Source organism: Methylorubrum populi (genome assembly GCF_002355515.1).
In the GTDB taxonomy this organism is placed as follows: Bacteria; Pseudomonadota; Alphaproteobacteria; order Rhizobiales; family Beijerinckiaceae; genus Methylobacterium; species Methylobacterium populi_A.
The window spans coordinates 1021879-1076950 of sequence record NZ_AP014809.1 but is presented as its reverse complement, the minus strand read 5'-3'; the positions used below and the strand labels follow the sequence as shown (position 1 = coordinate 1076950).

General features: G+C 69.7%; 56 protein-coding genes (1 of these 56 cut by a window edge). 39 read left to right on the top strand and 17 right to left on the bottom strand.

From position 1 onward, the window contains the following. From moaB to MPPM_RS04970, 11 genes are all read left to right on the top strand, one after another. A protein-coding gene (gene moaB / locus MPPM_RS05020) for a molybdenum cofactor biosynthesis protein B (RefSeq protein WP_096484115.1) crosses the window boundary here: on the top strand, nt 1-339 show its 3' portion. 222 nt of this gene lie to the left of the window's left edge; 339 of the gene's 561 nt are visible here — the last part of the coding sequence; its start codon lies off the left edge, out of view; the stop codon is at nt 337-339. Between the two features lie 147 nt (nt 340-486). Next, complete coding sequence (locus MPPM_RS05015; RefSeq protein WP_096484114.1) at nt 487-699, top strand: porin family protein; 213 nt, start codon at nt 487-489, stop codon at nt 697-699. Between the two features lie 68 nt (nt 700-767). Next, a complete protein-coding gene (locus tag MPPM_RS05010) occupies nt 768-1130 on the top strand; it encodes a TonB family protein (protein ID WP_096484113.1) in 363 nt (120 codons plus the stop codon). An 84-nt stretch (nt 1131-1214) separates the two neighbouring features. Next, nucleotides 1215-3572 (top strand): Orn/Lys/Arg family decarboxylase, encoded by a 2358-nt coding sequence (locus tag MPPM_RS05005; RefSeq protein ID WP_096484112.1) that lies wholly within the window; start codon nt 1215-1217, stop codon nt 3570-3572. Continuing rightward, nucleotides 3572-4186 (top strand): GNAT family N-acetyltransferase, encoded by a 615-nt coding sequence (locus MPPM_RS05000; protein WP_096484111.1) that lies wholly within the window; start codon nt 3572-3574, stop codon nt 4184-4186. Before MPPM_RS05005 ends, MPPM_RS05000 begins: the two co-directional genes overlap by 1 nt. A 170-nt stretch (nt 4187-4356) precedes the next feature. Continuing rightward, on the top strand, nt 4357-5040 hold the full coding sequence (gene rpe, locus MPPM_RS04995) for a ribulose-phosphate 3-epimerase (RefSeq protein ID WP_096484110.1): 684 nt from the start codon (nt 4357-4359) through the stop codon (nt 5038-5040). After that, on the top strand, nt 5034-5795 hold the full coding sequence (locus MPPM_RS04990; protein WP_096484109.1) for an HAD-IA family hydrolase: 762 nt from the start codon (nt 5034-5036) through the stop codon (nt 5793-5795). Before rpe ends, MPPM_RS04990 begins: the two co-directional genes overlap by 7 nt. Nucleotides 5796-5982: 187 nt before the next feature. Further along, nucleotides 5983-7128, top strand: a complete 1146-nt coding sequence (locus MPPM_RS04985; protein ID WP_096484108.1) for an OpgC family protein — start codon at nt 5983-5985, stop codon at nt 7126-7128. Beyond that, entirely contained in the window at nt 7041-8054 is a 1014-nt protein-coding gene (locus MPPM_RS04980; protein ID WP_096484107.1) for an SGNH/GDSL hydrolase family protein, read from the top strand. Before MPPM_RS04985 ends, MPPM_RS04980 begins: the two co-directional genes overlap by 88 nt. A 116-nt stretch (nt 8055-8170) precedes the next feature. Beyond that, nucleotides 8171-9547: a lipopolysaccharide biosynthesis protein gene (locus MPPM_RS04975; RefSeq protein WP_096484106.1), complete on the top strand. Its 1377-nt coding sequence runs from the start codon at nt 8171-8173 to the stop codon at nt 9545-9547. Further along, complete coding sequence (locus tag MPPM_RS04970; protein WP_096484105.1) at nt 9547-10701, top strand: GNAT family N-acetyltransferase; 1155 nt, start codon at nt 9547-9549, stop codon at nt 10699-10701. Before MPPM_RS04975 ends, MPPM_RS04970 begins: the two co-directional genes overlap by 1 nt. Nucleotides 10702-10710: 9 nt before the next feature. Here MPPM_RS04970 and MPPM_RS04965 read toward each other — a convergent pair whose 3' ends face one another. Then, nucleotides 10711-11031: a hypothetical protein gene (locus tag MPPM_RS04965; protein ID WP_096484104.1), complete on the bottom strand. Its 321-nt coding sequence runs from the start codon at nt 11029-11031 to the stop codon at nt 10711-10713. Between the two features lie 463 nt (nt 11032-11494). Here MPPM_RS04965 and MPPM_RS04955 point away from each other — a divergent pair, with 463 nt between their 5' ends. The 3 genes from MPPM_RS04955 to MPPM_RS04945 all read left to right on the top strand — a co-directional run bounded on the left by MPPM_RS04955 (nt 11495) and on the right by MPPM_RS04945 (nt 14442). Next, nucleotides 11495-12307 (top strand): MBL fold metallo-hydrolase, encoded by an 813-nt coding sequence (locus MPPM_RS04955; RefSeq protein ID WP_096484102.1) that lies wholly within the window; start codon nt 11495-11497, stop codon nt 12305-12307. Between the two features lie 318 nt (nt 12308-12625). Next, nucleotides 12626-13372, top strand: coding sequence for a YebC/PmpR family DNA-binding transcriptional regulator (locus tag MPPM_RS04950; RefSeq protein ID WP_096484101.1), 747 nt, complete (start codon nt 12626-12628; stop codon nt 13370-13372). A gap of 173 nt (nt 13373-13545) precedes the next feature. Beyond that, on the top strand, nt 13546-14442 hold the full coding sequence (locus tag MPPM_RS04945; protein ID WP_096487727.1) for a lipase/acyltransferase domain-containing protein: 897 nt from the start codon (nt 13546-13548) through the stop codon (nt 14440-14442). A gap of 113 nt (nt 14443-14555) precedes the next feature. Here the strand turns inward: MPPM_RS04945 and MPPM_RS04940 are convergent, their stop codons facing one another. Both MPPM_RS04940 and MPPM_RS04935 read right to left on the bottom strand, forming a co-directional pair. Then, nucleotides 14556-15416 (bottom strand): phosphoribulokinase, encoded by an 861-nt coding sequence (locus MPPM_RS04940; RefSeq protein ID WP_096484100.1) that lies wholly within the window; start codon nt 15414-15416, stop codon nt 14556-14558. 146 nt (nt 15417-15562) lie between these two features. Beyond that, complete coding sequence (locus MPPM_RS04935; protein ID WP_096484099.1) at nt 15563-16609, bottom strand: class 1 fructose-bisphosphatase; 1047 nt, start codon at nt 16607-16609, stop codon at nt 15563-15565. A gap of 206 nt (nt 16610-16815) precedes the next feature. Between MPPM_RS04935 and MPPM_RS04930 the strand changes: the two genes are divergently transcribed. Then, nucleotides 16816-17799, top strand: a complete 984-nt coding sequence (locus MPPM_RS04930) for a LysR family transcriptional regulator (protein ID WP_096484098.1) — start codon at nt 16816-16818, stop codon at nt 17797-17799. Beyond that, nucleotides 17796-19037, top strand: a complete 1242-nt coding sequence (locus MPPM_RS04925) for an NAD(P)/FAD-dependent oxidoreductase (protein WP_096484097.1) — start codon at nt 17796-17798, stop codon at nt 19035-19037. The genes MPPM_RS04930 and MPPM_RS04925 overlap by 4 nt, the downstream gene beginning before the upstream one ends. A 9-nt stretch (nt 19038-19046) precedes the next feature. Here the strand turns inward: MPPM_RS04925 and MPPM_RS04920 are convergent, their stop codons facing one another. Beyond that, nucleotides 19047-19325, bottom strand: a complete 279-nt coding sequence (locus MPPM_RS04920) for a helix-turn-helix domain-containing protein (protein WP_173807979.1) — start codon at nt 19323-19325, stop codon at nt 19047-19049. 491 nt (nt 19326-19816) lie between these two features. On the opposite strand from MPPM_RS04920, the gene MPPM_RS04915 reads away from it, so the two are divergent. The 6 genes from MPPM_RS04915 to MPPM_RS28495 all read left to right on the top strand — a co-directional run bounded on the left by MPPM_RS04915 (nt 19817) and on the right by MPPM_RS28495 (nt 22995). Next, nucleotides 19817-20314 (top strand): META domain-containing protein, encoded by a 498-nt coding sequence (locus MPPM_RS04915; RefSeq protein ID WP_096484095.1) that lies wholly within the window; start codon nt 19817-19819, stop codon nt 20312-20314. Nucleotides 20315-20503: 189 nt separating this feature from the next. Next, nucleotides 20504-20677, top strand: a complete 174-nt coding sequence (locus tag MPPM_RS28500; protein ID WP_173807878.1) for a hypothetical protein — start codon at nt 20504-20506, stop codon at nt 20675-20677. Nucleotides 20678-21037: 360 nt separating this feature from the next. Then, a complete protein-coding gene (gene cysK, locus MPPM_RS04910) occupies nt 21038-22012 on the top strand; it encodes a cysteine synthase A (RefSeq protein ID WP_096484094.1) in 975 nt (324 codons plus the stop codon). Between the two features lie 90 nt (nt 22013-22102). Further along, nucleotides 22103-22486, top strand: a complete 384-nt coding sequence (locus MPPM_RS04905; RefSeq protein WP_096487726.1) for a hypothetical protein — start codon at nt 22103-22105, stop codon at nt 22484-22486. Then, nucleotides 22476-22796, top strand: a complete 321-nt coding sequence (locus MPPM_RS04900) for a hypothetical protein (protein ID WP_096484093.1) — start codon at nt 22476-22478, stop codon at nt 22794-22796. The genes MPPM_RS04905 and MPPM_RS04900 overlap by 11 nt, the downstream gene beginning before the upstream one ends. Nucleotides 22797-22836: 40 nt before the next feature. After that, the gene (locus MPPM_RS28495) at nt 22837-22995 is read left to right on the top strand and encodes a hypothetical protein (protein ID WP_173807877.1); all 159 of its coding nucleotides are present in this window, start codon (nt 22837-22839) and stop codon (nt 22993-22995) included. Between the two features lie 31 nt (nt 22996-23026). Here the strand turns inward: MPPM_RS28495 and hmpA are convergent, their stop codons facing one another. Next, nucleotides 23027-24271: an NO-inducible flavohemoprotein gene (gene hmpA / locus MPPM_RS04895; protein WP_096484092.1), complete on the bottom strand. Its 1245-nt coding sequence runs from the start codon at nt 24269-24271 to the stop codon at nt 23027-23029. Between the two features lie 94 nt (nt 24272-24365). Between hmpA and MPPM_RS04890 the strand changes: the two genes are divergently transcribed. Next, nucleotides 24366-24848 (top strand): Rrf2 family transcriptional regulator, encoded by a 483-nt coding sequence (locus MPPM_RS04890; RefSeq protein WP_096484091.1) that lies wholly within the window; start codon nt 24366-24368, stop codon nt 24846-24848. 106 nt (nt 24849-24954) lie between these two features. Here the strand turns inward: MPPM_RS04890 and MPPM_RS04885 are convergent, their stop codons facing one another. Both MPPM_RS04885 and MPPM_RS04880 read right to left on the bottom strand, forming a co-directional pair. Continuing rightward, nucleotides 24955-26328, bottom strand: a complete 1374-nt coding sequence (locus tag MPPM_RS04885) for a PleD family two-component system response regulator (protein ID WP_096484090.1) — start codon at nt 26326-26328, stop codon at nt 24955-24957. Nucleotides 26329-26383: 55 nt separating this feature from the next. After that, on the bottom strand, nt 26384-26764 hold the full coding sequence (locus MPPM_RS04880) for a response regulator (protein ID WP_096484089.1): 381 nt from the start codon (nt 26762-26764) through the stop codon (nt 26384-26386). Nucleotides 26765-26841: 77 nt separating this feature from the next. Between MPPM_RS04880 and MPPM_RS04875 the strand changes: the two genes are divergently transcribed. Further along, entirely contained in the window at nt 26842-27138 is a 297-nt protein-coding gene (locus MPPM_RS04875) for a DUF3572 domain-containing protein (protein WP_096484088.1), read from the top strand. 16 nt (nt 27139-27154) lie between these two features. Here the strand turns inward: MPPM_RS04875 and ruvA are convergent, their stop codons facing one another. After that, complete coding sequence (ruvA, locus tag MPPM_RS04870) at nt 27155-27781, bottom strand: Holliday junction branch migration protein RuvA (RefSeq protein ID WP_096484087.1); 627 nt, start codon at nt 27779-27781, stop codon at nt 27155-27157. Between the two features lie 87 nt (nt 27782-27868). Between ruvA and MPPM_RS04865 the strand changes: the two genes are divergently transcribed. The 3 genes from MPPM_RS04865 (at nt 27869) to MPPM_RS04855 (ending at nt 29470) form a co-directional block, all read left to right on the top strand. Then, nucleotides 27869-28498, top strand: coding sequence for a YceI family protein (locus tag MPPM_RS04865; RefSeq protein WP_096484086.1), 630 nt, complete (start codon nt 27869-27871; stop codon nt 28496-28498). Between the two features lie 89 nt (nt 28499-28587). After that, nucleotides 28588-29157, top strand: coding sequence for a crossover junction endodeoxyribonuclease RuvC (ruvC, locus tag MPPM_RS04860; RefSeq protein ID WP_096487725.1), 570 nt, complete (start codon nt 28588-28590; stop codon nt 29155-29157). Next, a complete protein-coding gene (locus tag MPPM_RS04855) occupies nt 29114-29470 on the top strand; it encodes a hypothetical protein (protein ID WP_096484085.1) in 357 nt (118 codons plus the stop codon). Before ruvC ends, MPPM_RS04855 begins: the two co-directional genes overlap by 44 nt. A gap of 93 nt (nt 29471-29563) precedes the next feature. Here the strand turns inward: MPPM_RS04855 and MPPM_RS04850 are convergent, their stop codons facing one another. From MPPM_RS04850 to ubiG, 3 genes are all read right to left on the bottom strand, one after another. Then, a complete protein-coding gene (locus MPPM_RS04850) occupies nt 29564-30544 on the bottom strand; it encodes an NADPH:quinone oxidoreductase family protein (RefSeq protein WP_096484084.1) in 981 nt (326 codons plus the stop codon). Between the two features lie 144 nt (nt 30545-30688). Beyond that, on the bottom strand, nt 30689-31261 hold the full coding sequence (locus MPPM_RS04845) for a YbhB/YbcL family Raf kinase inhibitor-like protein (RefSeq protein WP_096484083.1): 573 nt from the start codon (nt 31259-31261) through the stop codon (nt 30689-30691). Nucleotides 31262-31320: 59 nt separating this feature from the next. Then, nucleotides 31321-32067 (bottom strand): bifunctional 2-polyprenyl-6-hydroxyphenol methylase/3-demethylubiquinol 3-O-methyltransferase UbiG, encoded by a 747-nt coding sequence (ubiG, locus tag MPPM_RS04840; RefSeq protein WP_173807876.1) that lies wholly within the window; start codon nt 32065-32067, stop codon nt 31321-31323. Between the two features lie 167 nt (nt 32068-32234). On the opposite strand from ubiG, the gene MPPM_RS04835 reads away from it, so the two are divergent. From MPPM_RS04835 to MPPM_RS04815, 5 genes are all read left to right on the top strand, one after another. Beyond that, nucleotides 32235-33470, top strand: coding sequence for an aspartate kinase (locus MPPM_RS04835; RefSeq protein WP_096484081.1), 1236 nt, complete (start codon nt 32235-32237; stop codon nt 33468-33470). 71 nt (nt 33471-33541) lie between these two features. Further along, nucleotides 33542-35803 carry a phosphoenolpyruvate--protein phosphotransferase gene (ptsP, locus tag MPPM_RS04830; protein WP_096484080.1) on the top strand — a complete coding sequence of 754 codons (2262 nt, stop codon included), beginning with the start codon at nt 33542-33544 and terminating at the stop codon, nt 35801-35803. Nucleotides 35804-35877: 74 nt separating this feature from the next. Continuing rightward, the gene (gene prfA / locus MPPM_RS04825) at nt 35878-36963 is read left to right on the top strand and encodes a peptide chain release factor 1 (protein WP_096484079.1); all 1086 of its coding nucleotides are present in this window, start codon (nt 35878-35880) and stop codon (nt 36961-36963) included. Between the two features lie 76 nt (nt 36964-37039). Beyond that, on the top strand, nt 37040-37930 hold the full coding sequence (gene prmC, locus MPPM_RS04820; RefSeq protein ID WP_096484078.1) for a peptide chain release factor N(5)-glutamine methyltransferase: 891 nt from the start codon (nt 37040-37042) through the stop codon (nt 37928-37930). A 547-nt stretch (nt 37931-38477) separates the two neighbouring features. Further along, nucleotides 38478-39698 carry a DUF4167 domain-containing protein gene (locus tag MPPM_RS04815; RefSeq protein WP_096484077.1) on the top strand — a complete coding sequence of 407 codons (1221 nt, stop codon included), beginning with the start codon at nt 38478-38480 and terminating at the stop codon, nt 39696-39698. A gap of 169 nt (nt 39699-39867) precedes the next feature. Here MPPM_RS04815 and MPPM_RS04810 read toward each other — a convergent pair whose 3' ends face one another. From MPPM_RS04810 to MPPM_RS04800, 3 genes are read right to left on the bottom strand one after another with little or no spacing between them, the layout of a single operon-like run. Further along, a complete protein-coding gene (locus MPPM_RS04810) occupies nt 39868-41661 on the bottom strand; it encodes a flagellin family protein (RefSeq protein WP_096484076.1) in 1794 nt (597 codons plus the stop codon). Between the two features lie 14 nt (nt 41662-41675). Further along, nucleotides 41676-43568 (bottom strand): flagellar hook-associated protein FlgK, encoded by a 1893-nt coding sequence (gene flgK / locus MPPM_RS04805; RefSeq protein WP_096484075.1) that lies wholly within the window; start codon nt 43566-43568, stop codon nt 41676-41678. Nucleotides 43569-43594: 26 nt separating this feature from the next. Next, nucleotides 43595-44980: a flagellar hook protein FlgE gene (locus tag MPPM_RS04800; RefSeq protein ID WP_096484074.1), complete on the bottom strand. Its 1386-nt coding sequence runs from the start codon at nt 44978-44980 to the stop codon at nt 43595-43597. A 227-nt stretch (nt 44981-45207) separates the two neighbouring features. Between MPPM_RS04800 and MPPM_RS04795 the strand changes: the two genes are divergently transcribed. The 3 genes from MPPM_RS04795 to MPPM_RS04785 all read left to right on the top strand — a co-directional run bounded on the left by MPPM_RS04795 (nt 45208) and on the right by MPPM_RS04785 (nt 48644). Beyond that, nucleotides 45208-45675, top strand: coding sequence for a BLUF domain-containing protein (locus MPPM_RS04795; protein WP_017487136.1), 468 nt, complete (start codon nt 45208-45210; stop codon nt 45673-45675). 60 nt (nt 45676-45735) lie between these two features. Continuing rightward, nucleotides 45736-46188, top strand: coding sequence for a response regulator (locus MPPM_RS04790; protein WP_096484073.1), 453 nt, complete (start codon nt 45736-45738; stop codon nt 46186-46188). 329 nt (nt 46189-46517) lie between these two features. Next, on the top strand, nt 46518-48644 hold the full coding sequence (locus MPPM_RS04785; protein ID WP_096484072.1) for a putative bifunctional diguanylate cyclase/phosphodiesterase: 2127 nt from the start codon (nt 46518-46520) through the stop codon (nt 48642-48644). Between the two features lie 60 nt (nt 48645-48704). Here MPPM_RS04785 and dusA read toward each other — a convergent pair whose 3' ends face one another. From dusA to MPPM_RS04775, 3 genes are all read right to left on the bottom strand, one after another. Further along, on the bottom strand, nt 48705-49727 hold the full coding sequence (dusA, locus tag MPPM_RS04780) for a tRNA dihydrouridine(20/20a) synthase DusA (RefSeq protein WP_096484071.1): 1023 nt from the start codon (nt 49725-49727) through the stop codon (nt 48705-48707). Nucleotides 49728-50117: 390 nt separating this feature from the next. Then, the gene (locus MPPM_RS28490; RefSeq protein WP_173807875.1) at nt 50118-50267 is read right to left on the bottom strand and encodes a hypothetical protein; all 150 of its coding nucleotides are present in this window, start codon (nt 50265-50267) and stop codon (nt 50118-50120) included. A gap of 145 nt (nt 50268-50412) precedes the next feature. Then, the gene (locus MPPM_RS04775; protein WP_096484070.1) at nt 50413-51105 is read right to left on the bottom strand and encodes an urease accessory protein UreE; all 693 of its coding nucleotides are present in this window, start codon (nt 51103-51105) and stop codon (nt 50413-50415) included. Nucleotides 51106-51335: 230 nt separating this feature from the next. Between MPPM_RS04775 and MPPM_RS04770 the strand changes: the two genes are divergently transcribed. The 4 genes from MPPM_RS04770 to MPPM_RS04755 all read left to right on the top strand — a co-directional run bounded on the left by MPPM_RS04770 (nt 51336) and on the right by MPPM_RS04755 (nt 54978). Then, the gene (locus tag MPPM_RS04770; protein ID WP_012252649.1) at nt 51336-51605 is read left to right on the top strand and encodes a YMGG-like glycine zipper-containing protein; all 270 of its coding nucleotides are present in this window, start codon (nt 51336-51338) and stop codon (nt 51603-51605) included. A 202-nt stretch (nt 51606-51807) separates the two neighbouring features. Further along, nucleotides 51808-52533: a TerB family tellurite resistance protein gene (locus MPPM_RS04765; RefSeq protein ID WP_096484069.1), complete on the top strand. Its 726-nt coding sequence runs from the start codon at nt 51808-51810 to the stop codon at nt 52531-52533. Next, entirely contained in the window at nt 52530-53282 is a 753-nt protein-coding gene (locus tag MPPM_RS04760) for an N-acetylmuramoyl-L-alanine amidase (RefSeq protein ID WP_096484068.1), read from the top strand. The genes MPPM_RS04765 and MPPM_RS04760 overlap by 4 nt, the downstream gene beginning before the upstream one ends. Nucleotides 53283-53400: 118 nt before the next feature. After that, on the top strand, nt 53401-54978 hold the full coding sequence (locus MPPM_RS04755; protein ID WP_096487724.1) for a cation:proton antiporter: 1578 nt from the start codon (nt 53401-53403) through the stop codon (nt 54976-54978). The last annotated feature ends 94 nt before the right edge of the window (nt 54979-55072 follow it).

Genomic DNA, 55072 nt, shown 5'->3' with positions numbered 1-55072 from the left:
GTGATCATCACCACCGGCGGCACCGGCTTCACCGGGCGCGACGTGACGCCGGAGGCGATCGAGCCGCTGTTCGAGAAGCGCATGGACGGCTTCTCGGCGGTGTTCCACCGGATCTCCTACGACAAGATCGGCACCTCGACCCTGCAGTCGCGGGCGACCGCCGGGGTGGCCGGGGCGACCTACATCTTCGTGCTGCCGGGCTCCCCCGGCGCCTGCAAGGATGCCTGGGACGGCATTCTGGTCCAGCAGCTCGATTACCGTCACCGGCCCTGCAACTTCGTCGAGATCATGCCGCGCCTCGACGAGCACCTGCGCCGGGGCGCCTCGGTCGTCGTCTGACCTCCGGACTCCCATGACGGTCGCGGCGACGCATCGATGAAGGGCCGACGCGGGTGAGGAACCGCGGTCGCAGCCGTCGGTTGATGTCGCGGTCGAGTCCATCAAGGACATGACGGTCTATAAGACGATAAGATTCGGGAGACGCTCATGAAACAGGTGATCTGTCTCACGGCGGCGGCGGTTCTCGTCGGTGCCGCAACCCTGAGCACGGCGGCCGTGGCCCAGAGCGCGAACACCGCGCAGATGACCGGCTCGAACGCCACCGGCGTGAAGCCCGAGGGCAGCATGAACAAGATGTCCGGCGCCGGCGGTCAGATGAAATCCAAGAAGATGACTTCGAAGAAAAAGAACGCGATGTGATCGGTTGAACGGTCACGCGTGCCGGGGGCGCCGCAGGGCGCCCCTTTTTCGTTGCGGAGTTCCTCGTTGTGGTTGCGTCACTCCTTCGGCCGGTCCTTCTCGCGGCTCTGATGCTGGCCGCCTCGCCCGGAAGCGGCTCCGCCGCGCCGCGGGTCGATGCGCGGGCGAAGGCCTGGGTGGCCGGAATCGTCAACCGCATCGGCACGGCGGATCGGTCCCCGGCTCCGGGACGCGGCGGGCAGGTGACGATCCGGGTGCGGATCGATGCGAAGGGCGCGCTCGACGGCGTCGAGATCGAGGAGGGGCCGGCCGCGCTCGGCGAGCGCGCGATCCGCGCCGCTCAGGCGGCCGCCCCCTTCCCGCCGCCCCCTGCCGGGCTGCTGACGCTGGAGGGTTTCACGGAGTTGAGCTTCCCCCTCACGCTGCGGTGACCCAGCGCCGCGGGCGGCTGTCATCGAATCGTCGCGGATGGATCGGAAAGGCAGGCGTTCCGTTCGCGAGGAGAGCCCCGCTCCATGGACTTCCACCGCCGCTTCACCGTGCTGATGTGCACCCCCGCCTTCGATCCGGATGATCTGGAGGGCGCGCGGGTCGAGCAGATCGTCGCGGCCGTCGAGTCGCGCGGATTCGAGGTGGTGCGGGCCCGGCGCGTCGAGGACGCCTCGATCGCGGTGCAGACGGACTCGGCGGTCGGCTGTCTCGTGGTGGATTGGGGCAAGCGCGGTCTCGAGGGCAAGGCGGCGGCCCTCATCGACATGATGCGCCGGCGCGGCCTGGAGATGCCGATCGTCATCATGGTCCGCCGCAAGCGGCTGGAGGACATCCCCGTCGAGTTGCTCGACTTCATCGACGGCTACATCTTCCTGGCGGAAGAGACTCCGGAATTCATCGCCCGCAACCTCGTCTCCCGCGTGACGCAATATGCCGACACGCTGAAGACGCCGTTCTTCGGCGCGCTGGTCGATTACGCCGAGGAGGGCAACCAGCTCTGGACCTGCCCCGGCCACAACGGCGGCATCTTCTACAACCGCTCGCCGATCGGCCGCATCTTCGTCGAGCACCTGGGCGAAGCGATCTTTCGCGACGACCTCGACAATTCGGTGCTCGATCTCGGCGACCTCCTGACCCACGAGGGCCCGGCCCTGAAGGCGCAGAAGGAAGCCGCAAAGATCTTCGGGGCGGAGAAGACCTACTTCGTCCTCAACGGCACCTCGGCCTCGAACAAGGTCGTGCTGGGCTCGCTGGTGGCCGAGGACGACCTCGTCCTGTTCGACCGCAACAACCACAAGGCCGCCCATCACGGCGCGCTGCTGCTCGCCGGCGGTATCCCGATCTTCCTCGAGACCGACCGCAACGCCTACGGCCTGATCGGGCCGATCTACCACGAGGCGCTCGACGAGCAGCGCATCCGCGAGAAGATCCGCGACAACCCGCTGGTGAAGGACAAGGAGGCGTGGCGCCGGGAGCGTCCGTTCCGCTGCGCGGTGATCGAGCAATGCACCTATGACGGCACGATCTACGATGCGCAGGCCATCGTCGAGCGGATCGGCCACCTGTGCGACTACATCCTGTTCGACGAGGCCTGGGCGGGCTTCATGAAGTTCCACCCGCTCTACCAGCGCCGCTTCGCCATGGGCCTGACCGGGCTCGACGAGACCTCGCCGGGCATCATCGCCACGCAATCGACCCACAAGCAGCTCGCGAGCTTCTCCCAGGCCTCGCAGATCCATACCCGCGACGGGCATATCCGCGGCCAGACCCGGCGGGTCGAGCACAAGCGGCTGAACGAGAGCTTCCTCGTCCACGCCTCGACCTCGCCGTTCTATCCCCTGTTCGCCTCGCTCGATGTCGGCGCGCAGATGATGAAGGGCCGCTCCGGTGTCGTGCTGTGGGACGACACCATCCGGCTCGGCATCGAGTGGCGGAAGAAGGCCCGCGCCATCCGCAAGGAGTTCGAGGAGCGCGAGGCCGACCCGAAGCGGCGCTGGTTCTTCGATCCCTTCGTGCCCGACGTGGTGACCGGCCCCGACGGCGCCGAGACCCCGTGGGAGTCGATCCCGACCGACGCGCTGGCCGCCGACGCCCGCTACTGGGAGCTGACGCCGGGCGCCTCCTGGCACGGCTTCACCCATGTCGGACCCAGCTCCGCGCCGGGCTTCGCCATCACCGATCCGAACAAGCTCACCGTGCTCACCCCCGGCTTCGACCGCAAGACCGGCGCCTATACCGAGCACGGCGTGCCGGCGCCGATCGTCGCGCAGTACCTGCGCGAGAACCGGATCGTGCCGGAGAAGAACGATCTCAACTCACTGCTCTTCCTGCTGACGCCGGGCGTCGAGTCGTCGAAGGCCGGCACGCTGATCTCCGGCCTCGTCGCCTTCAAGCGGCTGCACGACGACAACGTACCGCTGGAGGAGGCGATGCCGGAATTCGTCGCCCGGCGGCCCAAGCGCTACCGCGGCGTCGGCCTGCGCGACCTCTGCGCCGACTATCACAGCTTCCACCGCGAGTCGGGCACCTCGGCGCTCCAGCGCAAGCAGTTCATGCCCGAGCACCTGCCGCAGATGGTGATGGCGCCGAAGGCCGCCGCGCAGATGCTGACCCGCAACCGGGTCGATTACGTGCCGATCGCGCAAGCCGAGGGGCGCATCGCCACGACCCTGATGCTGGTCTATCCGCCGGGCATCGGCACGGTGCTGCCCGGCGAGCGTCTGGATGAGCGGGCGAAACCCATGCTCGACTACTTCAAGATGTTCGAGGCCGCCGCCAACCTGTTCCCCGGCTTCGAGGCGGAGATCCAGGGCGTCTACCGCGAGACCGACCCGGACGGGCGCATCCGCTTCCACACCTACGTCGTGCGCGAGGGCGCCTGATGGCGGCGGGCGCGGCGGCGATCTCCTCCCACGCGGACGTGGTGATCCGCCCCTCGTCGGACGCCGACGTGGCGGCGATGATCGCGATCTACGAGCGGCACATCCGCAAGGGTGTCGGCGATACCGGCGACTTCGAGGAGGAGCGCCTGCTGCCCGACGAACTGCGGCGGCGGCGGAAAAGCATGCGCAGCAAGCGCCTGCCCCACCTCGTCGCCGAGCGGGGCGGGCAGATCGCCGGCTACGCCTACGCCGTGCCCTTCCGCAAGCGCCCGGCCTACCGCTACGCCCTCAAGCACTCGATCTACGTCCATCCCGACCACCTGCACGCGGGAATCGGGCGCCGTCTGCTGCCGGCGCTGATCGAGGCCTGCGCGGCGGGCGGCTACCGGCAGATGATCGGCTATATCGACGCGAGCAACGAGGCCTCGTTGCGCCTGCACGAGGCCTGCGGGTTCGCCCGCGTCGGCTACCTGCCGGCCATCGGCTACAAGTACGGCCGCTGGAGCGACAGCGTCATCGTGCAGTGCGCGCTGGGAACCGGCGCCGACGACCAGCCCTCCGCCTGGAACCGGCCGGAGCCGGCGAGGTCCCTCTCGCTCCCGACGACGTCCTGAGGCTCGCAATGACGGCGGAGGGGTTCCGCCCTATCCGCGCCCGCTTTTTTGCGTGAAGCCGGCGAGCAACTTGCCGGCCGATGCACTAGATCGGTTGCAGGAAGCCCCTCCCTCCCAGGGCCGCCCGCATTTTTCCGCGGGGCGGCGCATCGTTGCTCCGAGCTGTTCCCATGACCATCCTCGCACCCTCGATCCTCGCCGCCGATTTTGCCAGGCTCGGCGAGGAGACGCGGGCCATCGCGCAAGCCGGTGCCGACTGGATCCATCTCGACGTGATGGACGGACATTTCGTGCCCAACATCAGCTTCGGCCCGGCGGTGGTGAAGGCGCTGCGGCCCTGGACCGACAAATTCTTCGACGTCCACCTGATGATCGCCCCGGCCGACCCGTATCTCGCTGCCTTCGCCGAGGCCGGCGCCGACGCGATCACGGTCCATGTCGAGGCGGGCCCGCACATCCACCGCTCGCTCCAGACGATCCGGGGCCTCGGCAAGCGCGCGGGCGTGGCACTGAACCCCGGCACGCCGGCCTCGCTGATCGAGCCGGTGCTCGACATGGTCGATCTCGTGCTGGTGATGACGGTCAATCCCGGCTTCGGCGGCCAGAGCTTCATCCACTCGGCGCTGGAGACCATCGCGCGCGTGAAGGCGATGACGGCGGGCCGGTCGATCGACATTTCGGTCGATGGCGGCATCACCCCGGAAACCGCCGGCCCCGCCGCGCAGGCCGGGGCCAACATCCTCGTCGCCGGCTCGGCGGCCTTCAAGGGCGGACCGGACCACTACGCGAAGAACGTCGCGGCGATCCGCGCCGCGGCCGACGCCGCCAGCGGGCGGGACGGCGTGCGATGCTGAGGGCGCTGATCTTCGACGTCGACGGGACGCTCGCCGAGACCGAAGACCTCCACCGCCAGGGCTTCAACCGCGCTTTTCAAGCGCTCGGTCTGCCCTGGCACTGGTCGCCGGAGCTCTACGCCGAACTCCTCAAGGTGATGGGCGGGAAGGAGCGGCTCGTCCACTACATCGAGCGCTTCCATCCGGAGGAGGCCGACGCCCTGAAGCGCCGCATGCTGGCGATCCACGATCTCAAGACCCGCTTCTACGGCGAGCTGGCGCAGAGCGGCGGCCTGTCCTTGCGTCCCGGCGTGCGGCGCCTCGTCGAGCAGGCGCGGGCCGAGGGCGTGCGGCTGGCGGTGGCCACCACCACCAGCCGGCCGAACATCGACCTGCTGCTCAGGCTCAACTTCCCGGACGGTGCGCAGCCCTTCGACGTGATCGCCGCCGGCGACGAGGCGGCGCAGAAGAAGCCGGCCCCCGACATCTTCGCGCTCGCCGTCCATCGCCTCGGCATCGACCCCTCCGAGGCGATCGCCTTCGAGGACTCGGCGGCCGGCATCCGCTCGGCGCTGGCCGCTGGCCTGCCGGTGCTCGCCACCCGCAGCCGCTACACCGGGAGCCATCGGCTCGACGGTGCCTTCTCCGCCGTGTCCGACCTCGGCGAGCCCGACGCGCCGCACGAACATCTCCAGGGCCATGTCTGGCCCGACGGCGTCGTCACTCTCGAGGCGCTCCGCGACTGGCATGCGGGGCATCTGCGCGGAGCGGCGTGAAAGCCCTCATCGCGGCCTCGACACCGCAGTTCCGCTTCCCAATCCGCCCCGGCGCAGTCTATCAGGGCGGCCGTCTTCCGCTCCGGGTCGCGGGTCCCGGAACGGCGCCGCGCCGGGCGTTTCGCGCGCCGCGCGGGAGGCCGGGACCCTGCCGCATCGTCGTCACACCGCCGGACCGTGGAGCCTGATGCGCGAGCCGAACGCGATCGATTTCTGGCGCGGCTTCGCGCTGGTGACGATTTTCATCAACCACATCCCCGGCAACTTCTTCGAGCGCTACACCTTCTCGCAGTACGGCATCTCGGATGCCGCCGAGCTGTTCGTGTTCCTCGCCGGCTGGTCGATCGGGCTCGCCACCCGCGGGCGCGACGGCCTGCCGGAGCCGCGCCTCATCACCGTGCTGCGGCTCCTGTCGCGCACCATCGAGGTGTACCGCGCGCAGATCACGATCATGGCGCTGGCGCTGGCGATGATCGCCGGCTGCGCGCTCTATCTCGATAATCCGCTGATTCTCGAATGGCACAATGCCGGCGGCTTCTTCGCCGACCCGATCCAGACCATGGTCGGCGTCGTGCTGCTCACCCACCAGCTCGGCTTCTTCAACATCCTGCCGCTCTACGTGGTGCTCATCGCGATCGCGCCGGCGGTCGTGCTGATCGGTCGCGTCAGCCGGGCGCTGCTGCTGGCGCTCTCGCTCTCGCTCTACGCGGCGAGTCTCGTCTTCGAGTGGAACTTCCCCTCCTGGCCCGGCGAGGGCGACTGGTTCTTCAACCCGCTCTGCTGGCAGCTCCTGCTGGTGCTGGGGTTCCTGTCGAACGAGGCGACGCGGGAATCGGAGCGACTGCAGCGCCTGTGGCGGCGCATGATGCCGCTCGGGATCGTCATCGTCGCGGTCGGCGTCGTCCTGGCCGTGCTGGAACTGCGGCCCGATCCGATGCTGGCACCCGAGCCGCGCCTGGTCTTCACCTTCGACAAGACCTACCTCTCACCCGCCCGGCTGATCCATTTCTGCGGCATGGTGCTCGCCTTCCAGGGCGTCTTCGCCCTGATCGCCCCGCATGTCGGGCGCCTCGCCCGTTTTCTGTCGGGTTTGGGGCGCAATTCGCTCGCCGTGTTCTCGATGGGATCGCTGTTGAGCCTCGCCGGACAGTTCGTGCGCTTCCAAACCGGCGGCGGTATCTTCGTTGACATTTCGGTCGTAGGCTCCGGCCTGATCGCACTGGGTTTCACCGCATGGTTCGTCGAATGGCGTTCCCGCAGACCGCGGCCGACGCGCAAGGCACCCGACGCCGCCTCGCCCGCCGACGCGCCGTCCTCCTCTGGCTCGGCCTGAGTCTCGCCTCGCCCGCGCTCGGCGAGACATCGGGCGCTCCACCGATGCCGGCTGCCGCATCGCCTGCCCCGTCGTCTGCCTCGTCACCCGCACCGTCCTCCGTGGCGGCGGAGGCGCTCGACCAGAGCCTGTCGCCCGAATGCCGGGTGCCCGGCTCGAAGCTCTACACCCTGGCACGGCTGAAGGCGGTCAAGGCCGCGCTCAAGGAGAAGCGGCCGATCCACGTCCTCTCGATCGGCTCGTCCTCGGCGGGGCTCGGCGCTTCCGCGAGCTACCCGGTGAAGCTGGAGAACGCCCTGGAGCAGGCGCTTCCCGACGTGCAGGTCGAGGTCGAGGCCCGCGGCCTGCCCGGCGAGGTGGCGAGCGGGGCGGGTGAGCGACTCCGCTCCATGGTCGCCGAGATGGAACCGGACCTCGTGGTCTGGCAGGTCGGCACCAACGACGCCCTCGCCCGCGTCGACATCGAGGCCTTCGGCGAGGCCCTCGACGAATCCGTGCAGTGGGTGAAGTCCCACGGCATCGACATCGTGCTCATCGACCCCGTCTTCACCGAGAGCCTGGCCGACGACGCCTACTACACGCAGATGGTGCGCACCGTGCAGGAGGTGGCCCGCCGCGAGGCGGTGCCGCTGGTCCACCGCTACGCGGCGATGCGCTTCCTCTCGACCCAGCGCACCACCGAGGCGCACATGCTGGGCCGCCATTTCCGGCTCAACGATCTGGGGCTCCGCTGCATGGCCGAGCACGCCACGCGGGCGATCACCCTGTCGCTGCTCCAGCCGGAATCGGCCAAGGACGGGACCAAGGACGGAGCCAAGGATCCGGGCAAGACGGATGCGGCGAAGGCCGACCACGCCACATCCGATACCTCGAAGACCGATCCGGCCCAGACCGGAACGCCCAGCCCGGCCCCGAAGCAGCCGTGAGGCCTGTGGGGGGCATTTGTCCGGCGCTCTTAACCCGCTCGAAATCCCGCGCTTCCTAGGCTGATCCCCGAGCGTGCCGGCCGTATCCGCGCCCGGCGCCCTTTCGGATGGCGCCCATGGCAGCGGACAAGGTGATCGCGGGCGGCCTCCCGCCATCCTCGCTCGAGGCTCTCTTCGTCCGGCTTCGGGCGGTGCGCGCCACCGCGGCGGTCGCCGCTCTCGGCGTGTTCGCGGTCCGCATCGGCGCGGCCGGGTTCGCCTACGGGGCGCAGGTGCTGATGGCCCGCATGATGGGCGGCACCGAGTACGGCATCTTCGCCACCGTCTGGGTCTGGATCGCCATCCTCGGCCATACCGCCACCTTCGGTCTGTCACAGGGCGCCTGCCGCTTCCTGCCCGCCGATCAGGCCATGGACCGCCTCGACAGCGTGCGCGGCTTCCTGCTCGGCGGGGCGCTGGCGAGCCTCGGCGGCGGTCTCGCGTTATCGCTTGGCGGCTTGGCCGTCGCCCTCCTGCAGGGCGGCCTGCTCGCCGGGCCCTACGGCACGCCCATCCTCGTCGCGGCCCTCGTCGTGCCGCTCTTCGCCTTCCAGGACTATCTCGAGGGTGTGGCCCGCAGTCAGGGCTGGCCACTTCTGGCCATCGCGCCGCCCTACCTGCTGCGCCAGGCCCTGATCATGGTCGCGATGATCGGCGCCGTGCTCGCGGGCGTCCCGGCCGAGGCCTGGGTCGCCGTCGCCTGCACGCTCGCCGCGACCGGGCTCGCCGCCGCCGTCCAGGCGGGACTCCTGCTGGTGCGCCTGCGGCGGCATCTGCCGCGCGGGCCGCGCCTCTACCGCTGGCGGCTGTGGCTGGCCGCTTGCCTTCCGATCGCGGCGGGCGACCTCGCCGCGAGCGCCTTCGGCTTCGTCGATGTCGTGATCCTCGGCTTCCTCGCGCCGCCGGAGGCCGTCGGTCTCTACTTCGCCGCGACCCGCATTCAGCAATTCGTGGCCTTCGTGCATTACGCGGCTTCGGCCACGACCGCCCAGCGCCTCGCCGCTGCCCGCGCGCGCGGCGACGAGGCGGGACTCGCCGATCTCGTGCGCCTGCAGGCACGTTGGACCTTCCTGGCGACGGCCGGAATCGGACTGGCCGTCGTCGCGGTGTCGCCGCTGCTGCTCGGCCTGTTCGGCGAGGGGTTCCGCGCCAGCCTGCCGGTTCTGGCGATCCTCGTGGCCGGCAGCGTCGCGGCGAGCCTGTTCGGCCCGGCCGAGGACCTGCTGACCATGCTCGGCGGGGAGCGGCTCTGCGCCGGGATCACCCTGGCGATGCTCGTCCTTGCCGCCGGGCTCTGCCTCGCCCTTGTCCCCTGGCTCGGGGTCGCCGGAGCGGCGGTCGCGGTGGCTCTGGCCCAGACGCTGCGTGGATTCGTCCTGGCGCTCGGCGCCCGATCCCTTCACGGCCTCGCGACGCCGGTCGTCGGATTTTCCCAGCGGAGTGCCGTCCGGTGATGCGCGCCCTTTCCCCGTCCGGACCGTTTCGGGTCGCCGTCGAGCCCGTTGCCGCGCTCGCGGCGGACGCCGCGGCCTGGGACGCGCTGGCCGTCCGGGCCGTCGCGCCCCATCCGTTCTACACGCGCGCCGTCGTCGGGGCGCACCGCGATCACGGCCTGTGTCACCCCCGCCTCTCGGTCGTGACGGTCCGCGAGGACGGGCGGATCGCCGCCCTCCTGCCCTTCGCCCTGCGCCCCGACATCACCGGCCTCGGTGCGGCGATCGCCCAGCCCTTCCACTCGCCCTACGTGACGGCGACCTCGCCGCTCGTCGCCGACGGTCCCGGCCTGGAGGGGCGGCTCGACGCCCTGGTCGAGGGCCTCGCGCTCGCCTCCGGCGGACGTGCTTGGCGCTGGCCGCTCCTCGCCAGTGCGGCGCTGCCTGGAGCCGGACTTCTCGCCGCCATGGTGCGGGCCGGCTGGCAGGTCGGCACCGTCACGCAATTCGAGCGCCCGGTTCTGGACCGGCGGACCGATTATGATGCCGTCCTCGCCGGCCATCCGCACAAGAGCCGCCTCAAGGACCTGCGCCGCCGCCGCCGCCGGCTGGAGGAGGCCGGGCTGCTCACGGTCCAGAGCGCGACGGAGGGGGCGGAGCTGGAGCGGGCGCTCGAGGATTTCCTGTCTCTCGAAGCCGCCGGCTGGAAGGGCAGTTCCGGCACGGCCTTGCGGAGCCGCCCGCAGACGGAGGCGTTCGCCCGCGCCCTGTTCCGGCCGCACGGCGGCGGGGAAACCGCTCCGGTGACCGTTCGGGCCGACCTGCTGCGCCTCGATGGACACACGATCGCAGCGAGCCTCGCCCTGATCTCCGGCAAGACCGCCTATCTGCTCAAGACCGCATACGACGAGGGCCTGCGCGCCCAGGCCCCTGGCCTGGTGCTGGAGGAGGCCATCATGCGCGCACTCCACGCGGACAGCTTTGCCGGGCGGCTCGATTCGGCGACGATGCCTGGCTCGGCGCTGGAGAGCCTCTATCCCGAGCGCGAGACCATCGCCGAGATCATCGCCCTGCCGCCGGGCGCCGGACTGATTTCCCTGGAACGGCGCCTGCGGCTCGCCCGGTTCGAGCATCGCGCCCGGGCCGAGGCCAAGCGGCTGCTGCGTCGGGGCTGAGGGGTACCCTCAGCGCGCCGTGTTCTCGCCGTTGTTGCGCTGGACGCAGCGGTAGCCGGCGAAGCAGTTCGGATCGTCGAGAGTCGGCTCGAAGGCGGGCCGGGCGGTGACCTCGTTCCGGCAGTCGCCGCTGTCGAGATGCACCATCTCGTAGGCGTTCGGGCTCGTGGCGAGCACGACGCGGCGCTGCCGCGCGACGATGGCCTGCACCGCCGCGCAGGTCAGGGACGGGGTGAAGGGCCGCTCCTGTGCCGAGGCTGCGGTCGCGGCGAGGCCGAGGATTGCCGTGCCGAGACACAGAGCATGAGGGAGGAGGAGCGAGCGCTGCATCGTCGTGGGGCCTGTCCGGGTTGGGCCGATCCCGGGCCAGAGGGATGAACTGGCGCGAGATCCCGTGTTCTGCCCCTTGAACCGTGTTCGCGCTAGGTCGGTTCTCGGGTTTCCGTCGCTGATCGATCCCGCCGGCCCCGCCGCGAGGGAACCGGACCGATCGCGCGGCTCTTCATCGGGGAAGACCCCGGAGACGCCCTTTGAGCCCGACCGACGCGACCCGCCCCGACGATCCTGTCGAGACGCCGAGTGCCCGGACCTACGAGCAGCGCCCGGTCGCCTCGCCGGCTCCGGGGCACCGTTCCCCGGCCCCGACCGAGCCGGGGGAGATGGACGCCGAGCCAGATGAGGCGAGACCCTCGGGCGACAGTCCCGGATCCGCGGACAGTCAGCACCGACGCGGCCGCTGAGCCTCTCGCCGACGCAAGCCGGACCCAAGCGGAACAAGAGCGGGGATGAGCCCGTGACGATCCATATCTGCGTCACCTGCGGAACCAGCTTCCCCGAAGCGTCGGCCCCGCCCGAGTGCTGCCCGATCTGCGACGAGGAGCGGCAATACGTTCCCGCGGCCGGTCAGCGCTGGACGACGCCCGAGGCGCTCGCGGCCGCCCATACCAATGCGTGGCGGCAGGTCGAGCCCGGATTGTTCGAGATCGAGACCCAACCCCGCTTCGGCATCGGCCAGCGCGCCTTCCTGATACCGACGTCCCGGGGCAATTTTCTCTGGGACTGCGTCGCGCTCCTCGATCCGGCCACGGTTGCGCTGGTCCGGGCACTCGGCGGCCTTGCCGGCATCGCGATCTCGCATCCCCATTACTACACCACGATGCCGGATTGGGCGGCCGCCTTCGACGCGCCGGTCTACCTTCACGCCCGCGACCGCGAATGGGTGATGCGGCCCGACGACCGTGTGGTGTTCTGGGAGGAGGACGAGCAAGACCTCGCCCCCGGCCTGACCCTGATGCGTCTCGGCGGCCACTTTCCCGGCGGCACGGTGCTGCACTGGCGGGAGGGGGCCGAGGGGCGCGGTGTGCTGCTGACGGGCGACATCGTGCAGGTCGGCGCGGATCGGAAGACCGTCTCCTTCCTGTGGAGCTATCCGAACTGGCTGCCGCTCTCCGGCGGCACCGTCGCCCGCATCGCGGCGCGCCTCGAAACGAGAGCGTTCGCGCGCCTCTACGGCGCCTTCGGCCTGCATGTCGCGGAGGATGCGAGCGCCGTCGTCAGCCGCTCGGCGGCGCGCTACCGGGCGCTCTTGGCGCAGGATCAGCCCTGACGTCGTCCCTCCCGTCGCCCCTGGCGGGTCTGGGGAACAGCGTCGCTCCGGCGAGCGCGCCCAGCAGTGCGGCGAGGCCGAACCGCCAGCCGCCCCCGCTCCGGTGCCCCGCCGGCCGGTCGTCGTGCCTAGGCGGTTCCTGTCTCATCCTCACGGAACGCCGGCGGGCGGGCACGGTTCGCCGAGATATGCCCCGCGTTGCCTCGGGGGGCAGCAGCGGCCTATAAGCGGAGCCCCCGACACATCCCGCGCGACGTCGAGGATCCTTTCGCACGCAAAGGAGCTCTCCGCCCGCACGAACGAGAAGACGAACCCGCCATGGCCGGGCATTCCCAGTTCAAGAACATCATGCACCGCAAGGGCCGCGTCGATGCGGTCCGCTCGAAGGTGTTCAGCAAGCTCGCCCGCGAAATCACGGTGGCGGCCAAGCTCGGCACGCCCGACCCGTCGATGAACCCGCGCCTTCGCGCCGCCATCCTCGCCGCCCGCGCCGAGAACATGCCCAAGGACAACATCGAGCGCGCCATCAAGAAGGCCGCGGGCAACGAGGGCGAGAACTACGAGGAGATCCGCTACGAGGGTTACGGCCCCGGCGGTGCCGCGCTCATCGTCGAGGCGCAGACCGACAACCGCAACCGCACCGCCTCCGACGTGCGCTCGGCCTTCACCAAGTCCGGCGGCAGCCTCGCCGAGACCGGCGCCGTCGCCTTCATGTTCGACCGGGTCGGCGTGATCGCCTTCGCCCCCGATGTCACTGATGCCGACACCATGCTGGAGGCCGCCATCGAGGCCGGCGCCGACGATGTGCGCTCGGATGCCGACGGCCACGAGGTCATCTGCGCCCAGGACGCCTACGGCGAGGTCTCGAAGGCGCTGGAGGCCCGCTTCGGCGAGCCGCGCCGCACCGGCCTGATCTGGAAGGCGCAGAACACCATCGACGTCGATGACGAGACCGGCGAGAAGTTGATCCGCCTCGTCGAAGTGATCGAGGACCAGGACGACGTGCAGAACGTCTACGTCAATTTCGCCCTGTCCGACGCGCTGGTGGAGAAGATGGGCGCGTAGCGCCCGCACGGCTCCCGGCGGCCACTTCACTCCACTGACGGCGAGGAGATTTCCGACAGGGGAACCATGTTGCCGATTTGTCGCGCGGATCGCCGAGGTTCGCGCGCTATATGCCCGGCAATGCCGGTGCCGAGCCGGCGAACGATCAATCGCCAGGCTCCCTCTCCCGATCGATGCAGGACCGCCCGCTCATCCTCGGCATCCACGGGCTGGCTAACAAGCCGCCGCGGGAAGAGAAACAGGCCTGGTGGGTCGCCGCGATCCGCGAGGGTCTTCGGCGAAACCTCGGCGAGGATCCGGCGGATCTGCCCTTCGACTTCGTCTATTGGGCCGATCTGCGCTACGACGCACCGCTCTCCGAGGACCACAACCGGGAGCCCTACTACCCGGCGCGGGGGAGGGGGCCTTTCCCGAGCGCCGACGGCGCCTGCGCCCCAACCCTGACCGACCGGCTCTACCGCATCGTCGAATGGGCGCAGGAGAAGACCGGGCACCTCGTTCTCGACGATTTTATCATCGAGCACCGGCTCGACGACCTGTGGGGCTATTACGAGGACGGCACGTTTCGCGAGGCCGCACGCGAGCGGCTGCGGGAGGCGCTGTTGCAGCATGCCGGCCGTCCGCTGATGATCGCCGCCCATTCCATGGGCTCGCTCATCGCCTACGACGCAATGCGGCAGCTCGAGCGCGACGGGCGCTGTCCGCATATCGACCACTTCGTCACCATGGGCGCCCCGCTGGGACTCGCCGAAATCAAGCATCGGCTGGCCGAGGAGCATGGCGCCTTGCAGGTGCCGTACGCGGTCGCCCGCTGGAGCAATCTCGGCGACCGTGAGGATCTGGCGACCGTCGGCACGACCTTGGCCGAGGCCTATGTCCCGAACGCGGCGGGCGTCGGCGTCACCGATTGCCCGGTGGTCAATGCCTACCGGCGCCCGCGTGGCGGCGTGAACCCCCACAAGTCCTATGGCTACCTGCGTACGCCGGAGTTTTCGCGAGCTGTGGCGGCGTTTCTCGATGGGGAGCGGGGGGCTGCACCCGTCGAGATGTCGGGTGTCGAGGGCGCCTGAGGGGCGTAGTCCCGCCCGTCATCGCGAGCGTCGGCGAAGCGATCCAGCGGCGCGACCTCCCCGAAGAGCGCGCTCTGGATGGCTTCGGTTTCGCCCCGCGAGGACGGGAAGCTTCACGCCAGCCGCCGCCGTCGTTCCACCAACTGCATGATGATCGGTGTCAGGATGAGCTGCATCGCCAGATCGAGCTTGCCGCCGGGGATGACGATGGAGTTGGCCCGGCTCATGAAGCTGTCGTGGATCATCGAGACGAGGTAGGAAAAGTCGATCCCCTTCGGATCCTTGAAGCGGATCACCACCATCGACTCGTCCGCCGTCGGGATCCAGCGGGCGATGAACGGGTTCGAGGTGTCGACCGTCGGCACCCGCTGGAAGTTGATGTCCGTCCACGAGAATTGCGGGCAGATCGTCTGCACGTAGTCCGGCATCCGGCGCAGGATCACGTCGGTCACGGCCTCGGTCGAGTAGCCGCGGGTCGAGCGGTCCCGGTGCAGCTTCTGGATCCATTCGAGGTTGATCACCGGCACCACCCCGATCTTGAGATCGGGATAGCGGGCGAGATCGACGTTGTTGTCGACGACGCAGCCGTGCAGGCCCTCGTAGAACAGCAGGTCCGAGCCCGGCTGGAACGGCTCCCACGGCGTGAAGGCGCCGACCGGCACGCCGTAACGGGCCGCGTCCGCGTCGTCGTGGGCATAGTGCCGGGTGCGGCCGGTGCCGGACTCGCTGTAGCTGCGGAACACCTCCTCCAGCTCGGGCAGGAGGTTGGCCCGCGGCGCGAAGTGGCTCAGCGTCGGCTCGTGCGCCATCATCGCGCGCATGGTGTCGCGATCGTAGGCGTGGAAGCCGTCGCCCTCGATATAGACGGCGCTGACGTCCTCCCGGCGGAAGATCTGCTCGAAGGTGTTGCGGACGGAGGTGGTCCCGGCCCCCGAGGAGCCGGTGACCGAGATGATGGGGTGACGCGCCGACATGGCTCTTCAGATGAATCGGGCCGAGTGCTTGGTTCCAGAAGGCGATGATCCCGCGTCATCGCCTTCTGCTCGCGCGAATGCGCAGCGGCGGTCGTCCGCCGGACGCTTCGTCTCCGACCATAGGCCGGGGACTATGCACCCATTGATCAACTCCGCATCAGGCCGCGCTGGCCGAACAGCGGCGAGCGGCCGGCGCTGGGCTGGCGCCCGTCATAGTACTTGGCCACGCACTCGACCTCCTCGGTGGATCCGAACACCAGCGGCGAGCGCTCGTGGATCTTGGTGGCGACCCGCTCCAGGATGCGGTGCTGGCCGTCGGTGGCGGCGCCGCCGGCCTGCTCGATCAGGAAGGCGATCGGCGCGGTCTCGTAGAGGAGGCGCAGGCGCCCCTGCGCGTAGCCCTTCCGGTTGTCGCCCGGATACAGGAACACGCCGCCGCGGATCAGCACGCGCTGCGCGTCCGCCACCAGGGCGGCGGTCCAGCGCATGTTGAAGTCGCGGTCGCGCGGGCCTTCCGTGCCGCGCAGGCAATCCTCGATGAAGGACTTCACCGGCCCGTCCCAGTGCCGGACGTTCGAGGCGTTGATCGCGTATTCGTTGGCGGTCGGCACGATCTTCATCGCGTCGTGGGTGAGGCGGAAGACCTTCTCCGCCCGGTCGAGGGTGAAGATGCGGGTGCCGTTGCCGAGCGTGACCACGAAGGTGGTGGCCGGGCCGTAGACGACGAAGCCGGCGGCCGTCTGGGTGGTGCCGGGCGTCAGGAACGAGGCGTTCGGATCCTCGCCCCGCATCACCGGGCGGATGCCGAAGATGGTGCCGACCACCATGCCGACGGCGATGTTGGAGGAGCCGTCGAGCGGGTCGATCGCCACCGCGAGTGGCGCGTCGCGCTTCAGCTCGACCACGTCCTCGGCCTCCTCCGAGGCGACCTGCGCCACGGGGGCCTGTTCCAGCGCCTGCATGAAGCGCTTGTGGGCGATCACGTCGAGCGCCTTCTGCACGTCACCGTCGCTGTTATGCTCGCCCTGGGCGGCGAGGTCGCCGGCGAGCGATCCGCGGCCCACGGTCTCGCTCACGTCGATCGCGGCGGCGGCCAGCGCCCGGATCGTGGCGGCGGTGTCGGCCAGCGAGGCGTCGCGCGCGACCTCGGCGTCGAGATGATCGTCGAGGGATGACCCGTTGGGCTTCGTCATCGTTCTAAGGCTCGCTCCCGTCGAGGCCGCGTGACACGTCCGGTCCTGCGCAGCGTTCTTGCCGGCCATGCGCGCGCGGAGGCATGCAGGCCCGTTGAAGACTATGATACCCTGCTGCGAGCCGGCAGCGCCAGACGGCAGGGGAGTGCTGTCGAAGGTTTTCTAAAAAAACTTGTGGTGCCCCGCAAAAAAACTAAAAACGAGGCATGCGCAATCTCTCGCTCAAGCAGCTTCAGGCGGTGGCCGCGGTGGCGCGGCTCGGCACCATGACGCGGGCCGCGCAGGAGCTGAACGTCACCTCCGCCGCGCTCTACGCCCGCATCCGCCAGCTTGAGGAGGAGGCGGGCCTCCTCCTGTTCGACCGTACGCCGACCGGCCTCAAGCCGACCGATGCCGGCCGCGAGATGCTGTGGGCGATCAACAGCATCAACACCGTGCTGGAAACCTGCACCGACCGCTTGCGCACCCTGAAGGGCGGCGGCGGCGGCCGGGTCGGCCTCGGCGTCGTCTCGACGGCGAAGTACTTCGCACCGCAGGTGATCGCGGGCTTCATGGAGAGCCACCCGAAGGTCGAGATCTCGCTGACCGTCGGCAACCGGCAGGACACGATCGAGGCGCTGCGCAACTACGACATCGATTTCGCCATCATGGGCCGCCCGCCGCGGGACTTCGCCATCGAGGCGGAGATGTTCGGGCCCCATCCGCTGGTGCTGATCGCCGCTCCCGACCACCCGATGGCCGGGCGGCGCGGCCTCACCCGCGCGGATCTGGCGGAGGAATCCTTCCTCGTGCGCGAGGAAGGCTCGGGCACCCGCTCGGTGTTCGAGGAATTCATGAGCGGCGTGATGATCCGCCGGGCCAAGCTCGGGATCGACTCGGGCTCGAACGAGACGCTGAAGCAGGCGGTGATGGCAGGGCTCGGGATCGCGCTGCTGTCGGGCCACTCGGTCGCGGCGGAATTGGCGAGCGGGCGCCTCATCCTCCTCGACGTGGAGGGCCTTCCGATCCGGCGCGACTGGTATATCGTGCGCCGCGCCGACAAAGTGCTCGGCCCGGCCTCCGACGCGTTCTGGGACTATCTAGCGCAGGAGGGACGCCGCTTCCTGCCGACCATTCCTGGTGGCTTTTTCGCGGAGGGGGCGCCCCCGGCGCCCAAGGCCATCCGTAGTCCGGCCGAGGCGGGCGAATGAGCGGGCCGATCGAGACGATCGTCGTCGTCGGAGCGGGGCAGGCCGGCTTCCAGGCCGCCGCCTCGCTGCGGGAGGCGGGCTTTTCCGGACGCCTGACCCTGGTCGGCGAAGAGGCCGCGCTTCCCTACCAGCGCCCGCCACTCTCGAAGGCCTACCTCGCCGGCAAGACCGACGCCCGCGGCCTGCTGCTGCGGCAGGAGAGCTTTTTCGCCGAACACCGCATCGATCATCTTTCCGGGACGCGGGTGACGGCCATCGACCGGGCGGAGCGCGGCCTTCGTCTCTCGGATGGCGGGCGCCTCGCCTACGGCCACCTCGTCCTCGCGACGGGCACACGCAACCGGGCGCTGCCGGTGCCAGGGGCCGAGCTGACGGGCGTGCGCCAGCTCCGATCCCTCGACGACGCCGATGCCCTGCGGGCCGCGATCGCCGACATCCGCCGGATCGTCGTCGTGGGCGCCGGATTCATCGGCCTCGAATTCGCGGCCGTCTGCGCCGCCCGCGGCCTCTCCGTCACGGTGATCGAGGCGGCCGAGCGGGTGATGGCGCGGGCGGTCTCGCCGGAGACCTCGGAAGTGTTCCGTGCCTTCCATGAGGAGGCCGGCGTCACGTTCCTGTTCGGGGCGGGCGTCACCGCCATCGAGGGGGAGGGGGGACGGGTCGCCGCCGTGCGGGCAGCCGACGGGCAGAGCCTGGCCGCCGACCTCGTCGTCGTCGGCATCGGCGTGGTGCCGAACCAGGAGCTAGCGGCGGAGGCCGGGCTGACGGTGCGCGACGGCATCGAGGTCGACGCCTTCCTGGCGACCAGCGATCCGGCGATCTCCGCCATCGGTGATTGCGTCCGTTTTCCGAGCCGCTTCGCCGCGGGAATGCCCGGCGGCGACCGGGTGCGGATCGAATCGGTCCAGAACGCGGTGGATCAGGGTCGCTGCCTCGCCGCCCGGCTCACCGGACGGCCCGCCGCCTACGACGCGGTGCCGTGGTTCTGGAGCGATCAGGGGCCGCACAAGCTGCAGATCGCCGGACTCGCCGCGCCGACGGATGCCAGCGTCCTGCGCCGGGCCGGGGCCGGCGTCTCGGTGTTCCGCTTCCGCGACGGCGCGCTCAGCGCCGTCGAGTCGGTGGATCGCCCCGCCGACCACATGGCCGCCCGGCGCCTGCTGGCCGCGTCCAAGGTGCTGACGCCGGAGCAGGCCGCCGATCCGTCCTTCGACCTCAAGGCCCTGGCCACGGGGTGAGGCTGCGCTTCAGCGGTCGTTCTCGGTGGTGAGCTGATCCACCCGTGTCCCCTCGTTGCCGCCGCGCTGCTCCTCCGAGAGCCGCACGCCCGGCGTCGCACCGTTGGTGAAGACGATGCCGCCCTGCATCAGGGCGCTGCGCAGGGCCTCGACCTGGCCGGAGGCGGGATCGCCCGTGCCGGCCTCGAAACTCTTCACGAAGCCTTCGTCCAGTCCCGAGCGCCGGGCCAGTTCCGCCTCCGACCAGCCGAGCAGGCCGCGGGCACCCCGGCTCTGGGCCGCCGTCATCGTGTTGGGCGAGGCGCCGCTCGACGCTCCTTCGTCCGATCCGGTCAAACCACTCTCCTCACTCTTCGCCACGCGCGTCCTCTTCGCCACGTGCGTCCTGGGCCCTTCCGCGCCATCGGTCACGGAAACGCTCTGTCGCCCCATCAACCGTCCGGAAGGCCGGTTCGTTTCGGCAAAGCTTGTGAGAAACGGGATTTCGCCTGTCCCCGCCGACTCGCTCGCCGAAGCGTCCTGGCGCACAAGGTCTTCGGCGCCTGGATCAGGCAGGATCGCCGCCGAACCGGATCCTGAACGGGTCTTGACCATAATTGTGCTTGAATCTGTGTCGATTCCCCCTAGCGCCCAGAACCAGATGCCAGGACCGGGTGCGCGGCCCGAACGTTTCGGTGCCTGCGCGCCGTAATGGGCGAAAGAGTCGAGAGCCGTGTCCGCGCCGCGTGCGGCCAGCCGGGCTCCGGGGTGAGGCAGCCGAGCAGAAAGGGGGCTGAACGATGAACAGGATGCTGACCGCCGCGCTGGCCTGCGCGGTTGCCGCGTTCGCGGCCGCGCCGGCCACGGCGCAGATGAGCATGGGCGGCAATCCGTCCGGCTTCGGCGCCGGCAAGCAGCCGGAGAAGAAGCCGCAATACGTCCCCGGGACCAAGCCGCAGGAGAAGATCTTTCCCCTCGGCTCGATGTGGACCGCGGTCAGCATGAACGGCAAGCCGTTCACCGGTGCCGACCGTCCGAGCTTCATCATCGACACGCAGTACCGCGCGCGCGGCTACGGCGGCTGCAATACCTTCACCGCCACGGCCTTCCCGCTGCGCGAGCAGCACCTCGCCGTCGGTCCCTTGGCGCTCACCAAGAAGACCTGCGAGAAGGGGCTGGCCGCGTCCGAGCAGGCCTTCCTCATCGCCCTGCGCACGGCGGGCAAATGGGATCTCGACGGATCGCAACTCGTGATCCGCAGCCCGAACGGCGAACTGCGCTTCGATCGCGCGCTGTAGGAGCGGCGTTTCCGAAACCGTGCCGGCTTCTCGGACGAGCCGGCACGACGCCGCTCTAAGCCCCGGTTTAAGACCCCGTTGACGACGTTTCGTGGAGAGCGGTCGGGATTCATGTTCCGTCAGGCCCCCGGGCCGCTTCCTCGTGCTCCTCGGTCGCGCCTTTCGCGGCCGGCCACGCGGAGAGACGGAATGCGGATCGACCGGGTTCACCAGCGCGTCGTCCCGAAGGTGCCGTCGGCGACCGCCGCGACGCGCTACGACTTCATCCGCGCCCACCACGAGGGAGCCGCGACCCTGGCGGTTCTCGCGACTAGTTCGGGGATTGCCGTCCTGATTCTCGCGACCCGCCTGCTCGCGGCCTGACGGTGCGGCGCCGGCTCGTAACCGCGCTGTCCAGTCAGCGCTTCGAAGATGACAATACTGTCGTTTGCGCGCGGAAAAATAAAATAAAATTCTCCGAATAAGCTCAGCCGTGCGCTCCCCGTGTAAAGGCTGGTATCCGCCGAGCGGGATGCTCGACGGAGCTTGCGAAATCGGCTACGCGTCGCCGCAGCGGCCACCGCTTCGGCGGGAGCGCTAAGTTTCTGGTTTCGCATCGGCTTTGCCGAGCCCCGTGCCGGTCATCCACCTTCGGACCGATGCCGAACCTCTCGTTTTGGCGCGCGCTCCTGCGCCGGGCCGTCGACCGCGTCGGCACGGGAGCGCTCAGGGAGCGGACAGACGATGACAGACACCTCAACCCCGGTTCGGAAACCCGGACACGGCCGCGTCTACGGCTCGATCACCGAGACCATCGGCAACACGCCGCTCGTGCGCCTCAACCGGCTCACCAAGGAGCGGGGCGTTGATGCCGAGATCCTGCTCAAGCTCGAATTCTTCAATCCGATCTCGAGCGTGAAGGACCGCATCGGCGTCAACATGATCGACGCGCTCGAAGCCTCCGGCCGGCTCAAGCCCGGCGGCACGCTGGTCGAGCCGACCTCGGGCAATACCGGCATCGCGCTGGCCTTCGTGGCCGCCGCACGCGGCTACCGCCTGATCCTGGTCATGCCGGAGACGATGTCGCTGGAGCGGCGCAAGATGCTCGCCTTCCTCGGCGCGCAGCTCGAGCTGACCCCCGGGCCGCAGGGCATGAAGGGCGCCATCGCCCGCGCCGAGGAGCTGCTGCGCGAGATCGACGGCGCGGTGATGCCGCAGCAATTCTCGAACCCGGCGAATCCCGAGATCCACCGCAAGACGACCGCGGAGGAGATTTGGAACGACACGCAGGGCCAGCTCGATGCCTTCGTGGCGGGTGTCGGCACCGGCGGCACGGTGACCGGCGTCGGCGAGGTGCTCAAGCCCCGTCTGCCCGGCCTCAAGGTGTTCGCGGTGGAGCCGGTGGACAGCCCCGTGATCTCCGGCGGCCAGCCCGGCCCGCACAAGATCCAGGGCATCGGCGCCGGCTTCATTCCCGAGAACCTGCACACCGACGTCCTCGACGGCGTGCTCAAGGTCTCGAACCAGCAGGCGATCGACACGGCGCGGGATCTCGCCAAGTTCGAGGGCATTCCCGGCGGCATCTCGACCGGCGGCAACGTCGCCGCGGCGCTGGAACTGGCGGGCCGTCCCGAGTTCCAGGGCAAGCGCATCGTCACCGTCGCCTGCTCGTTCGCCGAGCGCTACATCTCCTCGGTCCTGTTCGAGGGCATCGGCTAACATGTGAGAGGCGGTGCGGAGCTTTAACGGCCCCGCACCGCAACTCCTCCAGTCCCGGATTGTTGTCCCGGTCAGTTCTGGAGGATGATGATGATGGAGACGTCTCCCAATCGGCCGTCGCTCAAGGAGTTCGACGCCGACGCGGACCGCAACGGCCAGGATTTCGGCACCGATTCCCCGCTCGACCTGGGCGTGCCGTCGCGGATCCAGGCCGACCTGAAGGGCAATCCCGACGGCACGGCCGAGACCGCGCGCATCGCCTCCGGGACGGATCGCTCCGGCGCCTCTCAGGATGCGGTAGACCAGACCGAGGCCGAAACACCCGAAGAAAATCTACGCCGGATTTCCGATCCGTCGTCCCGGACCCGGCCCGACGCCGCGGCGCAGGAGGCGATCGAGCGCGCCACCGCCGCCGTCGGCCAGGAAGAGCCGCCGCGCCACGGCGATTCCGAGGGGGGGCACGATGGGAAATGAGAACCGACCCGACGAGGACCTGAGCAATACCGGTACCCGCAAGCCCGACGAGGCCGTCGGCTCGCGCGGCCCTCATCCGGCCGGCGGCGGCCATCAGACGGCCGAGCAGGCGGCCATTACCGGCCAGGGATCCGGGGGGCGCTCGGATGGCGAGCGGCACGGCGAGTGGAGCGGTGGTGGCGAGGCGGCGGGACGCACGCCACCCGCGCTCGGCGGCTCCTCCGGCGGCCATTCCGACCGAAAGGCCTCGGCCGGTCCCCGCGAGGGGGAGCCCGTCGCGGGCGAGCCCGATCGCGCCAAGCGATCCTGACCGGCTCCGACCTAAGCCAGATTCCTGAGGGAGCGTGACGATGAACGGGCAGAACGGGGACGACCGCGAGCGGGAGCGCCGTGACGGGGAAAAGCCCGCCAACAGCGCCCCCGACGCGGTCAAGGATCCGAGCGAGAAGACCGACGGCAAGCCGGGCGTGCCGTCTCAGGGCGACGAGACCGATCCGGGCGCAGGCTGAGCCTGCCCCCGAGAGCTGCCGCATCCGCGCCTCAGGCCGCCTGCTTCGGCGCCTCGTCCAGAAGCTCGTCGGCCGGGCCGAAGAACTCGAACCGGACCCGCTCCGCCGGTACGCCGGCGCGCGTCAGCCCGCTCGACAGCGCGGCCAGGAACGGCTTGGGGCCACACAGGTAGTAAGTCGCCCGCTCCGAGGGCGTGTTCGCCATCAGCCAATCCGTCGTGATCAGCCCCGCCTCGTCGTAGTGCTCGCCGGGCCGATCCTGAGGATCCGGCTCCGCGTAGAAGGTGCGGGCCGACAGGTTCTCCCGGTTCGCGACGAGACCGCGCACATGCGCTCCCATGGCGTGGACCCGCCCGTTCAGGGCGCCGTGGACGAACCAGGCCGGACGGGCGGGCGCTTCGGCCGCGATGCTCTCCAGCATGCTGACCATCGGGGTCAGGCCGACGCCGCCGCTGACGAGGACCACCGGCTCGGCACTTCGGCGGTCAAGGAAGAAGTCGCCCGCCGGGGCGGCGACCTTCAGCACCGTCCCGGGCCGTGCCTCCGCGTGGAGCCAGTTCGAGACGAGGCCGGCCGGTCGGTCCGCGTCATCCTCCCGCTTGACGGTGATGCGGTAGGCGCGCGCGTTCGGGGCGCAGGAGATCGAGTAATTCCGCTTCAGCACGCCCCGGCCCGGGAGGTCGACGAGAAAGCCGAGATACTGTCCCGGCTCGTGTCGCAGCACTTGGCCGCCATCGGCCGGGACCAGGACGAACGAGCGGATCGTCTCGCTCTCGGATTTGACGCTCTCGACGACGAAATCGCGCCATCCGTTCCAGCCGCCGGCCTTGGCCGCCTGATCCCGGTAGATGGTTGCCTCACGGCCGATCAGCAGTTCCGCGAGGAACCAGTAGGCCTCGCCCCAGGCTGCGAGGATCTCGGGCGTTGCCGCTTCGCCCAGCACGTCAAGGATCGCCGCGAGCAGGGCGTCGGCCACGAAGGGATAGTGCTCCGGCAGGATGTTGAGCGCGACATGCTTCTGGGCGATGCGCTCGACGGCGCCCGTCAGCACGCCGAGATTGTCGATGTTGCGGGCATAGGCCAGAACAGCGAGGGCGAGCGCTTTCGGCTGCGACCCGGTCTCGCCATGATGCGACTGATTGAAGAGGTCGCGGATGTCGGCGTTCTCGAACAGGCGCTCGTACATGCGCCGCGTGATGGCGAGCCCGTGGGTCTCAAGGGCCGGGACGGTGGCTTTGACGACGGCGACGGTTTGGGGCGAGAGCGATGCGGGCATGGGCGAATCCAAAGATCCATTCGACATGAACCTTTTGCCGCACCGCGCGATAAGATGCAAACGGAATGTACCTTAAAAGCCCTTCGGATCCGTCATGCGCCTGACCCGCTACACGGACTACGCTCTGCGGACGCTGATCTATATCGGCTTGCGCGAACCGCGGCAGAGTTCGATCGCCGAGATCGCCCGGGCCTACGGGATCTCCGAGAGCCATCTCACGAAGGTGGTGCATCAGCTCGGCCGGCTCGGCTTGATTCAGACGATCCGAGGGCGGGGCGGCGGCCTGCGCCTCGCCAAGCCGCCGGCCGAGATCGTGGTCGGCGCGGTGGTTCGGGCGACCGAGGACGACCTCGCGCTGGTCGAGTGCTTCGCCGCGGGCTCCTGTGCCATCACCGCGCCCTGCCGCCTGCGGCGGGTCCTGGGTGAGGCCCTGGCGGCTTTCCTGGCGGTGCTGGACGGCTACACCCTGGCCGACCTTCTCGGCGGGGCGGAGGGCGACGAGATCGCGCGGCTCCTCGGTCTCACTCCGCCGGCTGGCGCGACCGGAATGCCGCTTCCCGCGCGCGAAGGCGCCTGAGGACCCCCGGCTTCGCCGACCCGGAAGATTCGACCGGACCGCGCTAGGGATCTGTTTTTGCACCATCTTTTTCCGAAAGCCGCACACCACCTTTCGGGATGATGCTCTAGGCCGCTGCCGCCTCGACCCGGTTCCGGCCGGAGGACTTGGCGCGGTAGAGGGCGGTGTCGGCGCGCTTGAGCAGGTCGGCCGGGCTTGAATCGGTCGGGCGCCGCACCGAGACACCGACCGAGACGGTGACCCCGATATCGCGCGTCCCGCCCTCGATGGCGAAGGGCGTGGCCTCGATCCGCTCGCGGATGCGCTCGGCGATGGCGCGGGCATCGGGCAGTTCCGCGCCCGGCACGACCATCACGATCTCCTCGCCGCCGTAGCGGGCGAGAATGTCCATCGGCCGCACGTATTGGCGGATGCGGTCGGCGAAAGCGCGCAGCACCTCGTCCCCGGCCTCGTGTCCGTAGGTGTCGTTGATGGACTTGAAGCGGTCGATGTCGAGAAGCAGGCAGGCGAGACCCTTCTGCTGCAGCGCCGCCTCGCCGAAGACCGGGCCGAGATGCCGGTCGAGGTAGCGCCGGTTGTGCAGGCCGGTCAGGTCGTCGGTGATCGCGAGTTCCATCGAGGCCTGGAGCGCCCCGCGCAGGGTCTCCGAGAAGCGCAGCCGCCGCACCTGGGTGCGCACCCGCGCGATCAGCTCGTTGCGGTCGACCGGACGCAGCAGGTAGTCGTTGACGCCGAAATCGAGGCCGCGGGTGATGCGGGCCCGCTCGTGCATCTCGCCGATCATGATCAGCGCCATGTTGCGGGTCCGCTCCAGCGAGCGGATCTGGCTGCACAGGCGCAGGCCATCAAATCCTTCGAGGTCGAGGCTCACCAGGGCGAGGTCGAACCCGCCTTCCGGCGCCTGAACCAGGGCGCGGTGGGGATCGCACTCCACGGTGACCTGATGGTGCTGGGACAGGGCCATGCCGATGCGGTCGATGGCGCTCGGACGGTCCTCCACGAGGAGGATGCGCGCGCCCTCGCCGGTATCCGCGGCGGCGAGAATCAAGGGATCGGGACCACCGATTTCGCGTGTCGCTAGGGCGCGCGAGCGCAGCTCGTCGGTCACCGCCTTCAGCCGCACGAGGCTGCGCACCCGCGTCATCAGCGCGGTGTCGTCGATCGGCTTGGTCAGGAAGTCGTCGGCCCCCGCATCCAGCCCCCGCAGACGGTCGGCGGGCTGGTCGAGGGCGGTGACGATCACCACCGGCAGGTGGGCCGTGGCGGGGTTGGACTTGAGCCGCCGGCAGACCTCGAACCCGTCCATGCCCGGCATCATCACGTCGAGCAGCACGACGTCGCAGGCGCCCTTCTCGCAGATGGCGAGCGCGTCCGGCCCGTTCATCGCCACGACCACGTCGAAATACTCGAGCGACAGTTTTGTCTCGAGCAGCCGTACGTTGGGGTAGAGATCATCCACGATCAGGACGCGAGCGGACATCGTTCCTCCGATGCGCGGCCTTCACGACCGCGACGGCATTCAGTCCGGAGAGGTCTCAGGGAGTGCCGTCATCGCCAATGTACCGGCGGACCGTTGCCAAAAACTTGGCAACCGAGATCGGCTTGGACAAATAAGCCTCGCAACCCCCTTCACGAATGCGTTCCTCGTCGCCTTTCATTGCAAAAGCGGTGATAGCGATCACAGGAATGTTACGAAGGTCGTCGTCGTCCTTGAGCCATTTTGTCACTTCCAGGCCCGAGACTTCGGGAAGCTGGATGTCCATCAGAATCAAGTCTGGGTGGTGCGCACGCGCCAGCTCAATCGCCTCGATACCGTTGGCGGTCTTGAGGGTCGCGTAGCCGTGCGCTTCCAGCAGATCGTCGAAGAGCTTCATGTTCAGCTCGTTGTCTTCAACGATGAGAACGGTTTTCTTCATGACCTGCTCCGGCGCGGTCGCGATGGCGTTCCACCCCGTGGCCCGGCCCTCGTACTCTCTTAAACTGCCACTCGTTGATGAAACGCAAACTTGATCATAGTGATGGCGCGAGCGAACGTCTCGCGATCGATGTGCTCGGATGGCTCGCCGCCGACGAGGATCGGCTCTTCCGATTCGTCGCCGCGAGCGGCCTCGAGCCCGGAACGCTGCGCGAGAGCCTGCACGATCCCGGCTTCCTCGGCGCCGTTCTCGACCATGTGATGAGCGACGAACCGTCGCTGCTCGCCTGCGCCGAGGCGCTCGGCGTGAAGCCGGAACGGATCGCCTCGGCTTGGCAGCGCCTGCAGCCGCCGCCCTTCGACGAGGGCGGCTGAGGGGTCCGGGCGCTCCCTATCGCGCGAGTTCCCGCAGCCCGAGCCGGATCAGCGTCTTGGCCTCCACGGTCTCGGCCCCGTCGCCCAGGCCCTTCAGGGCGGCGGCGATGGCGGCCGAGGCCTGCACCTGGGGATAACCGAGATTGACCAGGGCCGAGATCGCGTCTGCGACCGGCTGCGGCGCGGTTCTGTCCTCGACCGCGCCGGTCAGGGCGACGAGCGCCGGATCGACCGGAGCGAAGGCGGGCGCCTTGTCCTTCAGTTCGGCGACGAGGCGGGCGGCCAGGCGCGGGCCGACACCGGGCGCGCGGGCGATGGCGCCCTTGTCGCCTGTGGCGATGGCGGTGGCGAGGTTGGCCGGCTCCAGCACCGACAATACGCCGAGCGCCACGCGGGTGCCGACGCCCTGCACCGTCTGGAGCAAGCGGAACCACTCCCGCTCGGCGTCCGAGCGGAAGCCGTAGAGTCGAATCATGTCCTCGCGCACATGCGTCTCGATGGCGAGATCCGTCGCCTCGCCGGGCTTGGGCAGGCGCTGCAGGGTGCGGGCGGAGCAGTGGACGACGTAGCCGACGCCGTTCACGTCGAGGATCACGAAATCCTCGCCGTAGGAATCGACGATCCCCTTGAGCTTGCCGATCATTTGAAACCGTCGATCCTCGAAGGGTCCGTTGCCGCGTTCGGCCTAAGGCCATATCCGTCTTGGCGGCACAACCGACAAGGTGACCGCATGAAGCGCACGCTCGCCCTCGCCGCCCTCCTGCTGGCGGGCTTCGCCCTGGCCGCGCCCGGCGCTGCCCCGGCCCAGGAGGCCGCCTCGGCCCTGACCAAGGATCCGAAACAGGTGAAGGCCGGGCGTTATCGCCTCGATCCCGCCCACGGCAAGATCACGTGGTCGATCAGCCATCTCGGCTTCTCGACCTATTACGGTCAGTTCACCGAGGTATCGGGCGACCTCGTCCTCGATCCTGCCGCGCCGGGCAAGAGCACCCTCTCGATCAAGATCGGCACCGGCAGCGCCAATGGTCTGAACGACAAGCTCAACGCCCATCTCAAGCAGCCCGACTTTCTCGATGTGGAGAAGTTCCCCGAGGCGACCTTCGTGAGCCAATCGGTCGAGCCGACGGGCCCGACCACGGCACGGGTCAACGGCACGCTGACCCTGCGCGGCGTGTCGAAGCCGGTCTCGTTCGACGCCACCTTCAACCAAGCGGGCGTCAACCCCGTCGACAAGATCTACTCCGTGGGCTTCGATGGCTGGACGGTGATCAAGCGCTCGGAATTCGGCGTGAATGCCTTCCTGCCGCTGCTCGGCGACGAGGTGGCGCTCCGTCTGGAGGGCGAGTTCAAACTCCAATAGGCGTCGGTAAGGCGCGGCGCGTGTTTGCGGCAAGGCTTCGTTCACGGTACGTACCGTATCGGTTCGATGCTTTGAAGGAGGCCGAGGCCATGACCACGGACGTCCGCATTCTCGGCATCGATCCCGGCCTGCGCCGCACCGGCTGGGGATTGATCGCGGCACGAGGCACCAAGCTGTCCTACCTCGCCTGCGGCGTCGTCACCTCGGACGGCGACCTGCCCCTGGCGCTGCGCCTGCGCGAGCTGCACGAGGGCCTCTCCCGCATCGTCACGACCCACACGCCCGACGAGGTCTCGGTCGAGGAGACCTTCGTCAATAAGGACGCGCAGGCGACGCTCAAGCTCGGCCATGCCAGGGCCGTGGCCCTGCTGGTGCCGGCCCTCGCCGGATTGCCGGTGTCGGAATACGCGGCCAACCTCGTGAAGAAGACGGTGGCCGGAAACGGCCACGCGGAGAAGGTTCAGATCCAGGCGATGGTGAAGTTTCTGCTGCCGAAGGCGGAGTTCAAGCTCGCCGACGCCGCCGACGCGCTCGCCATCGCCATCACCCATGCGAGCCACCGCGGCGCCATCGCCCTCGACCGCCGCCATGCGGTCGCCTCCGGCGGGGGGCCGGGTGCGGCCCGCATCGCCGCGGCGCTGGCGCGGCTCGACCGCTGACATCGGCGAGGAAGCGCGCGACCTCCTGCCGCCGCTGATCGGCCTGGGCCGACATGTCGGAGGCGGCCTGCAGGACGTGGTCGGCGGCGTAGCCCGTCCGTTCGGCGGGCTTCGTAACCTCGGCAACGTGACCGGTCACGGCGCGGGGGGCCTGCGCGGTCCGGCCGACCCGATGCACGATCTCGTTCGTGGCCGCGCCCTGCTCGCCGACGGCACCGGTGACCGAGACGGACACCGTATCGAGCTCGGCGATCCGCGCCGCGATGCCGCCGATCGCCGCCACGGCTTGACCGGCCCCCGTGGATCCGGGTGATCTCGTCGGTGACCCGCGTCGTCTGGGCGGCGAGCGCCTTCACCTCCGAGGCCACCACCGCGAAGCCTCGCCCCCGTTCGGTCGAGCGCGATTCTATCCTCTGAGATCGAGCAACACCTTGCCCACCGCCTCGCGGCGGACGAGAACCCCGAGCGCCTCCGCATAGGCCGCGAGCGGATAGGTGCCGTGCACCTTCACCGTCAGCTTGCCCTCCGCCGCCCAGGCCAGCAGCTGGGCTTGGTTCGCCCTGTGCGCCTCCGGTTCGCGCTCGACGAAGGCGCCCCAATGGACGCCCTGCACATCGATGCCCTTGAGCATGATGACGTTGAGGGGGAATTTCGGGATCTCGCCCGCGGCGAAGCCGATCACGAGGAAACGACCCTTCCAGCCGAGCGCGCGCATGGCGGGCTCGGCGAGGTCTCCGCCGACCGCGTCGTAGACGACGTCGACGCCCCGTTCGCCGGTGAGGCGCCGCAGTGCCTCGCGCAGGTTGTTCGCCTTGTAGTCGACGAGGTCGTCGGCGCCGTGGGCGCGGGCGGTCTCGAGCTTTTCCGGCGAGGAGGCGCAGGCGATGACGCGCGCCCCGAGAAGCTTGCCCAACTCGACCGCCGCGAGACCGACGCCCCCAGAGGCGCCGAGCACGACGAGGGTCTCGCCCGGCCGAATGTCGGCCCGGTCCCGGAGCGCGTGGAGCGTGGTGCCGTAGGTGATCGAGAGCCCGGCGGCGACTTCGTCGGACACGGCCTCGGGCACCCGCGCGAGGCGCTTCACCGGAACCGCGATCCGCTCGCGGGCGGTGCCGTGGCTCAGATGAACCATCACGCGGTCGCCGACGGAAAAGCCGTCCGCGCCGGGCCCCAGCGCCTCGATCACGCCGCAGGCCTCGCCGCCGGGAGAGAAGGGCAGGTCCGGCTTCACCTGATAGCGGCCGGCGATGATTAGCGTGTCGAAGAAGTTCAGCGCGGCGACCCGCACCCGCACCAGCGCCTCGCCCGGGCCCGGCACCGGATCGGGCAGTTCCTGAACCGCGAGATCCTCCGGCCCGCCGAGACGGCTGCACACCAGGGCCTTCATTCCGCACTGTCTCCCTGAAACCGCGTGACCGGTGACGCATCCCCCTCTCCCCGCATGCGGGGAGAGGGAAATCAATGGCACGCGATCGCATCGATGGACATGCCCGCTCGCGCGCAGTCTGCGCAAGTCGCTCATCCCAGCCGCTCACGTCCGCTCGTAGGTCCCCGTCAGCAGGCCCCTGGCGATCACGTTGCCTTGAAGCGCCTCGAGCAGGGCGCCGCGACCCGGTGAGGCGGGCAGCTCAGCCGGGCGGGCAAGCGCGAAAACCTGGAAGAGGTAGTGGTGCGGACCGTGACCGGTCGGCGGGTCCGGCGGCAGCCACCCCTCCCTCTGGAACGAGTTGCGGCCGAGATCGTGCCGGGCGCCGTCGCCCGCCGGGCCCGCGAACGCGCCCTCGGAAAAACTCTGGTCCTCGGGCCGCAGGTTCCAGGCGATGAGGTGGACGAAGGGGTGGGGCGAGGGCGCGTCCGGATCCTCCACGAACAGGACCAGGGCGGCGGCCCCGTCCGGCACGCCGGCGATGGCGAGCGGCGGCGAGATACCGTCGCCGTCCGCGGTGTACCGGGCCGGAATCGGCGCGGTGTCGGCGAAGGCCTCGCTCGTGATGCGCAGCGTCGCGGGGGCCTCCGCCGCGACGGTGTGGAACGCGGCCTTCTCCGCGCCGGCCCTGACGCCGGACAGGGCTTTCCCGAGGGCGTGCGGCAGCTTTTCGAGCATGGGTGCCAAGGTCTCCGCTCGTTCCGGGAGATTCCTCAACGAACACCGCTCGGCTTCGTTCAGGCGGAGCGGTGGGCCGCGATCATGTAGTTCACGCCCGTGTCGCGGCTCGCCCGCCAGGAGTCGGTGAGCGGATTGTAGACCACGCCGGTGGTGTCGGTGACGGTGAGGCCGCCCGCGGCGATGTCGGCGGACAGCTCCCGCGGCGTCACGAACTTGTCCCAGTCGTGGGTGCCCCGCGGCAGCCAGCGCAGGACGTACTCGGCCCCGACGATGGCGAGGGCGAAGGAGCGCATCGTCCGGTTGATGGTGGCGGCGAACAGCAGGCCGCCGGGCTTCACGGTGGTGCAGCAGGCGCGCAGGAAACCGGCGCGGTCGGAGACGTGCTCCACCACCTCCATGGCGAGCACGATGTCGAAGCGTTCACCGCGGGCGGCCACCGCCTCGATGGTTTCGTCGCGGTAATCGATGGTCAGGCCTTCGGCTTCCGCATGGGCACGGGCGGCCGCGATGTTGCCGGTCGCCGGGTCGAGCCCGGTCACCGTCGCGCCGAGCCGGGCGAGCGGCTCCGACAGCACGCCGCCGCCGCAGCCGATGTCGATGACGCTGAGCCCTTTGAGAGGGAAGGGCGCGGCCGGATCGCGGCCGAAGATGCGGCAGGCCTCGTCGCGGATGTAGCCGACCCGGACCGGATTGAACTTGTGCAGAACCGCCATCGGCCCGCGCTCGTCCCACCAGCGCGCGGCCAGGGCGTCGAAGCGCGCCACTTCGTCCCGGTCGATCGAGGCACCCGTCATCCGGCTCACTTTCGCATCGTTTGAACCTGCGGTCCGTCCGATTGACACGGCCGGGGGGCCCTTGTACCCGCCGGGCGCATCCCCGGTACAGCCGCGCCGTGTTGTTTTCCGTGTGACGCGGCGCGCCGGCCTCGCGGCCGGCACCGTAGGGACAAGATGAGCAGACCGGACGCGACATGCCCCGTTTGGTGATGAAATTCGGCGGCACCTCCGTCGCCAACGTCGACCGCATCCGCAACGTGGCGCGCCACGTCGCCCGCGAGGTCGCGGCCGGCTACGAGGTCGCGGTCGTGGTCTCGGCGATGTCGGGCAAGACCAACGAACTCGTCGGCTGGGTCAAGGATGCCGACCCGCTCTACGGCGCGGCGGAGTACGACACCGTCGTGGCCTCGGGCGAGCAGGTCACCTCGGGGCTTCTCGCGATCGCGCTCAACAAGGACGGCATCAAGGCCCGCTCCTGGCAGGGCTGGCAGATCCCGATCCACACCTCCGAGGCGCACGGTTCGGCCCGGATCGAGGGCATCGACCCGAAGAATCTCGACGCCGGCTTCGCGCGCGGCGAGGTTGCCGTCATCGCCGGCTTCCAGGGCGTCCATGCCGAGACCGGCCGGATCGCGACGCTCGGACGCGGCGGCTCGGACACCTCGGCGGTCGCCATCGCTGCCGCCATCGGCGCGGAGCGCTGCGACATCTACACCGACGTGGACGGGGTCTACACCACCGATCCCCGCGTGGTGCCCAAGGCCAAGCGCATGGAGCGCGTGACCTTCGAGGAGATGCTGGAGATGGCCTCGCTGGGCGCCAAGGTGCTGCAGGTGCGCTCCGTCGAGCTCGCCATGGTGCACCGGGTGCCGACCACGGTGCGCTCCTCCTTCGATCCCCCCGATGCCGCGCGGCCGGGCACCCTCATCTGCGACGAGGACCAAATCGTGGAACAGCAGATCATCACCGGCATCGCCTTCTCGAAGGACGAGGCGCAGATCACCCTGCGCGCCGTGAAGGACAGCCCCGGCATCGCCGCGGCGATCTTCGGCCCGCTGGCGGACGCCAACATCAACGTCGACATGATCATCCAGACTGTCTCGGGGGATCAGTCCACCACCGACATGACCTTCACCGTGCCGGCCGCCGATTACGAGCGTTCCCGCGCCATCCTCGACGCGCAGCGCGACACGATCCAGTTCGGCCAGATCGAGGGCGCCACCGATGTCGTGAAGGTCTCGGCGATCGGCGTCGGCATGCGCTCGCATGCGGGCGTTGCAGCCAAGGCCTTCCGGGCGCTGGCGCAGAAGGGTATCAACATCCGCGCGATCACCACCTCCGAGATCAAGTTCTCGGTCCTGATCGACGCCGCCTACACGGAGCTTGCCGTTCGCACGCTCCACTCGCTATACGGCCTCGACCAGGCCTGACCGTTCCCGTCGGCGCCGGCCCATCGGCTCACAAGCCAGGGTTGCGCCGGCCGACCCGGATTGACGACACGATGCCCGCTGCGCCCGGAGGCCCGCGCCTGCTGCTGCGCCGGCTCCGCGAAGCCATGGCGGAGCCGGTCAGCCCGCAGCAGCGCCTCGACCGGATCGTCGTCCTCATCGCGGCGAACGTGATCGCCGAGGTGTGCTCGGTCTATGTGGTGCGCGATGACAACACCCTCGAACTGTTTGCAACCGAGGGTCTGAACCGCGACGCGGTCCACATCACCCGTATGCGCGCCGACGAAGGCCTCGTCGGCCTGATCGCCAAGACCGCCGAGCCGCTGGCGCTCTCCGACGCGCAGTCCCACCCCTCGTTCTCGTATCGGCCGGAGACGGGCGAGGAGATCTACCACGCCTTCCTCGGCGTGCCGCTCCTGCGCGCCGGGAACACCCTCGGCGTGCTGGTGGTCCAGAACAAGACCTACCGCGTCTATTCCGAGGAGGAGATCGAGGCGCTCCAGACCACCGCCATGGTGCTGGCGGAGCTGATCGCCTCGGGCGAGCTTCAGGCGCTGTCGCCCGGCGCCGGCACCGCGGCGCGCCGCCCGGTGAGCCAGCGCGGCGTCGCCCTCGCCGACGGAATCGGCCTCGGCCACGTCGTGCTGCACGAGCCGCGCATCGTCGTGAAGACGCTGATCGCCGAGAACGTCGAGCGCGAGATGGAGCGGCTCGAAGAGGCGATCGAGGATGTGCGCTCGGCGATCGACGAGCTGGTCGAGCGCGGCGACGGCCTCAGTTCGGGCGAGTCCCGCGAGATACTCGAGACGGTCCGCATGTTCGCCCACGACAAGGGCTGGCTCCGGCGGATGCGCGAGGCGGTCCAGTCCGGCCTCACGGCGGAAGCCGCGGTGGAGCGGGTGCAGTCGGACAACCGCGCCCGGATGCTGCGCCAGAGCGACCCCTACCTGCGCGACCGCCTGCACGATCTCGACGATCTCGCCAACCGCCTGCTGCGCCGCCTCGTCGGCCAGGAGGGACGGAGCGGCGACGGCTTGCCGGAGAACGCGATCCTGGTCGCCCGCTCCATGGGGCCGGCCGCGCTCCTCGACTACGACCGCGCCCGCCTGCGTGGCGTGGTTCTGGAGGAGGGCGGGCCGACGAGCCACATTGCCATCGTCGCCCGCGCCCTCGGCATTCCCGCGGTCGGCGAGATCGCCAACGCCACCGGCCTGTGCGATTCGGGCGACGCGATCATCGTCGACGGCCTCTCCGGCGAGGTGCAGATCCGGCCGACGCCCGAGGTCGAGGCGTCCTATGCCGAGATGGTGCGCCTGCGCGCCCGGCGGCAGGAGCAGTACCGGGCGCTGCGCGACGTGCCCGCCGTCACCCGCGACGGCGTGAAGATCGGCCTGCACCTCAATGCCGGCCTGCTGGTCGATCTCACCCATCTGCACGAGACCGGGGCGGAGGGCGTCGGCCTGTTCCGGACCGAGCTGCAGTTCATGATCGCCGAGCGGATGCCCTCGGCGGCCGAGCAGCAGACGCTCTACGAGGCGGTCTATTCGGCGACCGGCGACCTGCCGGTCACGATCCGCACCCTCGACATCGGCGGCGACAAGATCCTCCCCTACATGCCGGCGCTCGAGGAGGAGAACCCGGCTCTGGGCTGGCGGGCGATCCGCATCGGCCTCGACCGGCCGGCGCTGCTGCGGGTGCAGCTGCGGGCGCTGCTCAAGGCGGCGGCGGGCCGTCCGATCAAGATCATGTTCCCGATGGTCGCCACCGTCGAGGAATTCACCCGCGCCCGCGATATCGTCGAGCGCGAGAAGGCGCATCTGCGCCGCCACGGCTACGTCCTGCCGAGCGATTGCCGCCTCGGCGCGATGGTCGAGGTACCTTCGCTGCTGTTCCAGATCGACGAGATCGCTCGCGAGGCGGACTTCCTGTCGGTCGGCTCCAACGATCTGATGCAGTTCCTGTTCGCGGTCGATCGCGAGAACCGGCGCGTGGCCAACCGCTTCGACCCCCTGTGCGGGGCGGCGATGCGCGCCTTCCGCCTGATCGCCGAGCGCGCGACCGCGCAGGGCTGCCCAGCCACCGTCTGCGGCGAGATCGGCGGGCGCCCGCTCGAAGCGCTGGCGCTGATCGGCCTGGGTTTTCGCGAATTCTCGATGTCCCCGGCGGCGATCGGCCCGGTCAAGGCGATGGTGCTCTCCGCCCATGCCGGCGAGGTCGCGCAGCTGATCGAGTCCGAGTTGACCCGGGTGACCGACGGCGCTTCGGTCCGGCCGGCGCTCACGGCGTATGCGAAGGCCAACGGCGTGCCTATCTGACACGCTGTCCGGCCGGGCCGGATCGTCCCAACCTTCCGTCAACTGTCAGATCCGTCGCGAGTATTTTCAGGGCGATGACCCCCATTCCTTCCGATCGCCTCGACGCCATTCTGGCCCGGCACGAGTTCGTCACGGCGCAACTCGCCGACGGCTCGGCCGATGCCGAGAGCATCGTGCAGCTTTCCCGAGAGTTGTCCGAGCTCGACGGCGTCGTCGCCGCGATCCACCATTACCGGGCAGCCGAGTCCAACCTCGCCGGCATCCGGGCTTTGATCGACGAGCCCGGCGGCGATCCCGAGATGCGCGCCCTCGCCGCCGAGGAGAAGCCGGAAGCCGAGGAGGCGCTGGAGCAGGCCCACCGCGCGCTGCAGCTGATGCTGCTGCCCAAGGACGCGGCCGACGAGAAAAGCGCGATCCTCGAAATTCGCGCCGGCACCGGCGGTGACGAGGCCGCTCTGTTCGCGGGCGACCTGTTCCGCATGTACGCCAAATACGCCGAGTCGAAGGGCTGGCGCGTCGAGGTGATCTCGGAGAGCGAGGGCACCGTCGGCGGCTATCGCGAGGTGGTCGCCGAAGTGAAGGGCCGCTCCGTGTTCTCGCGGCTCAAGTTCGAGAGCGGGGCCCACCGCGTCCAGCGCGTGCCCGACACCGAGACGCAGGGGCGCATCCACACCTCTGCCGCCACGGTGGCCGTGCTCCCCGAGGCGGAGGAAGTCGACGTCGTCGTCAACGAGGCCGACCTGAAGATCGACACCATGCGGGCGCAGGGCGCGGGTGGCCAGCACGTCAACAAGACGGAATCGGCGATTCGCATCACCCATATCCCGAGCGGCGTGGTCGTGTTCGTGCAGGAGGAGCGCTCGCAGCACAAGAACCGTGCCCGGGCGATGGCGCTGCTGCGGGCCAAGCTGTTCGATGCCGAGCGGTCCGCCAAGGATTCGGCCCGGGCCGCCGACCGCAAGGCGCAGGTGGGCTCCGGCGACCGCTCCGAGCGCATCCGCACCTACAACTTCCCGCAAGGCCGCGTCACGGATCACCGCATCAACCTCACCCTCTATAAGCTCGAAGAGGTCATGGCCGGCCCGGCGCTCGACGAGGTGATCGACGCGCTGGTGACCGAGCATCAGGCCGAGTTGCTGGCGGCCGAGGGGATGGCGTGAGGACAGGGTCCGGCCTTCGCATCCGCGCAGGCCTGCGGGGGAGGAAGGGCGGTCTGCGCGTATCGCCCCGACCGGCATGATCGTCGATCTGGTCCCGACCCTTCCCCGCGAGGCTGCGCTGCGGCGCCTCGTCCGGCTCTTCGAGGCGGCCGGGCTGCCGAACGCCCGCTCGGACGCCCGCTTCCTCGTCCTGCACGCCCTCGGCCTCTCACCCCTCGATCTGACCCTGCGCGGGCGCAAGCCTCTCGGCGAGGCCGGTGTGGGGGCCCTCCAGGACGCCGCCGTGCGGCGACTCGCGGGCGAGCCGGTGGCGCGGATCATCGGCGCCTGGGAGTTCTGGGGACTGCCCTTCGCCCTCGGACCGGACACGCTGGTGCCGCGGCCCGACACCGAGAGCGTGGTGGAGGCGGCACTCCGCCTGTTTCCCGAGCGGGATCGGCCGCTGCGCCTGATCGATCTCGGCACCGGCTCGGGCTGTATCCTCGTGGCGCTGCTCCACGAGCGCGTCAAAGCCTTCGGTATCGGTCTCGACCGGTCGCAGGGCGCCCTGGCAGTTGCCTGCCGGAACGCGGAGGCGAACGGCGTCGGGGACCGCGCCGCCTTCCTGTGCGGTTCCTGGCTCGATGCGCTGACGGGGCCGTTCGACCTGATCGTCTCGAACCCGCCCTATATCGCCGCCTCCGTCATCGCGACGCTGGATCCGGAGGTGCGCCTGCACGATCCGCGCGCCGCCCTCGATGGCGGAGAGGACGGCCTCGACGCCTACCGGGCGATTCTCTCGGGGATCGCCCGCCGGCCCGGCCTGCTCTGCGCGAGCGGCGCCCTCGTGCTGGAGATCGGCTACGACCAGGCGCCTGCCTTGGTCCGCCTCGCGCGAGAGACAGGATTCGCCGATGTGAGTGTCGGCCGGGATCTCGCCGGCAACGACCGCGTCGTCACGGTTCGGCCATCCTTGGCGGGCAGGTGACGGCTCGAAGAGGTGGATTCGGAGCCGGGGCACGGCGCGAATGGCCGCCGGACTCGCAGAATTCCGGCATAAGCCGACGCTGCTTCCGAAAAAATGCTTGTTGTCGAGGGCGTCAGTCACTAGCTTAGATATGCAGACCGCCAACGGCCCGTTGAGCGTCTCTCACAAAACTCCCGCTGCGCCGTCACGGCCAAAGGGAGCTCCCGAATTCCGGGAGTTTTGTGAGGCACTCTTTAAGACGGTATCGGCAGGATCGGTTTTGACCGTGTCCTCCGGCTTCGGACGGTCTTCCCACCATCGAGCGGACGCGCTCCGGCAGTCGCGGCTAGGCTCGGTGGGATCGAACCTGACAGTCGAGGGATGTCTCGCGGCGCGCCAAACGGAGCGCAGCCACCGGACGAGCGGCAAACATCGCGGGATGTACGCGCTCGGGCGCCCTGCGCCCGGCCCGTTTCGTCCGCGAGCAAGGCTCCGGCGCTGTCAGTCACGCTGAGCGACAGGTAACGAGGGTCAATCGAGGCCGATGAGACCAAACCAGAATCGACGGATGCGGGGTCGCAATCGGCCCAAGGGTCCGAATCCGCTGACGCGTTCCTACGAGTCGAACGGTCCCGACGTCAAAATCCGCGGCACCGCCCAGCACATCGCCGACAAGTACGCGCAGCTCGCCCGCGACGCCCTGGCGAGCGGCGATCCGATCGCCGCCGAAAACTACTTCCAGCACGGCGAGCACTACTTCCGCATCATCACCGGCGCCCAGGAGCCGGGCCGTCCCCAGGCCAGCCAGGGCTATGCCCGCAACGGCTTCGACGAGGACGAGGAGGGCGACGACGAGGCCGTGCAGGGCCAGCCCGCCGAGGGCGGCCGCCCCGGCTTCGGCTACGGCAGCGACGAGTACGGCGACCCGGCCCAGCAGCCGCAGCCGTTCGAGCGCCACGACTTCGACGGCCGGAACCAGGGCCGCGACCGCAACGAGCGCAACGACCGTAATCAGCGCTTCCAGAACCGCGATCGCAACGAGCGCGGGGACCGCAACGACCGCGGCCAGCGCTTCGAGGGCAACCGGCAGGATTACAATCGCGGCGAACCGCGTCAGGATTTCCGCCAGGACCGCCAAGATCGCCAGGACCGGTCCGAGCGCCAGGATCGCCAGGATTCCCGTCAGGACGGTCACCGCCAGGAGTATCGGCAGGACCGGCGCCAGGATTACCGGCAGGATTTCGGCCAGCCGCCTCAGGAGGGCCGTGACGGCCCGCGCGAGAACCGCCGCGATGCCGCGCGTTTCGAGAACGGCCGTTCCGAACTCTCCGAGGCGCCGCGTCAGGAGTCGCGTCAAGAGCCCCGCCAGGATGCGCGCCCGGACCCGCGCCACGAGGCTCGCCAAGAGCCGCGTGCGGTCGAGCCGCGTCAGGAGCCCCGCGCCGAGGCCGCCCCGCGCTCCGAGGGCCCGGTGCGTCCCGACAGTCCGGCGCCGCGGCGCGGGCGCGGCCGTGCGAGCGAGGCCAGCCGTGCCGCGGCGGCCGAGGTCGCCGATCCGTCGGCGCTGCCCGCCTTCCTGATGACGGCAACCCGTAACCCGGCACCGCCGCCGGCCGAGGCCGCGCCGCCGCGGTCCGCGCCGGAGCCGCGCGAGGCGGCGCCCGCCGCCGAGCTGCCCTCGGAAGACGAGGCCCCCGCGCCCAAGCCCCGGCGTCGCCGGACCCGCTACAAGGGCGCCGAGGGCGAGGCCGCCCCGGAGAAGGCCGATACGCCGGACGCGGCCGAGTAAGATCGGCACGCCCGCGCGGTGTTTCAGCAAAGCCCCGATCCACCATCCCGCAGGGATCGACCGGATCGGGGATGACGAACGGCCCGAGGGAAACCTCGGGCCGTTCTTGTTTCGGGGGGCCGGGGGAGCGGCGTGCCGGAAGGCGGCAGCCGGCCGACGAGGGTCTGCTTCAGCGCAGGTAGTTCACGAGGCTCATCTCGGAGAGGATCGAAGTCACCTTGTAGCTCGCCTGCAACTGCGTCTGCAGGCTGAGGAGCTTGGCCGCGACCTCTTCCGTCGACACCGTGTCGACTCCGTCGAGGGACGCCTCCAGAGTGGCCTTGGTGGTGTTCGCCACCGATTTCGCATTGGCCATGCTGCTGGCCGCGAGGCCGAAATCAGTGCCGAGCTGCTCCAGGCTCTGCTGGCCGTCGCTCGCGGTGAGCAGGTTGGCCGCCCGGCTGGATACCGCCTCGAACCGTGCGGTGTCGACCGTGCCCGCGGCCGTGGTGAAGCCTTCGGCCGCCATCGCGGCGATGCCGGCCAGCGTCCGGCGGATCGCCTCCTCGTTGGCCTGCGCGCCGATTTCCACCGTCCGGCTGGTTCCGGCCTGCACGGTCGCCGTGGCGCGCGGGTCGGCGGCGGTGTCGCCCTTGTACCAGATCACGGTCTTGGCGCTCGCGGTCTCGGCGTAGCCGTTGCCGTCGGCCGCGACGCGTCGTGGGCTCAGGCCCGCCACGGGCGATCCCTCGAAGAAGTTGAGCGAGGCGCGAGCCGTCGAACTCGCCGAGAGTTCGGTATTGGCGGCCGCCGTCAGGGCGTTCTGCAGCGTCCGTGACAGGTTCGCGGTGGTGTCCTCCGGCGTCGCGCCGATGGCGAAGGCCGCCGCGGAAGTGGGGTCGGCGGTCGTCGCGGCCGTCAGGGTGATCGTCTTGGTCGTGCCGTCATGCAGGCCGAGCTTGAGCGTGATGGTGTCGCCGGCGGCGACGCCGTTTCCGACCGAGAAGGATGTCGAGGCAGCCTGCCCGTTGGCGAAGGCGGCCGACACCCCGGGAGGGTTCGCGCTCTGCACGCTGGCGATGTCGGCCCCGCCGAGCGCCCGCTTCAGGTTCGCGGCGGTCTCGGCCGCGGTGTTGCCGATGGAGAAGGCCCCCGCCGCGTTCCCGGCCTCGCCCGCCCGCGCCGTCAGGTCGAGGGTCTTCTGACTGCCGTCGGCGAGCTGTACGACCACCCGCACCTGCGCGCCATCGACGGGCTGCTGCGCGAAATTCAGGGAGACGTCCGGCTTCGACCCCGCGATGAAGTTCGCGCCGAGGGCCGCGCTGTTCGAACTCGACGCGGCCATGAGGTTGAAGCCGAAATTTGCCCGCGCCTCCGGGTTCGAATCCTCGAACAGGCTGACCGTCCGGGTGCCGAGTCCCTGGAGCAGGCGTCCGTTCCCCGAGGGGCCGAGATCGGCCTTCTTCTGCTCGGCGATCAGGGCCGTGAGCCCGTCCAGGCCCTCCGCCGGGATGCCGTTCATGATGGCCTGCTGAGAGACGACCGGTTGGGTGTCGGTGGCCCGTCCCGAGAAGACGTAGACCCCGCCCGCCTGCTGGTTCAAGGCATCGATGGCCGCCGCGAGGTTGTTGGTGGCGAGCTGCACGGTGGTCGCAGGCAGCGTCTGGTTGCGGGAGGCGACGTTGCCGCTGAGGTTGGATCGGGTGCTGTCGGAGAGCGACTTGAGCTGGGTCAGGCTGGCGCTCGTGAGCTTTACCCGGGTCTCGGCCGAGGTGATCGCCGCGAGATAGCCGTCCTGGGCGCTGATCGCCGCGTGGGCGCTGAGGCTGGTGGTGCGCGCCACGCCGAGGCCGCCATAGGTCTCGGCGGTGCGCCCCGTCGACAGCTGCTGGGCCAGCCCGTCGAGCTGGTTCTTCATGCCGACGAGGCTCGCCGACTGGCGGTCGAAGCGGTACGTGCCGGCGGCGAAGGCGGAAATGGTCATCGGCGGCTCCGCAGCTAGATCCTGAGCAGGGTGTCGATCATGTCGCGGGCCGCGGTGAGCACGCGGGCATTGGCGGCGTAGGCCTGCTGGAGCGCGATCAGGTTCGACATCTCCTCGTCGATGTTGACGCCGGAGGCGGAGGCGAAGCGCCCCTGCGCCGTCGAGAGGGCGATGCTCTGCCCCTCGTCGAGATCCTGCGCCGCCGCCGCCGCCGCGCCCTGCACCGAGATGACGCCCTGGACGAAGTCCGCGACGCTCGAACGGGTCGGTGCGTCGATCCCGCTGATGCCGCTCGACGAGGAGAACAGGCGCTGCGTGCCCGTCAGCGCGGTGTAGAGGGCCTGAGGCCGGGTCCCGTCCCCGGTGCTCGATCCGGCGCCCGTCCCGGTGATCCCGACGAGGCTGCCGGCGCTGCCGACCACCGCGGGGTTCACGGCGATGCGCTGCGCGAAGCCGGTGAGCTGCGAGCCGCCGTCGAAGGAGCCGGTGTACAGCGCGGCGGACGCACCGTCGACGAAGAGCGGAATCTGCGTGGAGGAACCCTTGATGTCGCTCGACGAGGTCACCTGCGTCACGCTGGCGCTCGCGGCCAACAGGGTGGCGCCGCCGGTCGAGAGGATTCGCATCGCCCCCGCTGCGCCGCCCGGTGCACTCGACACCGTGTAGCCGCCCCCCAGGGCGGCGGCGATCGCATTGCGGACCGAGGCGGGGTCGCGGCCCGCACCGGGTTGCGGGATCGTGAACGGAATCACCGTGGCGTTGGCGTCGTCGGTGTTCCCCGCGGGGATCGCGGGCGGCGGCGACTGGTAGGACGGCACCAGGATGATGTTGCGTTGCGTCCCGCTCCCGTCCTGGACCGTCAGGGTGACGGCATTGCCGGCCGAGAGGCCGGTCAGGTCGATGTCGAGGCCGCCCGTCGTGCCGTCGGTGGGCACCGTGCCGGTGGCGGGACGGTCGGACATCGCCCGCGACAGGCCCGCCGCGAGGTCGTCGAGCTGGCGCTGGGCCTGCGGCAGCACCGTGTCGCGCAGTTCGATCGCGGCGGCGATGGAACCGGAACGGATCGCCCCGGAGGCGAGCAGGTCGATCTTCCCGCCGCCGGGCGTCGTCGCGACGATGGTGCCGACTCCGCTCTGCGACGGGTCGGAATCGTAGAGCGCATTGGCCGAGAGCGTGCCGCGCCCGTCGAAGCTGAGCGAGGCGGCGTCGGAGCGGTCGAGCAGGGTGACGCCGGAGCTTGTCAGCACGCTCACGCTGCCGTCGCTCTGCGCGACGGCGTTGATGTCGATGAGGCCCGAGAGGCTGGTGAGCGCTTGGTCGCGCTGGTCCTCAAGGTCCGGACGGCTCGGGTCGCCGGCCGAGGTCGCGACGATGCGGGTGTTGAGCTTGGCCAGTTGCGCGAGCAGGCTGTTCGCCTTCTCGGTGTCGATGCCGAGTTGCGTCTCCAGCCCCGAGCGCAGAGCCTGAACGCCGTTGGCGGCGCTGCCGATGCGCGTGGCGATGTCATTGGCCGCGCTGAGCACCGTCGCCCGCGCGGCCGTCGAGGTCGGATTGGCCGCCAGCGTCTGAAGCGAGAGGGTGAAGCTGTTGAACACGCCGTCGAGCGCCGAGCTGTCGCCGGGGCGTCCGTAGAGCGTGTCGAGCTGCGAGCGCGTCTTGGACATCAGCGAGGTGTAGGACGCGCCCGACGTTTCGGAGCGGAGCTGCTTGAGCGCCGCGGCGTCGAGGGCACGCCCGATCGTGCCGGTGGCGACGCCCGCGTTGCCGGTGCCCGAACTGACGGGCGAGAGCGTGCGCCGGACGTATCCCGCCGTGCCGACATTGGCGATGTTCTGCGAGACGACCCCGATCTGGGCCTGCGTGACCCGCAGGCCGGCGGTGGCCGTGCTGAACGCGTCGAGGGCCAAGGCGTCTCTCCTCGCTCAGGGATCGGTCAGCGGATGACGTTCAGGAGGTCGGAGATCATCGTCTGCGCCGTGGACATCACCCGGGTGTTGGCAGAGTAGGCCTGTTGGGTAACGATCATCTTCGAAAATTCCGCGGCAATGTCGGTATTCGACTGCTCGACGTTGGCTCCGACCACGGACGAGTCCTTGAGCCCGATGATCGCCTCGCCCGAGGCGACGGTCTGCTGGTAGTTGCCCAGCGAATCCGGCTTCAGCCCGTCCGGGTTGACGAACTGGGCCACCTCGATCCGGGCGAGCCCGATCACCGAACCGTTCGAGTACTTGCCGCTGATGATGCCGTTCTCGCCGACCTCGACGGAGTTCAGCGAACCGGAGGCGTAGCCGTTCTGCTTGAGGTCGTTGGTCGTCACCGTACCGGAGGCGGCGGCGTACTGCGTCAGGCCGCCGCTGATATCGAGGCCGACCGAACCGACATTGACGCCGTCGACCGTGAGGTTGTTGATCGAGACCGTGTTTCCGGTCGGAGCGGTCAGCTGCCCGCTGGGGCTGAAGGTGAAGGCTTGGCCGATATTGCTCCAGCTCGTCTGGTTGCCGGAGACGCTGGTCTTGTCGGCGATGAACAGGTTCCAGGTATCGCTCGTGCCGGCCGCCGAGTCGGCGGCGGCCACCTTCGCCCACCGGCTCTGGATGCTCACGGGCGAGCCGGAGGCGGTGTAGACGGTCAGCGCCGGGCCGGCGATGCTGTTGTCGATCAGGCTCTGCGCGTTGGTCTGGGACACGGTGCCCCCGGTCGCGCCGTTGGCCGGCGTCACCCGCGCGTCGGTGCCGTCGCTGAAGGCGGAGAGCAGGCCCTTCGACGAGGCGGCCGTCGTGGTGGCGGGGGATTTCGGCAGATTGGCCGAGTAGGTGATCGTCGTCGTCGGCTTGGCCGGGATGATCGCGTTGGAGATCTTGATCGCCCCGGTCCCGTTGGTCTGGCCCGTGACGGGGTCGAGGCTCGCGCCGACGAGGTAGGAGCCTGCTCCGTTGACGAGATAGCCGTCCTTGTCCGGAGCGAAGTCGCCGCGGCGGGTGTAGAGGTTGGCCGTGGAGAAGCTCTCGCTGCCGCCCGCGTCGGTGGTCTTCTTGCGCACCACGAAGAAGCCGTTGCCGTCGAGGGCCATGTTGGTCGAGACGCCGGTCGAGACCTTGTTGCCCTGGACCGAGTTGGTGAGCTCAGAGAAGGCTCCGACCGAACCCGCGGTCTGGTTCTTGGTGCTGCTGCTGTCGACGAGCATGTCGACGAAGCCGGTATCGATGCGCTTGTAGCCGGTCGTCTGCGAGTTCGCGATGTTGCCGGAAATGTTGCTCAGCGAGAAGGATTGCGCCTTCAGGCCCGAGACCGCGGTCTGAAGCGCGGAAAAGACGTCCATGGCGTTGGCTCGCTCCACAAGGCCGCACGAGGCGGTGGACACGTGAGCGCAATCGCCATGCCAGGACTAAGTCGCTGAGATTGTTGAGGTGACTCCGCGTCGTCTCGGCAGATTTGGATCATCCGGCGCGGCCGTGCGGCAGATTCTGCCGGGCGCGGCCGTGTTTACGACCCGTTATCGCTACGGCCGCTAGGGTGGATGCCGAGCTTTCGCGTCGGACGGCATCCATGAAGAACAAGAGGACGAGCCTCGTCCACCTGATCTACTTCTCGCGCCTGACCATCTCGAACGAGCCGGCCCTGCGCGCGAAGCAGATCGGCGACATCACGCGTCAGGCTCAGAAGAAGAACGAATTCGCGGTGATCACGAGCTTCCTGATCATCGACCAGAATTTCGCGATCCAGGTCGTCGAGGGCGAGCGGCAATCGGTCAACGAAACGTTCCAGCGGATCGCCGCCGATTCGCGGCACCGCGACGTTCAGATCGTCGAGTGGCGAGAGATCGCCAAGCGCGAGTTCGTGAGTTCGTTCACCACGGTGAGCCGGACGGCCGCCAACGAGCCGCACTTCGCCAAATCCGGCCTTCTGCCGATGCTGCAGCGGGGGACGCCGAAGGGCAGCGCCATCCATGGGCTGGCCGTGACCCTCCAAGCCGAATCGATGGCCAAGCAGGGCATCGACCATCTGTTCGTTTGAGCGGGCGGGCCGTCTGAGCCCGCCCTTCAGAGTTCCTGTTGAGACACGATCTCGGACGCCATGAGCGACACGCTTCCCATCCTCATCGTCGATGACCAGCCCAAGCTGCTGCGGCTGATCATCGAGTTGATGTCCCGCCTCGGCTTCCCCGACGTCGAGGGTGTGTCCGATGGCCCCGAGGCCCTCAAGCGCATGCGGGAGCGCCGCTACGCCCTGGTGATCTCCGATCTCGCCATGGAGCCGATGGACGGGCTTCAGCTCCTGCGGGAGATCCGGGCGGACGACAACCTGATGAACACGCCCTTCATCCTCACCGAGACCTCGTTCGATTTCGAGGACATCAACCACGCTCACGTCGCGGGGGCTGATGCGTTCATCCTCAAGCCGCTCGACATCAACCTCCTGAAGACGAAGCTGAAACAGGTGCTCAACCGCAAGCCGCGCCGCCGCGAGGCGCCGCTGCCGTCCGAGTCGACGCTGAGCCAGGAATTCCCGCTGCTCGGCAAGTTCTGACCCGCAAGTTGTGATCCGCAAGTTCTGATCGGCACGATCGTCGCGGGTAAAACGCGTCCGCCACCGCGAAACGACGGTGTCGGCCCGGTGACGTCCGACCGTGTCGTCGCACATCGGCCTGTGCGCACGCGGCACTTGAGCAAAGCCCGAATCCGCCGCTCCGGCCGGATCCGGTCCGCGACGCCTCGCGCACCCGACCGAAGGACCCGGCCGATGCGTCAACTCCCCGCAGACTTGGTGAAAAACGATCTGTGATCGGTCTACCGTGAGGCCCTCTTAACCGAAGCCGGTCATTCCTGCCGGGAACGGAGAAGAAGGCCGGGTTACCGATGCAGGCGCAGGCCATACATCCAGGGATCGCTCACCGGCAGCCGGTCGTGCGAAGCGGCCGGGCGACGATCCGCGCAACGGTTCTGCGGACCGGCCTGTGGCTGGGCCTGATCGTGATCGGGTCGGTCGTCGGCACGCTCGTGGCCTCGCTCACCGCCGATCCGGCCTCGCGCGCCCTGCTCGTTGCGGGCGTCGGAGCCACGGCGCTCGCCCTCGTGCTCCTCATCGTGCTCCGGCTCTTCCGACGCCTGGCCGGGGCGATGCGCCTGGCTGAGGAAGCGCTCGGGCGCACCGCCGCGGACCCGGTGCTGCCCGCCGCGAGGACGGGCTTCGCGGAACTCGACGCCCTCCTCGCCAAGGCGGGCGCGTTGCGGGCCGACCGCGACGCTGCCGACAGAACAGAGGCGGCCAGCCGCGCCGTCTTGGAGCGCCGCGAGGAGGAGTTGAGCGATCGCATCGCCCGGCTGAACGCGGCGCTCGACACCCTGTCCCTGGGCTTCCTGCTCTACGACCGCGATCACCGCCTGCTCGTGGTCAACCGTCGCTATCACGAGATCTATCAACTGCCTCCGGGCGCGGTGACACCCGGCATGCCGGCGTCAGAGGTGTTGCGCAGGAACGTCCTCTCCGGAAACCTGTCGGATCGGAATGAGTCCGGACAGCTCGCCGAGATCGGAGCGCTGATCCGGTCCGACGCGGTGCCGGCCCAGATCCAGCATCTCGCCGACGGCCGTGTCGTCGCCGTCGAGATCCGCCCGATCGACGGGGGCGGGTTCGTGGCGATCTACGAGGAGGCGACCGAGCGCTGGAACGCCGAGGCCCGCATCGCCCACATGGCCCGGCACGATGCGGTGACCGACCTTCCCAACCGCGTCCTGCTGCGCGAGCGGATCGACGGGGCGATCATGCAGGCCCGGCGCGACACCGGCTTCGCCGTGCTCTGCCTCGACCTCGACAACTTCAAGCAGGTCAACGACACCCTCGGCCACGCGGTGGGCGACGAGTTGCTGCGGGCGGTGGCTCACCGCCTCCGGGCCTGCCTGCGCGAGGTCGATACCGTCGCCCGCCTCGGCGGCGACGAGTTCGCGATCATCCAGACCGCGGTCGGGGAGCCGGCGGATGCCGCGACCCTGGCCCAGCGCATCCTCGACGTGGTGAGCGCACCCTACGCGCTCACCCACCATTCCGTCATCGTCGGCGTCAGCATCGGCATCGCGCTCGCGCCCGGAGACGGGCTGGAGGCCGAGCGCTTGATGCAATGCGCCGATGTCGCCCTCTACCGCGCCAAGGGCGACGGGCGCGGCGTGTTCCGGTTCTTCGAGGCGGAGATGGATGTCCGGCTTCAGGCCCGGCGCTCCCTGGAACTCGACCTGCGCGCCGCCTTCGAGGCGGAGGCGTTCGACCTGCACTACCAGCCGATCTACGACCTCGCGCAGGAGCGCATCTGCGGCTTCGAGGCGCTGCTGCGCTGGACCCATCCGACCCGCGGGCGGGTCTCGCCCGCCGAGTTCGTGCCGCTCGCCGAGGAGATCGGCCTCATCGTGCCGCTGGGCGAATGGGTGCTGCGGCGCGCCTGCCGCGAGGCCGTCGGCTGGCCCGAGGGCCTCAAGGTCGCGGTGAACGTCTCGGCGGCGCAGTTCACGTCGAGCGCGCTCATCGGAACGGTGAAGGCGGCCCTGGCCGAGAGCGGCCTGCCCGCCCGCCGCCTCGAACTGGAGATCACCGAGAGCGTGCTGCTCGTCAACGGAAGCGCCACCGTGGCGATCCTGCACGGGCTGCGCAACCTCGGCACCCGCATCGCCATGGACGATTTCGGCACCGGCTATTCCAGCCTGAGCTACCTGCGCAGCTTCCCCTTCGACAAGATGAAGGTCGATCAGTCCTTCACCCGCGACCTGACGGTGGAGCAGGGCTCGGGCTTCATCGCGCGGGCGGTGGTCAGCCTCGCCTCCAGCCTCGGCATGACGACGACCGCGGAAGGCGTCGAGACGCCGGAGCAGCTCGCTTGGCTGCGCGAGGAGGGATGCGACGAGGTGCAGGGTTACCTGTTCAGCCCGCCGGTGCCGGCGAGCGCACTTCCGGCCCTGCTCGACCAGTGGAACGGGCGCGAGCGCCGCGCTGCCTGAGGCACCACCGAAGGATCGGCCGACGCTCCCCCGCGAAGACGGGCTTCGGCAAGACCGATCTCACGCCGCCACGGTGGCCGGCGGTCGCTCGCGCGATACCTTCGCCGCCGCCTCGCGCAGCGTGCCGAGACCGGCCTCCGCGGCCATGCCGGCGGTGGCCAGGTGCCGGCGGTAGGCCCGCGCTCCGGGGCGCCCGTTGAACAGGCCGAGCATGTGGCGGGTAAAGGCATGGAGCCGAAGGCCCCGTTCGAGTCCCTCGGCGATGACCGGCTCGAACGCCTCGACCGCCGCGAAGGCATCGGCGACGGGAGCCGGCTCGCCGAACAGCTCGGGATCGACATCGAGCAGCAGCGCCGGCTCGGTATAGGCAGCCCGGCCGATCATCGCCCCGTCGACCTCGGCGAGCCTGGCCTTGGCGGCGGCGATGTCGCCGATCCCGCCGTTGATCGCGATCGGCAGTTCGGGACGGGCGCGCTTCAGCCGGGCGACACGGCCGTAATCGAGGGGCGGTACGTCCCGGTTCTCGCGGGGCGAGAGACCCTTCAGCCACGCCTTGCGGGCATGCACAATGAGCCCGTCGACCCCCGCCGCGACGACGACCGCGGCCAAGGCGTCGAGCGCTTCCTCGGTGTCCTGATCATCGACGCCCAGACGACATTTCACGGTGACGGGCACGGACACCGCCGCCTTCATGGCCGCCACGCACGCGCCCACGAGATCCGGTTCGCGCATCAGGCAGGCACCGAAACGTCCCTCCTGCACCCGGTCGGAGGGGCAGCCGACATTGAGGTTGATCTCGGCGTACCCGAAATCGGCCGCGATCCGCGCCGCCGCCGCGAGGTCGTCCGGATCGGACCCTCCGAGCTGAACCGCGACCGGATGTTCGCGGGCATCGAAGCCGAGCAGCCGGTCGCGGTCGCCGTGCAGGACGGCGCCGGTCGTCACCATCTCGGTGTAGAGGCGGGTCCGGCGCGAAAGGGTGCGGTGGAACGCGCGGCACTGCCGGTCGGTCCAATCCATCATCGGTGCGACGCTCAGGCGCCACCCGCTGAGAGCGTCCAGTTCTTCGGCCGGCGTCGACACGTGTGCCCCGTTCGTTGCGATGCGGGTTCGCGCCGGACCATCCAGCAGGACCGAGGCGAGGCGGCTTGATCGGACGCACATCCCGACCCGAGACGCCGGCGACCGAATGCCAAAACGCCGACGGAGCCGGGTTCCGACGCGCTGCGAGCCGGAAGCCGTCTGTCGGGACATTGTGCGCGATGAGCGTCCCGATATCACGCCTCGCCGAGGCTCGGAAGAGGATGCGGCGAGAGCCAAGGCGCCGCGACGGTTTTGAGGGCGCGCGTCCGGTCGCTGACACGCCGATCCCCGAACACCGCAAGTTCCGTTGACCTGCGGGAAGCGGCCGGATCGGGCATGAGAGCGATCCGGCCCATCCCACTTCGAGATCGGGCGCGCAGCGGGGCGTGGCTACGCCGCCGAGGGCGGCGCCTCGTGAAGTCGAAGGTAGGCCGCCGCGAAGGCTTCCGCGCTCTCCTTGGTCAGGTCGGTGACGACGAGACCTTGCGCGGTGACGGCCCAAAGGCCGTCCTCGTTCTGGAAGACACTGATCGCCGTCACGGCTGGTCCCCCCGGATGGACTCGCCCGATCAACGATCCCGCAGCGCGGCATGTTCCACATTGGCGCGGCGCGACTCGAGCCGCGCCGCTTCCACAGCCTCACCGATCCTTGAGCTTCGCCGGTCCTCGGCGGAGCCGGGGAGGCTCAGTGCTTGTGGGCGTGCCCATGCCCATGCCCATGCCCATGCTCATGGTCGTGACCGTGGCCGTGCTCATGGTTGTGCTCATGGTTGTGCTCATGGGCATGCTTGTGGCCGTGGTCATGCTCGTGGCTATGATCGTGACCGCAGCTTCCGTGAGCGTGGTCGTGACCATGCCCATGATCATGACTGTGGACGGGCCCGTGCCCGTGATCGTGATGCGCGTGGGCTTCGTGATCGTCGTGGTGATGGTGGTCATGGCCGCACTGGCTGTGGTCGTGGGCCGCCTTCTCCGGCTTGAACGGGCGGTTCACCGGACTCGCCGCACAGCCGGCGCCGCGGACCAGTTCGGCGGCGCGGGCCGGTACGTAGAGAACCTCCGCGCCAACCTCGGCGGGAACGTGCTCGCCGCCGAGTTGCCAGGCGAGGCGCAGCAGACGGGCCGGATTGCCGGCGCGGACTTCCAGCAGCGCTTCCTCGGCGGCGCGCACGCCCACGAGGCGCCCATCCTCGAGCTTCAACGCGTCGCCGTCTTCCAGGCCCGCGGCGCGGTCCAGGGCGAGGTCGACGGACAATCCGCCCGCCGTGGTCAGGTGCGCGTGCGCCCGGTTCCGGGCGGCGTGGTCGAGGGTCACCGTATCGACGACGAGATCGGGCCGGACGGCGGCCTTGCGGACGATCAGGCTGGCTTTGGGCATGGTGATCCTCGGTCGTGAGCCCGTCGGCAACAGGCCGGATCCGGGCGATTTTGCAACAGACGCGATCTCAGATGGCAGGCGCAGGGCGAAATGTCATGCGCCGATGCAACCTGCCCCAATCTTGGCCGTTTCATGTGCCGTCGATGGCAGCCGGTGACAAACCAAGGCCAAACGGTGCCCCGCGCCGGCAGAAGGCCCGATCGCCGATGCACAAGGGAGTTCGGACCACGATGAAGAGACTCATTGCCGCCGCCCTCGCGGGCAGCCTCGCGCTCTCGCTCGGTGCCTGCAACACGCCTCAGGATCGGGCGCTGGGCGGTGCTGCTCTCGGCGCGGGCCTCGGCGCCGCGGTCGGCGGCCTCGCCACGGGCCGCGCCGGCGGCGCGCTCGCCGGTGCCGCGATCGGCGGCGCGGGTGGGGCCATCGCCGGTGCCGCCACGGCGCCGCGCTGCCCCTACGGCACGTTCCGCGACGAGTACGGCAACGTCTACTGCCGCTGATCGCGACGCACGCGTTGCGGGGAGGGCCGGGGCGGAGAGCTCCGGCCCTTTCCTTTTGCGGTCGATTAAAGCACGGGGCTTGCGCTGCGCTACGGTTTGCCGCGTTTAGCCGTCACGAACACCCTCGCCGCATGACCTCGGAACCGTCCTTGCCCGTCCCGAACGCCTCGCGCTCCCGTCTTCGTCCTGCCGGTCGCACCCAATGAGCACCGGGCTGTGGGGCAAGATCGGCGGAGCCGGGATCGGCGTGCTGGTCGGCGGGCCGATCGGGGCGCTGGTGGGAAGCGTCGCCGGCCATTTTCTCATCGATCGCGAGGGCGCTCCCTTCGGGCCGACACCCCGGGACGTGGTGTTCACGACCGGGCTCGTGGCGCTCGCGGCCAAGATGGCGAAATCCGACGGCGTGGTGACCGATTCCGAGATTCAGGCGTTCGGCCGCGTGGTGCAGGTCGAGCCCGAGGCACGTGCGGGCGTCCAGCGCCTGTTCGATCTCGCCAAGGCGACGACCGACGGCTTCGAAGCCTATGCCGGGCAGCTCGCCTCGACTTTCGGCGAGGAGCCCGCCCTGCTGGAGGACGTGCTCGACGGCCTGTTCCACATCGCCACTGCCGACGGGGCGATCCACGAGGGTGAGGAGCGCTACCTACGCTCCGTCGCCGGCATCTTCGGCCTCGACGAGGCGGCCTTCCGCCGGATCGCCGCGCGGCATGTGCGGCTGGCCGACGACCCCTACCTCGTGCTCGGCCTCGAACGGTCCGCCGACCCCGCCTCGCTCAAGGCGCAGTATCGGCGGCTGGTGGCCGAGAACCATCCCGACCGGGCGCTGGCCCGCGGCCTGCCGCCGGAGGCGGTGGCGATCGCCACCCACCGGCTCGCCGCCATCAACGCCGCCTGGGACCGGATCGCGGCCGAGCGGGGATTGGCGTGAGCTTCTCCGCCGACAGCGCGCTCGTACAGGCGGTGGTCGCCTCGCCCAATCGCGGCGCGCGCGTCGGCGACGCCCTCGACATGCTGATCCTGCACTACACCGGCATGCCGACGGCGCAGGGGGCGCTGGAGCGCCTGTGCGACCCGGCGGCGGAAGTCTCGGCCCATTACTTCGTGTTCGAGGACGGGCGCATCGTGCAGATGGTGGCCGAGGCCGACCGGGCCTGGCACGCGGGAGCCGGAGCCTGGGCCGGCGGGCGCGACATCAACTCGCGCTCGATCGGCATCGAGATCGCCCATCCCGGCCATGCCGGCGGCCTTCCGCCCTATCCGGAGGCGCAGATCGCGGCGGTGATCCGGCTCGCCCGCGACATCGTGGTCCGGCGCGCGATCCCCGCACCCCGCGTTCTCGCCCATTCCGACGTGGCACCGGCCCGCAAGGAGGATCCGGGCGAGACCTTTCCCTGGGAGCGGCTGGCGCGCGACGGCGTCGGGCACTGGGTGACGCCTGCTCCCATTCGCGACGGGCGTTTCCTCGCCATGGGCGATACCGGCCAGCCCGTCGAGGCGCTGCAGGCGATGCTCGCCCTCTACGGCTACGCGCAGCCGGTCACCGGGCATTTCGACGAGGCGATGCACGCCGTGGTGGCCGCCTTCCAGCGTCATTTCCGTCCGGTCCGCGTCGATGGCGTCGCGGACGCCTCTACCATCACGACCCTGCGCGACCTGATCGCCGCGCAACCGATTTGATCTGATCTGACCGCCGCCCGACCGCGGACCGCCGGGAAATTCGGAAAGATTTTCGGCCGCCCGGCGTTTGGTCGCCACAGTCTTCGGCACGGCCGGGCATCGGATCCCGCAAATCTTCATGTTCGTGTTCCACTGGATCGTCGGCGTCCTTGTCGGCGCGGTTCTGCTCGCCGGCTTGGCGCGGCGTCTGCGCGCGCCTTACCCAGCCTTCCTGGCGCTGGGCGGTGTCGCTCTCGCCTTCATCCCCGGCGTGCCGAGTCTCAGCCTCGATCCGGAGCTGGCGCTCGCCCTGTTCCTCGCGCCGGTGCTGATGGATGCGGGCTACAGCACCTCGCTGCGCGACCTCGTGCGCAACGCCCGCCCCATTGCCGGGCTCGCCGTCGGGGCGGTGGCGGCGACGACGGCTGCGGTCGCGGCGGTCGTGCTCTGGCTCGTCCCGGACATGCCGCTCGCGGCCGCCATCGTCCTCGGCGCGATCGTCGCCCCACCCGACGCGGTGGCCGCGCTCTCGGTGCTCGGCCACGTCTCGCTGCCGCACCGCCTCGCCACGATCCTGCGCGGCGAGAGCCTCCTGAACGATGCCGCCTCCCTGCTGATCTACCGGCTCGGCGTGGCCGCAGCCGTGACCGGCCACTTCTCCGTCTCCGAGGTGGCGCCGGCCTTCGCGATCGGCGTCGTCGGCAGCCTCGTGGCCGGACCGCTCGCCGCGCTCGTCTATCTCCGGATCCTGCGTCGGGTCGAGGAGCCGATGAGCGTGATCGTGCTGCAGTTCGCGGCCGCCTTCGGCCTCTGGATCGCTGCCGAGGCGCTGGAACTGTCCGGCGTGCTGACCGTAGTGAGCTTCGCGATCACCGTGGCCCGCCGCGCCCCCGGCCAGACGTCGCCGCGCCTGCGGGTGATCTCGAACGCGGTTTGGGAAACGGCGATCTTCGTGCTCAACGTTCTCGCCTTCGTGCTGATCGGTGAGCAGATCGGGCCGATCCTGGCGCGGATGACGCCCGAGCAGGAATTCGCCTACGCCTCCGTCGCCGGGGCCGTGGTTGTGACCGTGATTCTCGTTCGCATCGCCTGGGTGCTGCCGGCCACCGCCATCCGCCACGTCGGGTTCGGTACCAGCCCGCGGCATCCGGACGACCTGCGCCAGGACCGCGATCTCGGCCTCGGCGCCGGCTTTGCCGTCTCGTGGTCGGGGATGCGCGGCCTCGTCACCATCGCCACCGCCCTGGCGCTGCCCGAGGGGGGCTCCGGCGGGGCTGGGTTCCCCTACCGCGACCTGATCGTGCTCACCGCCTTCTGCGTGGTGATCGGAACGCTCGTGGTCCAGGGCTTGACCCTGCGCCCGATCCTGGCGCGCCTCGGGCTGGAGGATTCCGATCCCGTCGGTCGCGAGGTGGGCCGGGCCCGGGCCGAGGCCTATGGGGCGGCGGTCGAGGCCCTCAGCGGTGACCGCTCGGAGGCGACGGATGCCCTGCGCCGGGAGTTCCATGCCGCCCTGGCCCAGGCGGAGGCGCATGAGGAAGGTCTCGCGCCCGAGGGATTGCCGACCGACGAGCCCCGCCGCCGCGCGATCCGCGCCGCCCGCGACCGGCTTCTCACGCTGCGCCGGAACAGCCGGATCGGCGACGACGCCTATTTCGTGCTGGAGGAGGAGCTCGACTGGGCAGAGCTCAACGCAACTCCGCGAGGTGAGGCGTGATCGACACGCTCAGTCCGACCACGAGATTTGGCTGGCATTATTTGGCGGCATCAATATCGACGTTTTGCAGATTACAAAACGGATATATGATTCT

Coding starts and splice junctions, on each gene's coding strand:
- MPPM_RS05015 (WP_096484114.1), top strand. CDS start 487: ATGAAACAGGTGATCTGTCTCACGGCGGCGGCGGTTCTCGTCGGTGCC.
- MPPM_RS05005 (WP_096484112.1), top strand. CDS start 1,215: ATGGACTTCCACCGCCGCTTCACCGTGCTGATGTGCACCCCCGCCTTC.
- MPPM_RS05000 (WP_096484111.1), top strand. CDS start 3,572: ATGGCGGCGGGCGCGGCGGCGATCTCCTCCCACGCGGACGTGGTGATC.
- rpe (WP_096484110.1), top strand. CDS start 4,357: ATGACCATCCTCGCACCCTCGATCCTCGCCGCCGATTTTGCCAGGCTC.
- MPPM_RS04990 (WP_096484109.1), top strand. CDS start 5,034: ATGCTGAGGGCGCTGATCTTCGACGTCGACGGGACGCTCGCCGAGACC.
- MPPM_RS04985 (WP_096484108.1), top strand. CDS start 5,983: ATGCGCGAGCCGAACGCGATCGATTTCTGGCGCGGCTTCGCGCTGGTG.
- MPPM_RS04980 (WP_096484107.1), top strand. CDS start 7,041: ATGGCGTTCCCGCAGACCGCGGCCGACGCGCAAGGCACCCGACGCCGC.
- MPPM_RS04975 (WP_096484106.1), top strand. CDS start 8,171: ATGGCAGCGGACAAGGTGATCGCGGGCGGCCTCCCGCCATCCTCGCTC.
- MPPM_RS04970 (WP_096484105.1), top strand. CDS start 9,547: ATGCGCGCCCTTTCCCCGTCCGGACCGTTTCGGGTCGCCGTCGAGCCC.
- MPPM_RS04965 (WP_096484104.1), bottom strand. CDS start 11,031: ATGCAGCGCTCGCTCCTCCTCCCTCATGCTCTGTGTCTCGGCACGGCA.
- MPPM_RS04950 (WP_096484101.1), top strand. CDS start 12,626: ATGGCCGGGCATTCCCAGTTCAAGAACATCATGCACCGCAAGGGCCGC.
- MPPM_RS04945 (WP_096487727.1), top strand. CDS start 13,546: ATGCAGGACCGCCCGCTCATCCTCGGCATCCACGGGCTGGCTAACAAG.
- MPPM_RS04940 (WP_096484100.1), bottom strand. CDS start 15,416: ATGTCGGCGCGTCACCCCATCATCTCGGTCACCGGCTCCTCGGGGGCC.
- MPPM_RS04935 (WP_096484099.1), bottom strand. CDS start 16,609: ATGACGAAGCCCAACGGGTCATCCCTCGACGATCATCTCGACGCCGAG.
- MPPM_RS04930 (WP_096484098.1), top strand. CDS start 16,816: ATGCGCAATCTCTCGCTCAAGCAGCTTCAGGCGGTGGCCGCGGTGGCG.
- MPPM_RS04925 (WP_096484097.1), top strand. CDS start 17,796: ATGAGCGGGCCGATCGAGACGATCGTCGTCGTCGGAGCGGGGCAGGCC.
- MPPM_RS04920 (WP_173807979.1), bottom strand. CDS start 19,325: ATGACGGCGGCCCAGAGCCGGGGTGCCCGCGGCCTGCTCGGCTGGTCG.
- MPPM_RS04915 (WP_096484095.1), top strand. CDS start 19,817: ATGAACAGGATGCTGACCGCCGCGCTGGCCTGCGCGGTTGCCGCGTTC.
- MPPM_RS28500 (WP_173807878.1), top strand. CDS start 20,504: ATGCGGATCGACCGGGTTCACCAGCGCGTCGTCCCGAAGGTGCCGTCG.
- cysK (WP_096484094.1), top strand. CDS start 21,038: ATGACAGACACCTCAACCCCGGTTCGGAAACCCGGACACGGCCGCGTC.
- MPPM_RS04905 (WP_096487726.1), top strand. CDS start 22,103: ATGATGGAGACGTCTCCCAATCGGCCGTCGCTCAAGGAGTTCGACGCC.
- MPPM_RS04900 (WP_096484093.1), top strand. CDS start 22,476: ATGGGAAATGAGAACCGACCCGACGAGGACCTGAGCAATACCGGTACC.
- MPPM_RS28495 (WP_173807877.1), top strand. CDS start 22,837: ATGAACGGGCAGAACGGGGACGACCGCGAGCGGGAGCGCCGTGACGGG.
- hmpA (WP_096484092.1), bottom strand. CDS start 24,271: ATGCCCGCATCGCTCTCGCCCCAAACCGTCGCCGTCGTCAAAGCCACC.
- MPPM_RS04890 (WP_096484091.1), top strand. CDS start 24,366: ATGCGCCTGACCCGCTACACGGACTACGCTCTGCGGACGCTGATCTAT.
- MPPM_RS04885 (WP_096484090.1), bottom strand. CDS start 26,328: ATGTCCGCTCGCGTCCTGATCGTGGATGATCTCTACCCCAACGTACGG.
- MPPM_RS04880 (WP_096484089.1), bottom strand. CDS start 26,764: ATGAAGAAAACCGTTCTCATCGTTGAAGACAACGAGCTGAACATGAAG.
- MPPM_RS04875 (WP_096484088.1), top strand. CDS start 26,842: ATGAAACGCAAACTTGATCATAGTGATGGCGCGAGCGAACGTCTCGCG.
- ruvA (WP_096484087.1), bottom strand. CDS start 27,781: ATGATCGGCAAGCTCAAGGGGATCGTCGATTCCTACGGCGAGGATTTC.
- MPPM_RS04865 (WP_096484086.1), top strand. CDS start 27,869: ATGAAGCGCACGCTCGCCCTCGCCGCCCTCCTGCTGGCGGGCTTCGCC.
- ruvC (WP_096487725.1), top strand. CDS start 28,588: ATGACCACGGACGTCCGCATTCTCGGCATCGATCCCGGCCTGCGCCGC.
- MPPM_RS04850 (WP_096484084.1), bottom strand. CDS start 30,544: ATGAAGGCCCTGGTGTGCAGCCGTCTCGGCGGGCCGGAGGATCTCGCG.
- MPPM_RS04845 (WP_096484083.1), bottom strand. CDS start 31,261: ATGCTCGAAAAGCTGCCGCACGCCCTCGGGAAAGCCCTGTCCGGCGTC.
- MPPM_RS04835 (WP_096484081.1), top strand. CDS start 32,235: ATGCCCCGTTTGGTGATGAAATTCGGCGGCACCTCCGTCGCCAACGTC.
- ptsP (WP_096484080.1), top strand. CDS start 33,542: ATGCCCGCTGCGCCCGGAGGCCCGCGCCTGCTGCTGCGCCGGCTCCGC.
- prfA (WP_096484079.1), top strand. CDS start 35,878: ATGACCCCCATTCCTTCCGATCGCCTCGACGCCATTCTGGCCCGGCAC.
- prmC (WP_096484078.1), top strand. CDS start 37,040: ATGATCGTCGATCTGGTCCCGACCCTTCCCCGCGAGGCTGCGCTGCGG.
- MPPM_RS04815 (WP_096484077.1), top strand. CDS start 38,478: ATGCGGGGTCGCAATCGGCCCAAGGGTCCGAATCCGCTGACGCGTTCC.
- MPPM_RS04810 (WP_096484076.1), bottom strand. CDS start 41,661: ATGACCATTTCCGCCTTCGCCGCCGGCACGTACCGCTTCGACCGCCAG.
- MPPM_RS04800 (WP_096484074.1), bottom strand. CDS start 44,980: ATGGACGTCTTTTCCGCGCTTCAGACCGCGGTCTCGGGCCTGAAGGCG.
- MPPM_RS04795 (WP_017487136.1), top strand. CDS start 45,208: ATGAAGAACAAGAGGACGAGCCTCGTCCACCTGATCTACTTCTCGCGC.
- MPPM_RS04790 (WP_096484073.1), top strand. CDS start 45,736: ATGAGCGACACGCTTCCCATCCTCATCGTCGATGACCAGCCCAAGCTG.
- MPPM_RS04785 (WP_096484072.1), top strand. CDS start 46,518: ATGCAGGCGCAGGCCATACATCCAGGGATCGCTCACCGGCAGCCGGTC.
- MPPM_RS04775 (WP_096484070.1), bottom strand. CDS start 51,105: ATGCCCAAAGCCAGCCTGATCGTCCGCAAGGCCGCCGTCCGGCCCGAT.
- MPPM_RS04770 (WP_012252649.1), top strand. CDS start 51,336: ATGAAGAGACTCATTGCCGCCGCCCTCGCGGGCAGCCTCGCGCTCTCG.
- MPPM_RS04765 (WP_096484069.1), top strand. CDS start 51,808: ATGAGCACCGGGCTGTGGGGCAAGATCGGCGGAGCCGGGATCGGCGTG.
- MPPM_RS04755 (WP_096487724.1), top strand. CDS start 53,401: ATGTTCGTGTTCCACTGGATCGTCGGCGTCCTTGTCGGCGCGGTTCTG.